This is a genomic window from Kitasatospora sp. NPDC057595 (genome assembly GCF_042800875.1).
Taxonomy (GTDB): Bacteria; Actinomycetota; Actinomycetes; order Streptomycetales; family Streptomycetaceae; genus Kitasatospora.
On sequence record NZ_JBHVGL010000013.1, the window covers coordinates 168,061 to 218,149 of the forward strand.

At 75.0% G+C, this 50,089-nt stretch carries 38 protein-coding genes, 4 tRNA genes and 1 pseudogene (1 of these 43 cut by a window edge); 18 read left to right on the forward strand and 25 right to left on the reverse strand.

Annotated features, from left to right (window positions below; translation table 11 throughout):
- Both ACFU9E_RS20970 and ACFU9E_RS20975 read right to left on the reverse strand, forming a co-directional pair.
- Window positions 1-1,368 carry the 5' portion of a putative bifunctional diguanylate cyclase/phosphodiesterase gene (locus ACFU9E_RS20970; protein ID WP_380683924.1) on the reverse strand. It extends 534 nt beyond the left edge of the window, so 1,368 of the gene's 1,902 nt are visible here — the first part of the coding sequence; its start codon is at window positions 1,366-1,368; the stop codon falls past the left edge of the window.
- A gap of 535 nt (window positions 1,369-1,903) precedes the next feature.
- Entirely contained in the window at window positions 1,904-2,332 is a 429-nt protein-coding gene (locus ACFU9E_RS20975; RefSeq protein ID WP_350571830.1) for an OsmC family protein, read from the reverse strand.
- Between the two features lie 332 nt (window positions 2,333-2,664).
- Here ACFU9E_RS20975 and ACFU9E_RS20980 point away from each other — a divergent pair, with 332 nt between their 5' ends.
- Window positions 2,665-3,027, forward strand: a complete 363-nt coding sequence (locus ACFU9E_RS20980) for a chorismate mutase (RefSeq protein WP_380683919.1) — start codon at window positions 2,665-2,667, stop codon at window positions 3,025-3,027.
- A gap of 147 nt (window positions 3,028-3,174) precedes the next feature.
- Entirely contained in the window at window positions 3,175-3,963 is a 789-nt protein-coding gene (gene lepB / locus ACFU9E_RS20985) for a signal peptidase I (protein WP_380683920.1), read from the forward strand.
- A 43-nt stretch (window positions 3,964-4,006) separates the two neighbouring features.
- Here lepB and ACFU9E_RS20990 read toward each other — a convergent pair whose 3' ends face one another.
- The 3 genes from ACFU9E_RS20990 to ACFU9E_RS21000 form a co-directional block, all read right to left on the reverse strand.
- Window positions 4,007-5,107, reverse strand: a complete 1,101-nt coding sequence (locus ACFU9E_RS20990; RefSeq protein ID WP_380683921.1) for a DMT family transporter — start codon at window positions 5,105-5,107, stop codon at window positions 4,007-4,009.
- A 120-nt stretch (window positions 5,108-5,227) separates the two neighbouring features.
- Window positions 5,228-7,759 carry a transglycosylase domain-containing protein gene (locus ACFU9E_RS20995; protein WP_380683922.1) on the reverse strand — a complete coding sequence of 844 codons (2,532 nt, stop codon included), beginning with the start codon at window positions 7,757-7,759 and terminating at the stop codon, window positions 5,228-5,230.
- 257 nt (window positions 7,760-8,016) lie between these two features.
- Window positions 8,017-8,090, reverse strand: a tRNA-Lys gene (locus ACFU9E_RS21000).
- A 205-nt stretch (window positions 8,091-8,295) separates the two neighbouring features.
- Here ACFU9E_RS21000 and ACFU9E_RS21005 point away from each other — a divergent pair.
- Window positions 8,296-9,033, forward strand: a complete 738-nt coding sequence (locus ACFU9E_RS21005; protein ID WP_380683925.1) for a DUF998 domain-containing protein — start codon at window positions 8,296-8,298, stop codon at window positions 9,031-9,033.
- Window positions 9,030-9,920, forward strand: a complete 891-nt coding sequence (locus ACFU9E_RS21010; RefSeq protein WP_380683923.1) for an alpha/beta fold hydrolase — start codon at window positions 9,030-9,032, stop codon at window positions 9,918-9,920. The genes ACFU9E_RS21005 and ACFU9E_RS21010 overlap by 4 nt, the downstream gene beginning before the upstream one ends.
- Window positions 9,921-10,014: 94 nt before the next feature.
- Here ACFU9E_RS21010 and ACFU9E_RS21015 read toward each other — a convergent pair.
- The 4 genes from ACFU9E_RS21015 to ACFU9E_RS21030 all read right to left on the reverse strand — a co-directional run bounded on the left by ACFU9E_RS21015 (window position 10,015) and on the right by ACFU9E_RS21030 (window position 14,266).
- Window positions 10,015-10,088: transfer RNA gene (locus tag ACFU9E_RS21015), tRNA-Lys, on the reverse strand.
- 101 nt (window positions 10,089-10,189) lie between these two features.
- On the reverse strand, window positions 10,190-12,277 hold the full coding sequence (locus tag ACFU9E_RS21020; RefSeq protein WP_380681954.1) for a dipeptide ABC transporter ATP-binding protein: 2,088 nt from the start codon (window positions 12,275-12,277) through the stop codon (window positions 10,190-10,192).
- A complete protein-coding gene (locus ACFU9E_RS21025) occupies window positions 12,274-13,161 on the reverse strand; it encodes an ABC transporter permease (RefSeq protein WP_380681971.1) in 888 nt (295 codons plus the stop codon). Before ACFU9E_RS21025 ends, ACFU9E_RS21020 begins: the two co-directional genes overlap by 4 nt.
- A gap of 121 nt (window positions 13,162-13,282) precedes the next feature.
- Complete coding sequence (locus ACFU9E_RS21030) at window positions 13,283-14,266, reverse strand: ABC transporter permease (protein ID WP_380681955.1); 984 nt, start codon at window positions 14,264-14,266, stop codon at window positions 13,283-13,285.
- Between the two features lie 353 nt (window positions 14,267-14,619).
- On the opposite strand from ACFU9E_RS21030, the gene ACFU9E_RS21035 reads away from it, so the two are divergent.
- Both ACFU9E_RS21035 and ACFU9E_RS21040 read left to right on the forward strand, forming a co-directional pair.
- Window positions 14,620-16,326 (forward strand): ABC transporter family substrate-binding protein, encoded by a 1,707-nt coding sequence (locus ACFU9E_RS21035; protein ID WP_380681956.1) that lies wholly within the window; start codon window positions 14,620-14,622, stop codon window positions 16,324-16,326.
- Between the two features lie 520 nt (window positions 16,327-16,846).
- Window positions 16,847-18,040 (forward strand): low temperature requirement protein A, encoded by a 1,194-nt coding sequence (locus tag ACFU9E_RS21040; protein ID WP_380681957.1) that lies wholly within the window; start codon window positions 16,847-16,849, stop codon window positions 18,038-18,040.
- Window positions 18,041-18,435: 395 nt separating this feature from the next.
- On the opposite strand, the pseudogene ACFU9E_RS21045 reads toward ACFU9E_RS21040, so the two are convergent.
- Window positions 18,436-19,437: pseudogene (locus ACFU9E_RS21045) on the reverse strand (LysR substrate-binding domain-containing protein); the annotation flags it as partial.
- 63 nt (window positions 19,438-19,500) lie between these two features.
- On the opposite strand from ACFU9E_RS21045, the gene snpA (ACFU9E_RS21050) reads away from it, so the two are divergent.
- From snpA (ACFU9E_RS21050) to ACFU9E_RS21060, 3 genes are all read left to right on the forward strand, one after another.
- The gene (gene snpA / locus ACFU9E_RS21050; RefSeq protein WP_380681958.1) at window positions 19,501-20,139 is read left to right on the forward strand and encodes a snapalysin; all 639 of its coding nucleotides are present in this window, start codon (window positions 19,501-19,503) and stop codon (window positions 20,137-20,139) included.
- A 175-nt stretch (window positions 20,140-20,314) separates the two neighbouring features.
- Window positions 20,315-20,935, forward strand: a complete 621-nt coding sequence (snpA, locus tag ACFU9E_RS21055) for a snapalysin (protein WP_380681959.1) — start codon at window positions 20,315-20,317, stop codon at window positions 20,933-20,935.
- Between the two features lie 225 nt (window positions 20,936-21,160).
- A complete protein-coding gene (locus ACFU9E_RS21060) occupies window positions 21,161-21,817 on the forward strand; it encodes a pentapeptide repeat-containing protein (RefSeq protein WP_380681960.1) in 657 nt (218 codons plus the stop codon).
- Here the strand turns inward: ACFU9E_RS21060 and ACFU9E_RS21065 are convergent.
- Window positions 21,801-22,571: a hypothetical protein gene (locus ACFU9E_RS21065; RefSeq protein ID WP_380681961.1), complete on the reverse strand. Its 771-nt coding sequence runs from the start codon at window positions 22,569-22,571 to the stop codon at window positions 21,801-21,803. The two genes, ACFU9E_RS21060 and ACFU9E_RS21065, sit on opposite strands and share 17 nt — an antisense overlap.
- A gap of 254 nt (window positions 22,572-22,825) precedes the next feature.
- On the opposite strand from ACFU9E_RS21065, the gene ACFU9E_RS21070 reads away from it, so the two are divergent.
- Window positions 22,826-24,961: a phosphocholine-specific phospholipase C gene (locus tag ACFU9E_RS21070; protein ID WP_380681972.1), complete on the forward strand. Its 2,136-nt coding sequence runs from the start codon at window positions 22,826-22,828 to the stop codon at window positions 24,959-24,961.
- A 53-nt stretch (window positions 24,962-25,014) separates the two neighbouring features.
- On the opposite strand, the gene ACFU9E_RS21075 is transcribed toward ACFU9E_RS21070, so the two are convergent.
- The gene (locus tag ACFU9E_RS21075) at window positions 25,015-25,812 is read right to left on the reverse strand and encodes a phosphoribosyl-dephospho-CoA transferase MdcG domain-containing protein (RefSeq protein WP_380681962.1); all 798 of its coding nucleotides are present in this window, start codon (window positions 25,810-25,812) and stop codon (window positions 25,015-25,017) included.
- Window positions 25,813-26,129: 317 nt separating this feature from the next.
- On the opposite strand from ACFU9E_RS21075, the gene ACFU9E_RS21080 reads away from it, so the two are divergent.
- On the forward strand, window positions 26,130-26,396 hold the full coding sequence (locus tag ACFU9E_RS21080) for a hypothetical protein (protein WP_380681963.1): 267 nt from the start codon (window positions 26,130-26,132) through the stop codon (window positions 26,394-26,396).
- A 30-nt stretch (window positions 26,397-26,426) separates the two neighbouring features.
- Here the strand turns inward: ACFU9E_RS21080 and ACFU9E_RS21085 are convergent, their stop codons facing one another.
- Complete coding sequence (locus ACFU9E_RS21085; RefSeq protein ID WP_380681964.1) at window positions 26,427-29,654, reverse strand: S41 family peptidase; 3,228 nt, start codon at window positions 29,652-29,654, stop codon at window positions 26,427-26,429.
- Between the two features lie 225 nt (window positions 29,655-29,879).
- On the opposite strand from ACFU9E_RS21085, the gene ACFU9E_RS21090 reads away from it, so the two are divergent.
- A complete protein-coding gene (locus ACFU9E_RS21090) occupies window positions 29,880-31,568 on the forward strand; it encodes a chitinase (RefSeq protein WP_380681965.1) in 1,689 nt (562 codons plus the stop codon).
- A gap of 90 nt (window positions 31,569-31,658) precedes the next feature.
- Here ACFU9E_RS21090 and ACFU9E_RS21095 read toward each other — a convergent pair whose 3' ends face one another.
- Window positions 31,659-32,021 (reverse strand): MerR family transcriptional regulator, encoded by a 363-nt coding sequence (locus ACFU9E_RS21095; protein ID WP_355370094.1) that lies wholly within the window; start codon window positions 32,019-32,021, stop codon window positions 31,659-31,661.
- 65 nt (window positions 32,022-32,086) lie between these two features.
- Between ACFU9E_RS21095 and ACFU9E_RS21100 the strand changes: the two genes are divergently transcribed.
- Window positions 32,087-33,313, forward strand: coding sequence for an MFS transporter (locus tag ACFU9E_RS21100; protein ID WP_380681966.1), 1,227 nt, complete (start codon window positions 32,087-32,089; stop codon window positions 33,311-33,313).
- An 89-nt stretch (window positions 33,314-33,402) separates the two neighbouring features.
- Here the strand turns inward: ACFU9E_RS21100 and ACFU9E_RS21105 are convergent, their stop codons facing one another.
- On the reverse strand, window positions 33,403-34,071 hold the full coding sequence (locus ACFU9E_RS21105; RefSeq protein ID WP_380681967.1) for a response regulator: 669 nt from the start codon (window positions 34,069-34,071) through the stop codon (window positions 33,403-33,405).
- A gap of 80 nt (window positions 34,072-34,151) precedes the next feature.
- On the reverse strand, window positions 34,152-35,321 hold the full coding sequence (locus ACFU9E_RS21110; protein WP_380681968.1) for a sensor histidine kinase: 1,170 nt from the start codon (window positions 35,319-35,321) through the stop codon (window positions 34,152-34,154).
- A 184-nt stretch (window positions 35,322-35,505) separates the two neighbouring features.
- Here ACFU9E_RS21110 and ACFU9E_RS21115 point away from each other — a divergent pair, with 184 nt between their 5' ends.
- Together ACFU9E_RS21115 and hemC are read left to right on the forward strand one after the other, a co-directional pair.
- A complete protein-coding gene (locus tag ACFU9E_RS21115) occupies window positions 35,506-36,198 on the forward strand; it encodes a DUF2306 domain-containing protein (protein WP_380681969.1) in 693 nt (230 codons plus the stop codon).
- Between the two features lie 42 nt (window positions 36,199-36,240).
- The gene (gene hemC / locus ACFU9E_RS21120; RefSeq protein WP_380681970.1) at window positions 36,241-37,176 is read left to right on the forward strand and encodes a hydroxymethylbilane synthase; all 936 of its coding nucleotides are present in this window, start codon (window positions 36,241-36,243) and stop codon (window positions 37,174-37,176) included.
- An 81-nt stretch (window positions 37,177-37,257) separates the two neighbouring features.
- Here hemC and ACFU9E_RS21125 read toward each other — a convergent pair.
- A tRNA-Lys gene (locus ACFU9E_RS21125) sits at window positions 37,258-37,331 on the reverse strand.
- A gap of 75 nt (window positions 37,332-37,406) precedes the next feature.
- Window positions 37,407-38,315, reverse strand: coding sequence for an NADP-dependent oxidoreductase (locus ACFU9E_RS21130; RefSeq protein ID WP_380688657.1), 909 nt, complete (start codon window positions 38,313-38,315; stop codon window positions 37,407-37,409).
- Window positions 38,316-38,547: 232 nt separating this feature from the next.
- On the opposite strand from ACFU9E_RS21130, the gene ACFU9E_RS21135 reads away from it, so the two are divergent.
- Window positions 38,548-40,131, forward strand: a complete 1,584-nt coding sequence (locus ACFU9E_RS21135) for a Na+/H+ antiporter (RefSeq protein ID WP_380688655.1) — start codon at window positions 38,548-38,550, stop codon at window positions 40,129-40,131.
- 202 nt (window positions 40,132-40,333) lie between these two features.
- Window positions 40,334-41,995 (forward strand): glucose-6-phosphate isomerase, encoded by a 1,662-nt coding sequence (gene pgi, locus ACFU9E_RS21140; protein ID WP_380688653.1) that lies wholly within the window; start codon window positions 40,334-40,336, stop codon window positions 41,993-41,995.
- Between the two features lie 152 nt (window positions 41,996-42,147).
- Here pgi and ACFU9E_RS21145 read toward each other — a convergent pair.
- The 6 genes from ACFU9E_RS21145 to ACFU9E_RS21170 all read right to left on the reverse strand — a co-directional run bounded on the left by ACFU9E_RS21145 (window position 42,148) and on the right by ACFU9E_RS21170 (window position 47,911).
- Window positions 42,148-42,221, reverse strand: a tRNA-Lys gene (locus ACFU9E_RS21145).
- 89 nt (window positions 42,222-42,310) lie between these two features.
- Window positions 42,311-42,898, reverse strand: a complete 588-nt coding sequence (locus tag ACFU9E_RS21150; protein ID WP_380690317.1) for a bifunctional DNA primase/polymerase — start codon at window positions 42,896-42,898, stop codon at window positions 42,311-42,313.
- A gap of 84 nt (window positions 42,899-42,982) precedes the next feature.
- Window positions 42,983-43,390, reverse strand: coding sequence for a hypothetical protein (locus ACFU9E_RS21155; RefSeq protein WP_380690315.1), 408 nt, complete (start codon window positions 43,388-43,390; stop codon window positions 42,983-42,985).
- 248 nt (window positions 43,391-43,638) lie between these two features.
- Window positions 43,639-45,009: an AAA family ATPase gene (locus ACFU9E_RS21160; RefSeq protein ID WP_380688457.1), complete on the reverse strand. Its 1,371-nt coding sequence runs from the start codon at window positions 45,007-45,009 to the stop codon at window positions 43,639-43,641.
- Window positions 45,010-45,017: 8 nt separating this feature from the next.
- The gene (locus ACFU9E_RS21165) at window positions 45,018-46,655 is read right to left on the reverse strand and encodes a hypothetical protein (RefSeq protein WP_380688459.1); all 1,638 of its coding nucleotides are present in this window, start codon (window positions 46,653-46,655) and stop codon (window positions 45,018-45,020) included.
- Window positions 46,652-47,911 carry a hypothetical protein gene (locus tag ACFU9E_RS21170; protein ID WP_380688461.1) on the reverse strand — a complete coding sequence of 420 codons (1,260 nt, stop codon included), beginning with the start codon at window positions 47,909-47,911 and terminating at the stop codon, window positions 46,652-46,654. Before ACFU9E_RS21170 ends, ACFU9E_RS21165 begins: the two co-directional genes overlap by 4 nt.
- Before the next feature lie 228 nt (window positions 47,912-48,139).
- On the opposite strand from ACFU9E_RS21170, the gene ACFU9E_RS21175 reads away from it, so the two are divergent.
- Window positions 48,140-48,790, forward strand: a complete 651-nt coding sequence (locus ACFU9E_RS21175; RefSeq protein ID WP_380688463.1) for a histidine phosphatase family protein — start codon at window positions 48,140-48,142, stop codon at window positions 48,788-48,790.
- A gap of 42 nt (window positions 48,791-48,832) precedes the next feature.
- Here ACFU9E_RS21175 and ACFU9E_RS21180 read toward each other — a convergent pair whose 3' ends face one another.
- Window positions 48,833-49,909, reverse strand: coding sequence for a tetratricopeptide repeat protein (locus ACFU9E_RS21180; RefSeq protein ID WP_380715240.1), 1,077 nt, complete (start codon window positions 49,907-49,909; stop codon window positions 48,833-48,835).
- Between the last annotated feature and the right edge of the window lie 180 nt (window positions 49,910-50,089).

Genomic DNA, 50,089 nt, shown 5'->3' on the forward strand with positions numbered 1-50,089 from the left:
GACCACGTCGGAGTCCCAGATCTGGCGGGCGGCCAGGTTGACGCTCACGAAGGTCTCGGTCTCGGGGAACTCGGTGAGCCAGCGCCGCGCCTGGCGGCAGGACTCCTCCAGCACCCACTTGCCGAGCGGCACGATCGCCCCGGACTCCTCGGCGAGCGGGATGAAGCGGTCCGGCGAGAGCGTCCCGTAGCGGGGGTGGCGCCACCGGACCAGGGCCTCGGCGCCGTGCACCGCGCCGTCGGCGAGGCCGACCAGCGGCTGGTACTCGATGGTGAACTCGCCGCGTTCCAGCGCGGGGCGCAGCGCGGTGGCGAGCAGTTGGCGGGTCAGCTGGTGGGCGCCCCGGTCGGGGTCGTAGAGGGTCCACCGGGCGCGGCCGTCGGCCTTGGACCAGTACAGGGTGGCGTCGGCGTCCTTGACCAGGTCGGTGGGCGTGGTCTCGTGCACGGAGCGTTCGACGACGCCGACGCTGGCGGTGACCACCAGCCGGTGGCCGGCCACGTCGAAGGGGCGCTCCAGGGCGTCGAGGATCCGGGCGGCCAGGTCGGTGAGCTGGTCGCTGCCGCGGCTGTCGGGCACCAGGACGGCGAACTCGTCGCCGCCCATCCGGGCGACCAGCCGGGCGCCGTGCGCGGAGAAGCCGCGCCGCAGCCGGGTCGCGACGGCGATCAGCAGCTGGTCGCCGATGTGGTGGCCGAGGGCCTCGTTGATCGCGGCGAACCCGTCCAGGTCCAGGTAGCAGACGCCGATCCGGGGCCCGTCGGTCCCCGTTCCCGCGCCCACGCCGGCGCCGAGCGGGTCGGTGGCCCGGTCGGGGGTCAGGCAGGCGGCGTCGAGCCGTTCGAAGAAGTAGGTCCGGTTGGGCAGCCGGGTCAGCGGGTCGTGCAGGGCCTGGTACTCCAGGCGGTCGCCGAGCCGGCGCTGCTCGGTGATGTCCTCGACCAGGGCGAGCGTGTAGAGCGGGCCGCCCTCGGCGTCCCGGATCAGCGAGACGGTCACCTTGCTCCAGACCGTCCGCCCCGCGCGGTGCTTGAGCTGCTTCTCGACCCGGAGCCGGTCGTGCTCGCCGTGGACGAGCGCGCGGAACAGCCGGCGCGGCATGCCCTCGGGGTCGACGATCTCGTGGATGTGGGTCCGCACCAGTTCGTCGACGGTGCGGCCGGTCAGCGCGGCGAAGGCCGGGTTGACCTCGATGATCCGGTCCTCGGGGTCGATGAGGGCCATCCCGATGCCGGCGTCGCTGAACGCGGCCCGCAGCCGGGACTCGCTGGCCCGCAGGGTGGCCAGATCCCGCTCGTCGGCCTCGTCGGTCTCGTCGGCCGGCCGGCCGTTCGCCCCGGAGCCGTTCGCACCGGGGCCGTCCGCCACGTGGTGGGTGCCGCCGGGGGAGAGCGGGGCCGAGCAGGCGGGGCAGCGGTGGGTGGCACCGTCGTCGGCCAGGGCGGCCCGGGCCGTGCCGTTGACCGTGCCCTCGGCCGGGGCGGTGTGCGCGTCGGCCCCCTCGTTCTGGCCCGGCACGGCATGCTCCCGTCCGCTGCTGACGCTTGACGCTGGTCCGGCCGGTCACCCGACTTCGGCGGCCGGCTCCGCACTCTGCCGCGCTCGCGGAGGTCGGACTCCGTGCGGACGCTCGGGACGGAGCGGCCGGATGGGAGCCCCCCTGAGGAACCGTGAGGAACAGGGCGCTGCGGCCGATCATAGGACGCGACGGCAACGCGCGGTGACCGCCGCCAGGGTGATTCGCCTGGTTTGGGCGTGAGTGTGGTGATACATGCGGACGCCCCTGGTGCACATCACATGATGTGCACCAGGGGCGTGTGCTCCGGGAGAGCGCCCTGCGGACCCCGGCCGAGCACCGGACGCGCGCCGGGCCGGGGTCGTCGGGTGGGACGCCCGGGGGAGGTCAGCCGGCCAGGTTGGCCGTGAGGGTGATGGTGGTGCCGGTCAGGGCCTGGCTCACCGGGCAGTTCGCCTTGGCGTCCTCGGCGGCCTTCACGAAGCCGGCCTCGTCCAGCCCGGGCACCTCGCCGGTGACCGTGAGGTGGATGCCGGTGATGCCGGTGCCCGGCTGGAAGGTGACGTCGGCCTGGGTGTCGAGCTTGGTGGGCGGGGTGCCCGCGCCGGTCAGGCCGTGCGAGAGGGCCATCGAGAAGCAGGCCGAGTGCGCGGCCGCGATGAGCTCCTCCGGGCTGGTCTTGCCGTTCGGGGCCTCGGCGCGGGCCGGCCAGGAGACCGGGTACTCGCCGATGCCGGACGACGCGAACGTCACCTGGCCCTTGCCGTCGACCAGGTTGCCTTCCCAGGCGGTGCGGGCGGTGCGGGTGGTTGCCACGATCGGGACCTCCGTTACTGAGGAACTGCTGATTCGTCACGTCCGGTCATGCCGCAGGCCAGCCTACGGGCAGGTCGGGGGCGGGCCACAAGTAGCGCACCGGTCCGTCGCGTCCGAAAATCCCCCAGCCGTCCCGGCGGCCCGGGCCGTCCGTGGGCGGACCCCGGCAGCTCGGGGCGCCGTCCGGCGGTCGGTCCGTGTGCCGTCCGGATCGTGGACGATTGGGCCGAATGGTGCGGGCCCGCGCCGGGCGCCCTGTTAGATTGGCCCGGGCCCGGGCCCGGCCGCCGCACGGTCGGGCGCAAGACCGAGAGAGCCGCGGAGCCGCCCCGATGACGGACCACCCCACGACCCCCGACGCCGGACTGCCCGAGGGGGTCGACGACGCCGTGCGGGCCGAGCTGACCAGCCTGCGCGAGAGCATCGACAACATCGACGCCGCGGTGGTCCACATGCTGGCCGAGCGCTTCAAGGCGACCCAGCGCGTCGGCCGGCTCAAGGCCGAGCACAAGCTCCCGCCGGCCGACCCGGCCCGCGAGCGCACCCAGATCAAGCGCCTGCGCGAGCTGGCCGCCGGTGCGCACCTGGACCCGGTGTTCGCGGAGAAGTTCCTGAACTTCATCATCGCCGAGGTGATCCGGCACCACGAGGCCATCGCGAGCGACACCGTGGCCGGTGGGAACGCCTCCGCCTGAGGGCGCGACCGGCCGGGCCGGGAGCACCCGGAGACGCCCGGTCCGGGCCGGTGGGATGTCTGACGAGGGTAAAAGCCCGATTTCGCCTGGAAACCCGGTTGGCGTAGCGTGCAGGTTCCCCCGCAGCCTGAGAGTGGAGCAGCGACGATGGCGGTGAACCTGCCCGATACGCACGGCGGCGAAGCAGAGGCAGGACCCGCCGCCCCGAGCGGGGGCCGGGCCGAGGCCCGGCGGGCGCGCCGTGCCGCCGAGGGGCGTCGGGTCAGGCCGCCGAAGGCCCGCCGCCCGGGCCGCCGGACGCGCCCGTGGTGGATCGAGATCCCGGCCATGGCGGCGGTCGGCCTGGTGGTCGCGCTGCTGATCAAGACCTGTCTGTTCCAGGTGTTCACCATCCCCTCGGGGTCGATGGAGAACACCCTGCGGGTCGGCGACCGGGTCGGCGTGAACAAGTTCGCCCCGCTGACCGGCTGGGAGCCGGAGCGGGGCCAGCCGGTGGTCTTCAAGGACCCGGGCGACTGGCTGCCGCCGCAGCCGACCGGCGGGAACCCGGTCACCAACGCGCTGGGATCGGTGCTCTCCTTCGTCGGCCTGGTGCCGCCGAAGGACGACAACTACCTGGTCAAGCGCGTCATCGCGACGGGCGGGCAGACGGTGCAGTGCTCCGGCAGCACGCTGACCGTCGACGGCGCCGCGGTCGACGAGCCCTATCTGCACCCCGGGGACGACTCCTGCGCCGGGCTGGACTTCGGTCCGGTGACGGTGCCGCAGGGCCACGTCTGGGTGGAGGGCGACCACCGCAGCGACTCCGCGGACTCGCGCTACCACCAGCGCGGCCCCGGTGGCGGGGCCGTGCCGGTGGACAACGTGGTCGGCCCGGTGTCGGCCGTCGTGTGGCCGCTCGGCCACCTCGACTGGTTCGGCTGGGTCGGCCGCTGATCCCGGAGCGGGCCGCGGCGCACCCTCCCGGACACCCGGCCGGCTAACGCCGGCCCTGCTCCCGGCCGAGGTGGGCCTCGGTGTCGGCCTCGGCGGCCCGGGCGAGCCGCTCGCCGAGGGCCGTCGCCCCGGCCGGTATCGCCTCCGGCGCGGCGGCCTCCGCCGACAGCGGCCCGGACCGCTCCGGCCCGGCCGGTTCGGCGGACCTTCCGGTCCCGGCGGACTTTCCGCTCTGGGCGGCGAACGCCCCGGCCAGGACCAGCAGGCCGCCGGCCATCTGCGGCAGGCCGAGGTGCTCGCCGAGCAGGACCCAGGCCAGCACGGTGGCCACGACGGCCTCCAGGTTGGCCACCACCCCGGCGACCGGCGGTGACAGGTGCTGGACGGCGACGACGCCGGTCAGATAGGCGAGCACGGTCGCGACCAGCACCATCCAGGCCGCCGGGATCAGCGCGGGCAGGGTGTGCCCGTTCATCACCACGTCCCCGCCGAGCTTGTCCCAGTCGGCCTCCCAGGGGCGGGTCACGGCGGTGAGCACGACCGAGCCGATCAGCAGGCCGTAGGCGCTGACGGCGATCGGATCGACCGGGCGCTCGCCCCGGCTTCCGGCGTCGGCGAGCACGAAGTAGCCGACCTGGCAGCAGGCCGCGCCCAGGGCGAACAGGACGCCGAGCGCGTCGAAGCTCAGGCCGTTCCAGACCTCGACCACGCAGGCGAGCCCGGCGACCGCGACGCCCGCGCCGATCGCCGAGCCGCGGCTGATCGGCCGGCGCTGGACGAACCGTACGTAGCCGAGCAGCAGCGGCGGGCCGAGGTACTCGATCAGCAGGGCGACGCCGACCGGTATCCGGGAGATCGCCGCGAAGTAGCAGGCCTGGACGCCGGCCACGGCGAGCAGGCCGAAGCCGATCAGCAGGCCGGGCCGGCGCCGGACGGCATCGCGGTGGCGGTAGGCCAGCGGCAGCAGCACGACGGCGGCCCCGGTGACCCGGAGCCAGACCACGTGGAGGGGGGAGAGCCCGGCCTCGATCAGTGGTTTGGCCGCGGTGCCGGAGCCGCCGAAGGCGAACGCGGAGACGAGGGCGAGGGTGAGACCGAGGGTCCGGCCGGAGGAGCGGCCGAGCAGGGGGTTGGAGCTGTGCACCGACGAATTCTGACAGTCGTACCGTCATTCGGTAAGGGGTCATTCCATCATTCGGTCCTGCCCGGCACGGAGCGCGAGCGTCCGCCGCCCAGCGGCCCACCCGCGCCCCGACCCCGTCGACTACCCCCCGGTTCCGGTCCCCGTCCCGGCGCCGACGCCCGCGTCCGTCCCGGTGCCGCCGCCGGTCCCCGAGCCCGAGCCGGAGCCCGAGCCCGAGCCGCCGGTGCCCCCGGTCGGCGGCGGGGCGGTCGGCCCGGTGGTGGGGCCGGTGCTCGGCACCGGCGGCTTGGTCGGCTTGGTGCTCGGCTGCGGCGTCGTCGGCTGGGTCGGCGTGGTGCCCGTGCCACCGGACCCGGACCCGGAGCCGCCCGAGCCCGAACCGGAGCCGGAACCCGAGCCGGAACCCGAGCCGGAACCGGAGCCCGAGCCGCCGGTGCCCCCGGTCGGCTGCGGCGGAGTGGTCGGCCCGGTCGACGGCGCGGTGGTCGGTGCCGAGCCCTGGTCGCCGGAGGAGCCGGAGCCGCCCTGCCCGGCCGGGGACGACGGCCCGCCGGACGGCGTCGCCGACCCGTCGGGGGTGCTCGACGGAGTGCTCGAAGGACCGGACGAGGAGCCGGAGCCCGAGGAGCCCGAGCCGCTGCGCGCGGAGTCGTCCGCACCCGAGGGCGCCGGGAAGTCGGCGACCGGCTGCCCCTTCAGGGCGGCCTTCATGTAGCTGGTCCAGATCTGCGCGGGGTACTGGCCGCCCGCCGCGCCGTCGATCCCGCCGGTGCCGCTCAGGCTGACCTGCGCGCCGGTGTCCGGGTCCTGGCCGAACAGCGCGACCGAGGTGACCAGCTCGGGGGTGTACCCGACGAACCAGACCGACTTCTGGTCGTCGGTCGTACCGGTCTTGCCCGCCGCCGGCCGGCCCAGCGCCTTCGCGCGCCAGCCGGTGCCGCCCTGGTCGCTCACCACGCCCTGGAGCATCGAGGTGACCTGCCGCGCGGTCTGCTCGCTGACCGCCTGGGTGGCCTTGTGCGCGGGCAGCTCGACGGGCTCGCCCTCGCGGTCCACCGACTGGACCAGCCACGGGGTGATCTGCTTGCCGCCGTTGTCCAGCGTGGCGTACACGCCCGCCAGGTCGAGCACGCTCGGGGTGGCGGTGCCCAGCGGGATCGAGGGCACCGGGTCCAGCCCGGGGGTGTTGCTGGGCAGGCCGAGCGCGATCGAGGTGTCCCGCACCTTGCTCAGCCCGGTGTCCTGGGCGAGCTGGGCGAACGCCGAGTTCACCGACCAGTCGGTGGCCTGCTGCAGGGTGATCTGGCCGTAGCTCTTGTCGCCCTCGTTCGGCGGCGCGTACGGGGTGCCCTTGCCGCCGCGGACCTTGCGGCCGCTGGTGCCGTCGTAGACGGTGCGCGGGGTGATGGTCTGGCCGGACTGGGTCTTGGCGTTGTTCTCCAGCGCCGCCGCCAGCGCGATCGCCTTGAAGGTCGAGCCCGCCTGGTAGTCCCGCCGGGTCGCGTTGTCGACGTAGTGCTTGGTGTAGTCGACGCCGCCGTAGAGGGCGACCACGGCACCGGTCTTCGGGTCCACGGAGACGGCGCCGGGCTGGGCCGCGGCGTCCTTCTTCCGCTTCTCCGGGTTCAGGGTGTCGTGCAGCTGGCCCTGGACGGCGCTCTCCAGGGCCTGCTGGCGGCCCGGGTCGACGGTCAGCTTGATCGTGTAGCCGCCCTTGGCCAGCTCCGACTCGCTGATGATCTGGTTGGTGGTGAGGTACTCGGTCGCGGCGTTGACCAGGTAGCCGGCCTGACCGGACAGCCCGAGCTGCGCCTGCGGGTCCTTGACCTCGGGGAAGGTGGTGGCGGCCCGCTCCTCGGCGGAGAGCCAGCCCTCCTTCACCATGCCGTCGAGCACGTAGTTCCAGCGGTTGACGGCGTTCTGCTTGCCCGCCGGGGTGGCGGTGGCCACGTCGTAGGCGCTCGGGGCGTTCAGCAGCGTGGCCAGGTAGGCGCCCTGGGCGGCGTTGAGCTCGGAGGCGTCGATGCCGAAGTACTGCTGCGCGGCGGCCTGGATGCCGTAGGCGCCGCGCCCGTAGTAGGAGGTGTTGAGGTAGCTGGAGAGGATCTCGTCCTTGCTCTCGGTGGCATCCACCTTGATCGCGATGAAGAGTTCCTTCACCTTGCGCGATATCGACTGCTTCTGGCTCAGGTACGTGTTCTTCACGTACTGCTGGGTGATCGTCGAGCCGCCCTGGGTGCCCTCGCCCTTGGCGGTGTTGACGGCGGCGCGGACCAGGCCGGGCACGTTGACCGCGCCCTCGTGGTAGAAGTTGCGGTCCTCGGCGGCCAGCGTGGCGTGCTGCGCGGCGGGGGAGACCTTGTCCAGCCCGACGTTCTGCCGGTTGGTCTGGCCGGTCCGGGCGATCACCGAGCCGTCCGAGTAGAGCCAGTTGTTGCTCTGCAGGGTCGCGGCGGCGTGCGCGTCCGGCACCTTCACCAGCGTGATGCCCAGGGCGAAGAGGCCGATCCCGAGCAGCAGCGCGGACGCGAAGCCGATCAGGGTCATCCGCCAGGTCGGGATCAGTCTGCGCCAGCCGGTGCGCCGCTTGCGGGGCCGACGGGCCTTGGGTTTGCGGACGCGCGGCGCGCCGCGCAGGGCGATACGGGACAAAGCGGCGGCCTTTCCAGCGGGCGGGCGACTGAGCGGGCGGCAGGACGCACGGGTGCTGTGCCGGCTCGCGCAGACGGGATCGTCGGCGGTCGGGGGACCTTTGTCCCTTATCCGATATACAGCCCAGAACGCGCCGAAGGTACCGGTTGGCTCCACCGCGACGGGAAGCGAGACCGACATCACACACAAATCGGACGTCGATGGGCAGCGAAAAGCCGGAGAGCCCCTCGTATGAACGAGAGGCTCCCCGGTGTCGGTGCGCCGCCAGGGACTCGAACCCCGGACCCGCTGATTAAGAGTCAGCTGCTCTAACCAACTGAGCTAGCGGCGCCGGCTGACGGGGAAAACAATACACGCTCCCGAGGGGCGCCTCGAACCGTCCGGTCCGTCGCCCGGGCCGGGCCGTCCGTTTCCTCCCGGTTGGGGAGGGGTTTACCGCCGGTTAGGGTGGAATCGTGCCCAGCTCCCACCCCGGTCGCCGGAAGGCTCGGCTCACTTCCGCCCCGGCCCCCGCCCTCGTCCGCGCCGTCGCCGCCCTGCTGCTGCTCAGCGCGCTCGCGTACACCGCGTGGGTCCTGGAGGTGGTGCTCAGCACCGGGCTCGACCCGGTCCAGGCGTACCTCAGCGAGCTGGCCGCCGAGGACCAGCCGCTGGGCGGTCTCTTCCGGGCCACCGACCTGGTCGCCGGGCTCGCGGTGCTGGCCGCCGCCGTCCTCGCCCTGACCGCCTTCCGCGGTCCGGTCCGGGCGCGTGCGGGGACCGGCCGCTGGGCGGTGGCCGGATGGGCCGGGCTCGCCCTGTTCGGCGCGGCCACCGCCGCCGACTCCCGGCTGCCGCTGAGCTGCGCGCCCACCAGCGACGAGATGTGCGCCGCCCGGGAGACCGCCGGGCTCGTCCCCGCCACCCACACCGCGCACGCCGTGACCAGCAGCCTGGCGGTGCTCGGCGCGCTCGGCGGGCTGACCGCGCTCACCGTCGCCGCCCGCCGCCACGGCCGGTGGCCGCCGGTGCGGCGGTACGGGCCGTGGCTGCTGGGCGCCGAACTGCTCGCCACCGGGTGGAGCCTCGGCGCGATCGCCGCCTTCGAGGCCGGCCACGGGACCTGGGCGCTGGGCGCCGGCCAGCGCCTCCAGGTGCTGCTCGTCGCCCTCTGGCTGGCCCTGCTCGCGGCGGCGCTGCGCTCCGGGGCGGACACCGGGCGAGCTTCCGCGGCCGTCCCGGCCCCCGCCGCGGTCGCCCGTGCCCGGCCGTCCGGGGAGCGGGATCCGGTATGACCGGCGCACACCCCTCCGGTCCGCACGGTGCCGCCGCGACCTTCCTGCGGATCGACGGCACGCCCCTGCACGTCCGCGCCGAGGGGCGGGGCCCGGTCTGCCTGCTCGCCGGAGGCCTCGGCAGCAGCTGGTTCGACTGGGACCTCGTCGTCCCCTTCCTCACCCCGTACCGCACCGTGGTCCGCTTCGACCGGCCCGGCTACGGCCTGAGCGCGCCCGAGCCGGCCGACCGGCCGCTGCCGACCGCCGCCGGGGAGGCGGACCGGATCCGGGCCGTGCTGGACGCGCTGGACCTGGCCGGGCCGTGCACGGTGGCCGGGCACTCGCTCGCCGCGTTCCACGTCGAGGCCTTCGCCCGGCTGCACCCGGAGCGGACGGCCGGGCTGGTCCTGCTGGACGGCAGCGTCGAACCCGATCCGCACCCGCTCCCGGCCCCCGGCCTGCGCGATCTCGCGGCGCGCACCGCCGCCGGTGCGGCCACCGCCGTCGCGGTGCCGTACCTGTTCGGGCCCACCGTGCGCCGGCTGACCGCCCGGGCCACCACGGTGCGCCGCGAGGACCTCGCCCCCGCGTCGCTGGTCCGGCGCTGCTACCGCACCGGGCGCTCGCTGCGGGCGCTGCTCCGGGAGAACGCCCGCTACCTGGACATGGCCGCCGAACTGGCCCGACTGCGCCGCACCGCCCCGCTGCCGGCGGACCTGCCGGTCACCGTGCTCGCCGCGGACGACGGTCTGCGCGGCCGCCGCACCGGGGAGTGGCTGGCCGTCCAGCGGGAGCTGGCGGCGCTGCTCGGCGCCGAGTTCCGCAGCACCGCCCCGGCCGGGCACCTGCTGATGTTCGACCGCCCGGACGCGGTGGCCTCGGCGATCCTGGACACGGCCCGCTGAACAGGGCGGACGCGTGGGAAGCCCGGACGCACGGGACGCAGGGGAAACACCGAAGGGCCCCCTCGCTGCTGCGAGAGGGCCCTTCGACCGTCTGTGCGCCGCCAGGGACTCGAACCCCGGACCCGCTGATTAAGAGTCAGCTGCTCTAACCAACTGAGCTAGCGGCGCCTGCTGACCTGGAAGACATTACACGCAGTCGGGCCGATCCGCCGAATCGTCGGCGCCCGGTGACCCAGGGTGACGCCGGACGGGCCTCACCGCGCGGCCCGTCACCCCTCCGGGAAGTGACAGGCGGCCTGGTGGTCGGCGTCCCCGGGCCCGGTGGCGGCCGTGAGCGCCGGCGCTTCGCTCGCGCAGCGGGCGCGGGCCGCCTCGTCGAGCGCCGGGTGGACGGGGCAGCGGGCCCGGAACGGGCAGCCGGCGTGCCGGACGGTGGGGGAGGGCGGGTCGCCGGCCAGCAGGACGCGGGTGCGGGCGCGTTCGGCGGCCGGGTCCGGCAGCGGGACGGCGGAGAGCAGGGCGCGGGTGTAGGGGTGCCGGGGGCGCTCGAAGACGGCGGACACCTCGCCCTGCTCGACCGTCCGCCCCAGGTACATCACGCTGACCCGGTCGGCGAGGTGCCGGATCACCGAGAGGTCGTGCGAGACGAAGAGGTAGGAGAGGCCGAGCTCCGCCTTGAGCGACTGGAGCAGGTTGAGCACCCCGGCCTGGATCGAGACGTCCAGCGCCGAGACCGGCTCGTCGAGCACCAGCAGCCGGGGCCGGACGGCCAGCGCCCGGGCGATCGAGATGCGCTGCCGCTGCCCGCCGGAGAACTGGTGCGGGTAGCGGACGGCGTGCGCCGGGTCGAGGCCCACCTGGCGCAGCAGCTCGGGCACCCGGCGGGCGATCTCCTCCTTGGCGGCCCGCTGGGCGCGCAGCGGCTCGGCGACGATGTCGCCGACCGGCATCCGGGGGTCGAGGCTGGCCATCGGGTCCTGGAAGACGATCTGCAGCCGGGCCCGCATCCGGTGGGCCTCGGCGCGGGAGAGCCCGGCGGTGTCCCGGCCGAGCAGCTCGATCCGGCCGGACTCGGGGGCGGCCAGGCGCAGCAGTTCGAACAGGGTGGTGGACTTGCCGGAGCCGGACTCGCCGACCAGGCCGAGGGTCTCGCCCTCCCGGATCGACAGCTCGACGCCGTCCACCGCGTACACCGAGCCGACCCGGCGCTTGAAGACGGTGCCCTTGAGCAGCGGGAAGGTCCTGGTGAGGCCGCCGACCTCCAGGACGGGCGGGCGCTGCGCGCGGGGGAGCGGCGGGCCGGGCGCCACCGGGAGTTCCGGCACGGGGTACACCTCGCCGGGCGCGGGCCGTCGCTCGGCGAGTTCGCCGGACCGGACGCAGGCGCTCAGGTGGCCGTCGCCGGCGAGCGGCGGCTCGGCCGTGCGGCAGCGGTCCTCGGCCAGCGGGCAGCGGGCGGCGAACGGGCAGCCGTCCGGCAGTCCGGCCATCGGCGCGGGTGTGCCGGGGATCGGGACCAGCGGTCCGCGCCGCCCGTCCAGCCGGGGGACGGCGCCGATCAGGCCGAGGGTGTAGGGGTGGCGCGGCGCGGCGAACAGCTCGTCCACGCCGGCCGTCTCGACGACCCGCCCGGCGTACATCACGGCGACCCGGTCGGCCATCCCGGCGATCACCCCGAGGTCGTGGCTGACCAGGACGAGCGCGGCGCCGGTCTCCCGGCGGGCGGTGCGCAGCACGTCGAGCACCTGCGCCTGGATGGTGACGTCGAGCGCGGTGGTGGGTTCGTCGGCGAGCAGCACGTCGGGGTCGTTGGCGACGGCCATGGCGATCATGGCGCGCTGGCGCATGCCGCCGGAGAACTCGTGCGGAAAGCCGTCCAGGGCGCGGTCGGGGGCCGGGATGCCGACCAGGTCGAGCAGTTCGGCGGCCCGTTTGCGGGCGGCGGTCCGGTCCAGGCCGGGCCGGTGGACGCGCAGCGCCTCGACGAGCTGGTCGCCGATCCGGTAGACGGGCGTGAAGGCGGAGAGCGGGTCCTGGAAGACCATGGCGATCCGCCGGCCGCGGACGGCGGCCAGCTCGCGGCCGGGCAGGCCGAGCAGTTCGCGGTCGTCCAGCCGCACCGAGCCGCGGACCCGGGCGGTGCCGGGCAGCAGTCCGAGGACGGCCAGCGCGGTGACGGACTTGCCGGAGCCGGACTCGCCGACGATGCCGAGGGTCTCACCGCGGTGCAGGGTGAGGTCGACGCCGCGCACCGCGGGGACGGGGCCGGCGCCGCGCGGGCCGGTGAAGTCGACCCGCAGGTCCTGCACCCGCAGCAGCGGGGTGCCGGTGGCGGTGGTCGCGGCGGTGTCGGTCACGCGCGGGTCCCCTTCCTCGGAGCACGGTCACGCTCGCGCGTGCGGCGGGGTCTGCGGGCGGCCTCGGCGGTGGGGTCGAGGGCGTCGCGCAGCCCGTCGCCGATCAGGTTGACGGCCAGGACGAAGAGCACCAGCAGCCCGGCGGCGAAGTAGAACAGCCAGGGGAAGACCGGTGCCTCACTGGTGCCGGCGGCGAGCAGGGTGCCGAGCGAGACGTCCGGCGCCCTGACGCCGAAGCCGAAGTAGGAGAGCGCGGTCTCGCTCATCACGGCGCCGCCGACCGCGATGGTGGCGTCGATGATGAGGAAGGAGGCGACGTTCGGCAGCACGTGCCGGGTGATGATCCGCAGCGGGTGGACGCCCATGAACCGCGCGGCGCGCACGAACTCCCGCTCGCGCAGCGAGATCGTCATCGACCGGACCACCCGGGCGGTGATCATCCAGTTGAACAGGGCGAGCAGCAGGACGAAGGCGAGCCAGCCGGCGCCCTTCAGCCGGGGCGAGACGATGGTGACGACCAGGAAGGCGGGGAAGACCAGCATGAGGTCGACCAGGAACATCAGCGACCGGTCGGTCCAGCCGCCGAAGTAGCCGGCGCAGGCGCCCACCAGGGAGGCCAGCACGGTCGAGAACAGCGCCACCAGAAGGCCGATGACCAGGGACTTCTGCAGACCGCGGAGGGTCTGCGCGAAGACGTCCTGGCCGATCCCGTTGGTGCCGAACCAGTGGGTGGCGGAGGGCGGCTGGCGCAGCGCGCCGTAGTCGGGCGCGGCGTAGTCCCAGGGGGTGAGGTGGGGGCCGCCGAAGGCCAGCAGGAACAGCAGCAGGACGACGACGGCACCGGCCACCGCGCCGCGGGCGGCGAGCAGCCGGGCGAGGACGATCCGCCCCCGGCCGGCCGTCGCGGGTACCGGGGCGGGTTCGGGTGCGGTCCCGGGCGTCCCGGCGGGCTCGGCGGGTCCGGCGGGTCCGGTGATCGCGGCGGTCACGGCGCTCCTCCTCGGGTCAGGCCCGCACGCGCGGATCGAGCGCGGCGTGCAGGGTGTCGGCGAGGAAACCGGAGGCGAGCACCACGACCGCCGCGAACAGGTTGACCGCGACGACCGCGTTGACGTCCTGCTCGTTGACGGACTGGATGAACCACTCGCCCATGCCGTGCCAGCCGAAGATGGTCTCGGTGAAGGCGGCACCGGTGAAGATGCCGAGGAAGCTGTAGGCGAACATCGTCGACATCGGGATGACCGCCGTCCGCAGTCCGTGCCTGACCAGTGCCCGGCCCCTGGTGAGGCCCTTGGCCTCGGCGGTGCGCAGGTAGTCGGAGCCGAGCACGTCGAGCATGGTGCCGCGCTGGTAGCGGCTGTAGGTGGCGAGGCCGCCGAGCGCCAGCGAGAGGGTGGGCAGCAGCAGGTGCAGCGCCCAGTCGGCGAGGTGCGCGCCGAGGCCGCCGTCGAGGCCGGGCGTCTCGTACCCGGTGAAGGGGACGACCTCGTGGCCGACGGCGTCCTTGGCGGCGATGGCGCCGTTCTTGAGGAACAGCGCGACCAGGAAGACCGGGGTGGAGAGCAGGACGAAGGACAGCACGGTCAGCAGCCGGTCGGAGAGCCGGTACTGGCGCACCGCGCTCCACGCCCCGGCGGCGACGCCGAGCACCATGCCGAGCAGGCTGCCGACCAGCAGCAGCCGCAGCGAGACCCAGACCCGGCGGCGGAAGTCGTCCATCACGGGGGTGTCGTGGATGGTGCGGCCGAGGTCGCCGTGCAGCAGCAGTCCGCCGGCCCAGCGGCCGAAGCGCTCGACCACCGGGGTGCGGTCGTTCAGGTTGAGGTCGGTGAGCTGGCGCTCGACCGAGGCGGCGGCCGGGCGCGGCACCTTGGCCTCGAAGTAGGCGCGCGGCTGCAGGGCGGCGCCGGCCAGCGCGTACGCCAGGAAGACGGCGGCGACCAGCAGGACGGCGTAGTAGGCGAGCCGCTTGGTCAGGTAGCGGAGCATCAACGGCCGCCCGGGGTGGGGGCGGGGCCGACGCGTCTGGTGGGCATCGGAGGGTGGCCTTCGGGTCGGGGGCGGGCGCGCGGGCGCGGGCGAGGGAGGGACGGCCGATCGCCGTTCTTGACCGTGGTCAGGAAAGCGCAGCTCAGAGTGTGGCACCGGTGCGCGGCCGCGGTGTTGCGGCCGTGTTGCGCCCCGTTTCGGTCGGATCAGGTGTCAACTCGGCCCCCTGGTACTCGTTCTGATCGGCTGTTACGTTCGGTCCCCGGCACCGACTTGGCTGCCCACGCTCAAGCCTCGCCACACCTCGCGACGCTCATCTCTCACCACTCGCCGGACATCACGGAGGGACCCTCATGGACGCTTCCGCCACGCCCGCGCGCCGACTCGGCCGCGCCGCCGCACTCGCCCTCGCCGTCGCGCTGGCGACCGCCGCGTGCACCTCCGGCGGAGGCGGTTCGGCGGACACGGCGGTCAGGAGCGAAGCGCCCGGGCAGGGGGCCATCGACATCAACGCCAAGCCGCCGGAGCAGATCCGCGACGGCGGCGAGGTCCGCTTCCCGCTCTACCAGTGGATCACCCAGTGGAACCCGTTCCAGGTGGACGGCCGCTACGGCGACGCGGTCGACATCATGCGCACGCTGGAGCCGAGCCTGTTCAGCACCGACGAGACCGGCACCTTCAAGCCGGTCGCCGACTACCTGGTGGACGCCAAGGTCACCTCCGCCTCGCCGCAGGTGATCACCTACAAGCTCAACCCCAAGGCCAAGTGGTCGGACGGCAAGCCGCTGAGCTACCTCGACTTCAAGGCCGACTGGGAGGCCACCAACGGGAAGAAGGACGGCTACAACATCGCCGACTCGGCCGGCTACGAGCTGATCTCCGCCGTCGAGCAGGGCGCCGACCCGGCCGAGGTCAAGGTGACCTTCTCCGAGCCGTACGCCGACTGGCAGAACCTGTTCCGCCCGCTGGTCCCGGCGGCCGGGATCGCCACCGCCGACGACTTCAACAAGGGCTGGGTGGAGAAGATCCCGATCACCGCCGGGCCGCTGAAGATCGGCACCGCCGACAAGACCGCGCAGACCCTCACCCTCGTCCCGGACCCCGACTGGTGGGGCGTCAAGCCGAAGGCGGAGCGGATCACCTTCCGGGTGATGTCCCAGTCGGCGACCACCCAGGCCTTCCTCAACAACGAGATCGACTTCGCCACGGCCGGCACCGCCACCGCGTACGGGCAGCTCAAGGACGCCAAGGACGCGGTGATCCGGTCCGCCAGCCCGTGGGACGAGGTGCACATCTCCTTCGGCGGCGGCGGTCCGCTGGCGGACGTCAAGGTCCGCCAGGCGCTCGGCAGGGCGCTGGACCGGGGGGCGCTCATCAAGATCGCCAACAATGGCGTGCCGGTGGAGTTCAAGCCGCTCGGCAACCACATCTTCATGCCCAACCAGACCGGCTACCGGGACAACTCCGGCGAGTGGGCGAAGTTCGACCCGGCCGCCGCGAAGAAGCTGCTGGACGAGGCCGGCTGGAAGGAGGCCGGCAGCGGTCAGCCCCGCACCAAGGACGGCCAGACGCTGACCCTGCACTGGGTGCTCAACGAGTCCGCCCCGCAGGCCCAGGTCGACCTCGCCACCGCCGCCCAGGCGATGTGGCTGGCGGCCGGCGTCAAGGTGGAGATCGACAAGGTCGCGGCCAACGACTTCTTCACCAAGTACGTCAACCCCGGCAAGTGGGACATCGCCAGCTGGCGCAACACCGACTCGTTCCCGCTCTCCAGCAGCCTGACCAACTTCCGCCTGCCGCAGGGCGACAACGTCTTCGGCAACTACTCCAAGCTGGGCAGCGAGGAGATCGACGCGCTGCTGAAGAAGGCGGCCGGCACGATCGACCCGGTGGAGGCCGCGAAGCTCTACAACCAGGCGGACGCCCGGATCTGGGAGCTCGGCCACACCTTCGAGCTGTACCAGCGGCCGACCGTGGTGGCGGCCCGCAAGGGTCTCGCCAACTACGGGGCGTTCGGCCTGGCGAGCACCGACTACGCCAAGATCGGCTGGGAGAAGTAGCCGGGGCCGGGGGTGGGGCCGGGGGCGGGACGGCGGTGCGGTCCCCGGCGGCCCGGGCGGGCGCGCGGCGGGCACTGGCGAGCAGCGCGGTGATCACGAGGCCGGTGGTGCGGACACGGGAAGGCCGGTGATGCCGCCCCCGCTGTCCTGCCACCCGCCTTGACCTTCCGCGATGCCCGCAGGCCGCCCGTGCCGCGAGGTCCGTCTCCGGGCCCCGTTCGCTTCGAACCGGGGACGAATCTAGCGGGGCGTCCGGGCGGTCGCACCGTACGGCGCGGCGCGTCCGCAAACCCGCCGCGCTGTCACCCGGTTCGCGCACCGGGGCGTCAACTCTCGCTGACGCCAGGGCGTATCGGTCCAAAACGGGGCAATCTCCCGATCCGGCGGCGCTCGCCGCGATCCGTGCGCTCCCGGGCAATGTCCGGTGCTCCCTGGTGTCCCCGGATGCGTGCGCGGCGCCCGGCGCGCTGTCAGGATGCGGCGGGTACAGCCCGCCCGTCCGGATCCCGGAGACCCGTCCATGAGCAGCGATTCCACCGCAGTCCCGCGCCCGCACCCCGTCGATCCCCGCCCGGTGCGCCGGATGGTCCCGCGCAGCCGGGACGAGCCGCACCGGGTCGCCACCCCGCTGGAACTCTTCTTCGACCTCTGTTTCGTGGTCGCCGTCGGCCAGGCCGGCCGGGAGCTGGCCCACGACCTCGCGGGCGGCCACTGGGGCGACGGCCTGACCGGCTACCTCTTCGCCTTCTTCGTGATCTGGTGGGCGTGGATGAACTTCACCTGGTTCGCCTCCGCCTACGACTGCGACGACGTCCCCTACCGGCTCACCACCCTGGTCCAGATCGCCGGTGTGCTGATCCTCGCCGCCGGGGTGCCGCGGCTCTTCGCCGACCAGGACCTCGTGCTGGTGGTGATCGGCTACGTGGTGATGCGGCTGGCGATGGTCACCCAGTGGCTGCGCGCGGCGGCGGCCGAGGAGGGCCTGGCCCGCGTGGTGGCGCTGCGCTACGCCGTCGGGATCACGCTCTGCCAGATCGGCTGGGTTGCGGTGCTGCTGCTGCCGCACGACGTCCGCTCGGTGCTGATCCCGATCGGGATCCTGGCCGAGCTGGCCGTGCCGGTGGTCGCCGAACTGCGGCTGCGGACCCCGTGGCACCCGCACCACATCGCCGAGCGGTACGGCCTGTTCACGCTGATCGTGCTCGGCGAGACGGCGGCGGCGGCGACCGTCGCGGTGCAGTCGGCGGCGGACGAGCAGGAGGGACTGGCCCGCCTGCTGCCGGCCGCGGTCGGCGGTCTGCTGATCTGCTTCTCGGCCTGGTGGATCTACTACGCCCGGCCGGTCCACCAGCACCTGCGGTCCAGCCGGCAGGCCTTCCTCTGGGGCTACGGCCACTACCTGGTGTTCGGCGCGGCGGCGGCGATCGGCGCCGGACTGGAGGTGGCGGTCGCATCGGCCGTGCACAAGGCGCACGTCTCCGAGACGGCCGCCACCGCGGCGGTGACCGTGCCGACCGCGCTCTACCTGTTCGCCGTCTGGGCGCTGCACGCCCGGCACGCCAAGACCGGCGCGCTTCAGCTGTCGCTGCTGCCGGTGGCCTCGGTGGCGGTGCTCGCCTGTACGGCGGCGGGCGGCTCCGGCGTCCTCGCGGCGGGTCTGGTGACGGCGGCCGCGGTGGCGGCCGGGGTGGCGCTGCACGCGAGGGAGCGCTGAACGAGGGCGGGCGGACGGCGCTGCGGCGAGCCCTCCCGCGGCTGCCCGTCGCGGGGGTGCTCCTCGGCCCGGCCGTTCGTCCCGTTCGGCGGGCCCGTTCCGTCGGGCCCGTCGGCGTCGTTCGGTGCCGAGCCGTGCAGTGCCGAGCCGTGCAGTGCCGAGCGGTGCAGTGCCGAGCCGTTCAGCGCCGCACCGCTGAGTGCCGCACCGCCGAGCGCCGTTCCGTTCGCGCGGAGCGGGTCCAACGGGGGCGGCCCCAGCAGGGCGCGTCGCACCTCGTCGTGCCCGGCGAGCCAGGCCCGGTACGCCGGGCTGGCCTCGGCGAGGTCCAGGTAGGCCGCCCGCAGCTCCTCGTACAGCGCCTCGCGGGCCGGCGGGCCGAGCGCGCGCGGCCGCCAGACCAGCAGCAGCCGCACGGCCAGGGGGTCGCCGTGCAGTCGCCGCACGACGGTGCCCGGCCCCGGCAGCGAGGTCGGCTGACAGGGGCGGACCGCCTCCCCGGAGGCGACCAGTTCGGCGGCGGTCGCGTTGTCCCGCACCTGCACCACCCGGGGGTTGAGCCCGGCGGCGCGGAACACCCGGCGCATCGCGGCGTACTCGTGGTCGGCGGTCGGGTCCACCATCCAGGTGTCCTCGGCGAGCTCGGCCAGCCGGACCACCGGCCGGGCCGCCGCCCGGTGGCCGGCCGTGAGCGCGACGAACTGCGGCTCGCGGGTGAGCAGCACCCGGTGCTCGGCGTCCGGGGGCAGCCGCAGCGGGAAGCCCTCGCTCTCGTGCACGAAGGCCACGTCCAACTGGTCGGCGGCGACCATCCTCAGCAGGGCGTTGGCCGAGATGTCGATCTGGATCGTGGTGTCGGTCTCCGGCAGCCGCTCGTGCAGCCGGCGCAGCCAGGCGGCCACCGCCCGGCTGCCGACGCTGCCGATCCGCAGCCGCCGGGCGCGCTCGCCACCGGCCGCCTCCCTGGCCTCCTGGCGGGCGGCGGCCACCAGCGCCGCCATCTCGGCGATCACCGGCCTGGCCCGGGACAGCACGGAGTGGCCGAGCGCGGTGGGCCGGCTGCCGGTCTGCTCCCGGGTGAACAACGTGCCGCCGACGGCCCGTTCGATGCGGTGCAGCTGGGTGGTCAGCGACGGCTGGGTCATGCCGAGCTGCAGCGCTGCCTTGCGGAGGCTTCCGGTGTCGGCGATCGCGCACAGCACCCGCAGGTGTCTCACGTCGAGCTCCACATCCGGGAGCGTAACGGTGGAAACGGGATGACGCCAGGGACATGACAGGCTGTTGGTCGGAGGATCGGACCGGCCGTCCGGGCGGCGCGGTGATTGGTCCGGGCTATCGCCGGTTGACATCATCCGCCGGGCCGCCGGCCTGGCCGAAGCTCTGGGGGCAGCAAGCATTCATCCGATGCCCGCGGCCCGGCCCCCACCGTCCGCGGCGCACTCGCGAATCGGAGCCCCCACATGAACCGTGTCCCGCGCATGTTCTCCGTCGCACTCGGACTGGCCCTGGCCGTGGGAACGGCCGCCCTGCCGACCGCCGCCACCGCCGCCCCGGTGAGCGCTCCCGCCGCCGGGCACTACACCCCGGGCGCCGCTGCGAAGGGCGCGGGCAAGGCGGACGACCGGGCGTTCTTCGAGGCCGTCATGAAGTCCGCGCGGGCCAAGCAGGCCGCCAACCCGTACCTGCTGGCCGTCACGGTGACCTACGACGCCAGCAACGCGCCGTCCTTCGCCGGGGTCATATCCCAGAGCGCGCAGATCTGGAACAGCTCGGTCGGCAACGTCCGGCTCCAGCAGGGCTCCAACGCCGACTTCGCGTACTACGAGGGCGACGACCCGTCCAACGGCTCCTACGCCAGCACCGACGGGCACGGCAACGGCTACATCTTCCTCGACTACTCCCAGAACCAGCAGTACTCCTCGCTGCGGGTGATCGCGCACGAGACCGGTCACGTGCTGGGCCTGCCGGACCACTACTCGGGCCCGTGCAGCGAGCTGATGTCCGGCGGCGGCCCCGGCCCGTCCTGCACCAACCCGTACCCGAACAGCACCGAGCGCAGCCGCGTCAACTCGCTGTGGCGGTACGGCCTGGCCGGCTGATCCGGCCCCTCGACGGCCCGCCCCCGCGGCGGCCCCCCCGGCGCGCGCCGACCGGACGACCCCCTCCGGCCGGTCGGGCGCATGCCCACCCGCACCACCGCACCACCCGCGGTGCGTCCCGTACCGCCGCACCGGCGTACCCCCACCCCTCGACCCGTGAACGGGAGCCCCCCACATGAACCGTGTCTCGCGCACCTTCTCCGCCGCCCTCGGCCTGGCGCTCGCCGCCGGCCTGGCCGCCCTGCCGACCAGCGCCGTCGCCGCGCCGGCCCAGGGCTACACGCCGTCCACCACCGCGACCGCCTACGCCGGCTCGGCCGCCGAGGACGCCAACAACCGGGCGTTCTTCGAGGCCGTCATGAAGTCCGCGCGGGCCAAGCAGGCCGCCAACCCGTACCTGCTGGCCGTCACGGTGACCTACGACGCCAGCAGCGCGCCGTCCTTCGCCGGTGTCATAGCCCAGAGCGCGCAGATCTGGAACAGCTCGGTCACCAACGTGCAGCTCCGGTCCGGTTCGGCCGCCGACTTCCGCTACTACGAGGGCAACGACTCGCGCGGCTCCTACGCCAGCACCGACGGCCACGGCCGCGGCTACATCTTCCTCGACTACGCGCAGAACCGGCAGTACAACTCGACCCGGGTGACCGCCCACGAGACCGGCCACGTGCTGGGCCTGCCCGACCACTACTCGGGCCCGTGCAGCGAGCTGATGTCCGGCGGCGGCCCCGGCACCTCCTGCACCAACCCGTACCCGAACAGCACCGAGCGCAGCCGCGTCAACTCCCTCTGGCGGTAGTCCCTCCCAAGGCCTGCCCCGCGCACCGCAGTGACGGCCCGGTCGCCGCAACCCCGGCGACCGGGCCGCCCCGCGTGCGTTCCCGTCCCGAGCGGCGCATCCGAGCAGGGCCGGCGGTGCGCGCCCCACCGTGTCACCGCCGCGCCCGCTCGCGCCGGACTGTCGGTGCCCCGTGCGAGCATGCGGACCAGGACCCGTCCGCCGCCGACCGCGAGGTGCCCCCGCATGCCCCAGCACGTCCCCGACCACCTGGAAGACCTGCCCTACGCCGCCCACCTGACCGCGCACACCGGCCCGCTGCGCAGCGACGACCGCTACGACACCGTCCACTTCGACGGCGGCGAGTACACCGACCAGTCGGCGGGCGGCGCGACCTTCCTGGAGTGCGCCCTCACCGGCGTGGCCCTGAGCGGCGTCAGGCTCCGCCAGGCCCGGTTCAACGAGGTCTGGGTGCAGGCCGGCCGCTGGGTGGCCTGCGACCTCGCCGACAGCGACTGGCAGGACACCGCCGTCTCCGGCGGCGTGCTGGCCGGCATCGCCGCGCACGGCTCGGCGCTGCGCCGGGTGGTGTTCCGCGGCTGCAAGCTGGAGGCCGTCAACCTGCGCGCCGCCGTGCTGCGCGACGTCGTCTTCGAGGACTGCCTGCTGCGCGACGTCGACTTCGGCGACGCGCGGCTCACCGGCGTCACCTTCCCCGGTTCCACCCTGGAGGAGGTCCGGCTGCGCGGCGCCACCCTGAGCAAGGTGGACCTGCGCGGCGCCGTCGGCCTCGGCCTGCCCGACGGTCACCAGGGTCTGCGCGGCGCCCTCATCAGCTCCACCCAGCTCCTCGAACTGGCCCCCCAGTTCGCCCACGCCCTGGGGATCACGGTGAAGGACTGACGGTGGCCCACGGGTCCTCCACCTCGGCCGGCGCCGGTACGGGTATGTCCGGGGCGGCGCCCGGCTCGCTGTACTCGGCCGTGGCCTGCGCCCGGTCCTGACCGGCGCTCAGGGCGAGGGTGAGTTTGACCAGCTCGTGGCGGTCGTTGACCCAGTAGTCGGCGGTGCAGGCCGAGCCGGCCGGCGGTGTGTAGTCGGGGCCGCCGACGAGGCGCCGTTCGGCGTTGCCGCTCATCGCCGGCACGGGTGACACGCTGCGGTAGTGCGTGACGGGGACCCCGCCCAGGTCCTCCCGCCCTTCCGCGGTGACCGTGCCGTGCCCGGCGGCCCGCCGCAGTTCGGCGGCGGGCGAGGACGCCAGCTCCATGCTCAGCGTGGCCAGGTCGATCGGCGTGGGCGGCTCGTCGGGCCGCGAGGTGAAGTGGTCGAGCCGCTGCCAGCGGTCGAGTCCGAGGCCGCGGACGTACATGCCCCCGTGGACGAGGCGCATCGTGGAGTCGCCCTCGGTGGTCTCGAAGGACGGCCGGCCCCGCCAGCGCACGTACCCGTTGAGGGTGGCCGGCGCCTTGTCGCCCTCGGCCGCGGTGAACCGGAGCCGGCCGTTGCCGATGCGGTCCATGGCGTCGGCGGCCTTGACGAGCTCACCGGGCGGGCCGCCGACGGCCGGGGCGTGGGATCCGCCGGTGCAGGCGCTCAGGGCGCCGGCCGCCAGCACGACGGCGGCGGTGGACAGGGCGAAGCGTGACATCTGCATGGAAATCCCCCCACGTAACGGTGTCTGGCCTCAGTGTGGCAAAAACTTTGAACGCGTTCAAATGAGGAGGTCCGGAGGTTTCGGCCCGGCCGTCCGTTCAGCCGCAGGTCGTTCGGCGACCCAGGGGGGAACAGTCCGCCAACCCTGCCGTCGGCCCCTGGTGGGGCCGTCGGGAGCGGGTGGAGGATGCTGCGCGATCGTGTGGGCGCCGACTTGTGTGCACAACATCGCCGATGAAGGGACGGGCTGGGCTGATGGCCGAGCTGAGTCGTAGGAAGTTCGTGACCCTGTCCGGTGCCGCCGCCGCGGGCCTCGCCGTGGCCGGTGCCGGGACCACCGGCGCCGGGGCGGCCCCCGCCGCCGACGCACCCGCCGGTACGCCGGCCGCCGACCCGGCCGCTCCGGACGCCGCGGTGGCCACCACGCCGTCGGCGGCGCTGTCGCAGACCGGCGGCCTGGCCGACGCGCGGCACATCGTGATCCTCATGCAGGAGAACCGCAGCTTCGACCACTACTTCGGCATGCTGCGCGGCGTGCGCGGCTTCGCCGACCGCTCCGCCATCCAGATCGCCGGCGGCTACTCCGTCTTCAACCAGCCCAACGGCCTGCTGGGCCGCCAGTACCCGTGGCAGTTCAGCCTCACCAAGCCGGCCGGCGGCGCCGACGCGGAGCGCCTCGCCCAGTGCAACGGCGACCTCAGCCACGGGTGGAGCGACCAGCACAGGGCCTGGAACGGCGGCAAGCTGGACTCCTGGGTGGCGGCCAAGGGCAACGTCCGCACCCTGGGCTTCCTCACCCGCCAGGACATCCCGTTCCACTACGCGCTCGCCGAGAACTGGACCATCTGCGACGCCTACTTCTGCTCGGTGCTGAGCGCCACCGGCCCCAACCGCACCTACCACTGGTCGGGCCAGATCGACCCGTCCGGCGCCGCCGGCGGCCCGGCCTACGACGGCGGCGACGAGAAGGGCCTGCGCTGGCAGACCTACGCCGAGGCGCTGGAGAACGCGGGCGTCAGCTGGAAGGTCTACCAGAACGCCGCCGACAACTACGGCGACAACGCGCTGGGCTACTTCACCCAGTTCACGGGCGCGCCCGCCGGCAGCCCGCTCGCGGTCAAGGGCATGGGCTCCGTCCCCAAGGTCACCGGGCGGACCCCGGACGACATCGTCGCCGCGATCAAGGCCGACGTGCTGGCCGGCACCCTCCCGCAGGTCTCCTGGATCGTCCCCAACCAGGAGGTCTCCGAGCACCCGTACGCCACCCCGGCCGACGGCGCGCACTTCGTCCACAACGTGATCGACGCGCTCAACGCCGACCCGGACGTCTTCAACTCCTCCGTCCTGTTCCTCAACTACGACGAGAACGACGGCTTCTTCGACCACGTCCCGCCGCCCGCCGCCCCGGCCGGCACCCCGGGCGAGTTCTACAACGGCACCAACATCGGCCTGGGCTTCCGCGTCCCGCTGATCGCCGTCTCCCCGTGGACCCGCGGCGGCTGGGTCTCCTCCGAGGTCTTCGACCACACCTCGGTGCTGCGCTTCCTGGAGAAGTGGACCGCCGCCATCGGCAAGCCCGCCACCTGCGTCAACATCAGCGACTGGCGGCGGCGGGTCTGCGGCGACCTCACCGGCCTGTTCGACTTCGCCAACCCGGTGTACGGCCTGCCCACGCTGCCCGCCACCGCCGGCGCGGTGGTCGGCATGGCCAACTGCGGCCCGCTGCCCAACCCGGCCCCGGTCGACAACAAGCTGCCCGCCCAGGAGATCGGCACCCGTCCGGCCCGCGCCCTGCCCCACCAGCCGAACGCCAACCTGGACCACCTGGAGTTCGGCTCGGCCGGCGCGATCAAGGTCTGGCTGACGATGGCCAACGAGGGCGCGGTGGCGACCAGGACCGCCCACTTCGCCGCGTACGCCAACGCCTACCGCGGCGGCGGCCCCTGGCAGTACACCGTCGACCCGGGCGGCAGCCAGAGCGACTTCTTCAACTGCGGCACCGGCTACGGCAGCGGTCAGTACGACCTGAGCGTGGTCGGCCCCAACCGCTTCCTGCGCCGCTTCAAGGGCGACGCCACCAAGGCGGGCAAGAACGCGGCCGTCACCTGCTCGTACGCCGTCGAGCCGGGCACCGGCAAGCCGGCGGTCTGGTTCAAGCTCGCCAACACCGGCACCACCGCGCTGACCTTCACCATCACGTCCACCAACTACCGCACCGACGGCCCCTGGACGTACCAGGTGCCGGCCGGCGGCAGTGTGAGCGACTTCTTCAACGCCGTCGCCTACACCGACGGCTGGTACGACTTCACCGTCACGGTGAACGCCGACGCCACCTGGTCGCAGCGGTTCACCGGCCACCTGGAGACCGGCGCGGCCAGCATCAGCGGCTGAGCCGGGCGCTCACCCGGGCGAGGGCGTCAGGCCCGGGTGAGCGCGGCACGGGCTCACCGGCCCCGGGGGAACCACGGGTCGTGGACCTCCCGGGGCCCGTCCGGCGTGAGCAGGGTCAGCGTCAGCGGCGAGGCCGCGTACTCGGCCAGCAGCACCGCGCCGTGCCGGGTCTCCAGCTCGGCCTGGACCGGCACCCGCAGCCGGCTGAGCGCCCGCCGCAGGTGCAGCGCGTCGCGCCGGCTCACCGGCTGCGGGGCGCGCAGCACCAGCCGCAGCGGGCTCAGCGGGCCGGCCACCGGTTCGCCGGTGGCCAGCTCGTAGCCGATCGCGCCGATCGGCCCCCAGGCCAGCCGGTGGTCGGCGATCAGCTGCCCGGCGAGCGGCAGCACCGTCAGCGCGGGGATCGCCGCCACCCGCTCGGGCGACAGCAGGGAGAGCCGCCCCGGCAACTGCTCGGGGCGCAGCATCCGGGCCACCGCCGACCGGGGCGCCAGCGCGTCCAGCCGCTGCCCGCGCAGGGGGCCGCGCACCGTCACCGGCAGCCAGGTCTCCGGGGCCGCCGACACGTCCCGGGTGCAGCGCACGGGGTGCGGGGTGTCCGCGGGGGTGCCCGCCACGGCCGGCGCCCGTCCGACGGTCACCCAGGGGTGCGCGCGCAGCACCTGCCGCGCCCAGTCCGGCAGCGGGCCGCCGCCGAGCGGGCGCAGCGAGCTGGGGCACTGCATCAGCAGCAGGTCGTGGACGCCGGCCTGCCGTCCGTCGAGCGCGGCCAGCGATCCGACCAGTCGGCGCGGTCCGCCGTGCAGTTCCTCACTCGGACGGGGGACGCGGGGGCGGGCGGCGACGGTCACGGCGGGCTCCAGGGGTGGGATCGGGACCGGCTGACGGTCTCCACCCTCCTCCCGCCCCGCCGAACCGGCTACGGCCTTTCGGCGCCCGCGACCAGGGACCAACGGCTCAATCGCCGTCCGGCGCCCGGCCCGCAGCCCGCGCCCCCGGCCCGCCTCCGTGTCCAGGGGTGCGCCCTGCGACCCCGCGCCCACCCGCCCCGCTCTCGCCCGCCCTCGCCCGCCCCCGCGCCCCCACGCGCCCGGCCGGGCAGCGGGTGCGGGCGGGCGGCGGCGGTGTGAGAGTGGGGGCAGTCCGGAATTCGCCCGGAGGAGGAGTCATGGGCATCTTCGACAGGTTCCGCCACAGGACGCAGCACACCGCCGAGGAGAGCAGGTCCTCGCTCGGCGGCGGCGCCGAACAGGACACCACCGCGCGGACCGACGCCGCCCAGCGGGCCGCCCTGGCCCATGACGAGGCCGCCGACGCCTTCAGCGCCGAGACGGAGAAGACCCGCGAGGCCCAGGAGGCCTCCGCGGTCGGCGAGCGGGAGGCCGAGGAGCGCGCCCGCCAGGACATGACCTCCGAGGGCGACCCCTGGGGCTGAACCTCCCAGGGCGCCCTGCCGCCCCCGCGCTCACCGGTCCCGCGGTGGCAGCGGGGGCCGCCGCAGGTCCGGCCGCGGCGTGTCCGGCGGCGGGGGGACGGCGGCCGGCAGGTCGTCCAGCAGCTCCAGCGCCAGCCGCACCGCCGTGACCAGCTCCGGGTACCGCCCCGCGGCCCAGTCCCGGGGCGTGCGGAGCACGTGCACGTCCGGTTCGACCCCCCGGTTCTCCACCGTCCAGCCGAGTCCGCCGGTGAACCACGAGGCGTTCTTCGGCACCGAGATCTGCGTCCCGTCACCGAGCTGGTGGCGCCCGGTCATGCCGACCACCCCGCCCCAGGTCCGGGCGCCGACCACCGGGCCGAGGCCGAGCAGCCGGATGGCGGCGATGACGACGTCGCCGTCCGAGCTGGTGGCCTCGTCCGCGAGCGCCACCACCGGCCCGCGCGGCGCGTCGCGCGGCCACCGCACGGGTTCCCGGCCGCGGCTGAAGTCCCAGGCCAGCACCCGTCGGGTGAGCTTCTCCAGGACCAGTTCGGAGACGTTGCCGCCGGCGTTGCCGCGCACGTCCAGGACCAGCGCGGGCTTGTCCAGCTCCCGCCGCACGTCCCGGTTGAACTGCGCCCAGCCGGAGCCGCCGAGGTCCGGGATGTGCAGGTAGCCGCACCGGCTGTCGCTGAACTCCCGGACCAGGGCGCGCCGTTTGGCCACCCAGTCCTGGTAGCGGATGGCCCGCTCGTCGGTGAGCGGGGTGACGGTGATCCGGCGCAGGGGGCCGTCCGGGCCGCCCCGGCGCAGGGTGAGTTCGACGCTGGTCCCGCCGGTGCCGGCGAGCAGCGGCAGCGGTCCGCGCACCGGGTCGACGGGCCGCCCGGCGACGGCGAGCAGTTCGTCGCCGCCGCGCACGCCGTAGGTGGCGAGCGGGGCGCGGGCGCGCGGGTCGGAGGACTCGCCGGGCAGGATCCGGTCGAACAGCCAGCGCCCGTCGGGGGAGCGGTGGGCGTTGGCGCCGAGCAGGCCGAGCGGCTGCTGGGCGAGCGCGGGTCCCTCGCCGCGCCGGGACGGGGTGACGTAGGCGTGCGAGGTGCCGAGTTCGCCGAGCAGTTCGCGCAGCAGGTCGGCGAAGTCGTCGGGGCCGGCGATCCGCTCCAGCAGCGGCTCGTACTGGGCGACCAGGGCGGGCCAGTCGAGTCCGGACATGCCCGCGTCCCAGAACTGGTCGCGCACGATCCGGGCGGCCTCCGCGTAGGCCTGGCGCCACTCGGCGGCCGGGTGCACGGTGTGGGTGATCCGCCGCAGGTCGACGGTGGCGCCGGCGGACGGTGCGCCGACCGGGACGATCCGCAGGGTGCCGGCCGAGTAGACGGCCACCGAGCCGCCGTCCCCGGAGACCGCGTAGCCGTCGAGCCGGTCGGCGAGCGTGGAGCGGGAGCCGCGGACCAGGTCGAAGTGCTCCAGCGCGGGGCGTCCGGAGGTGTCGTCGGGATTGGTGAAGGTCTGCCCGAGGACACCGGAGATCGGCCAGCGCAGCCAGAGCAGCCCGCCGCGCACGGCGTCGGTGGCCGAGTACTTGCCGGCGAGCACCGGGAACGGGATCAGCCGCTCGCCGATGCCCTCGGCCTCCACCTCGACGGTGCCGTCGCCGCCGCCGTCGCCGTGCGGGGCGGCGTCCTCGGCGGGGGCGGCGAACGGGGAGGGCGTGGCGGCGGTGAGCGGGACGAGGTAGGGGCGGCAGCCGAGCGGGAAGGAGAGGTCGCCGGTGTGCACGTCGTGCACGGGGTCGAAGCCGCGCCAGGAGAGGAAGACGAGGTAGCGGCCGTCCCGGGTGAAGACGGGCTGCTCGTCCTCGAAGCGGCCGTCGGTGACGTCCACGACCGGCACGGAGGCGTCGACCCGGGTGAGCCGGATGCGGCGCAGTGAGCGGCCGGCGGCCGGCTGGGACCAGGCGACCCAGTGCGAGTCGGGGGAGAAGCGGGCACTGGTGACCGGTCCGTGGCCGGAGGCGGCGAGTTCGCGCACGGTGCCCTCGGCGGCGGTGACCAGCAGCAGCCGGCCGTCGGAGGTGGTGACCGCGAGGTGGGCGCCGTCGGGGGCGGCGGTGAGTTCCAGGACGCGGCCGATCCGTCCGGCGGCGACCGTCCGGTGGCCGTGCTGCGAGGGGGCGTGCTCGTGGCCGGGCAGCGGCACGACCTCGATCGCGTCCTCGCCCTCGGCGTCGGTGATCCAGGCGGCCTCGCCGGTGCGGCCGAGCACGACGGGCAGCCGGGTGCGCACGCCGGGGGTGTCGGCGAGCGCCCGGGCGGGGCCGTCGCGGTGGGTGAGCCAGTACTGGCTGCCGCGCACGGTGACCACCCCGGCCCGGCCGGTGGCGTCGCAGGCGAGGTCCTTGACGTGCGAGGCGGCGCTCACCTGGTAGGGGCGCCGGCCGGCCCGGGCGCCGCCGAGCGGGACGTGCAGCCGGCGCGGGGCGTGCGCGTCCAGGCCGTCGAGCAGCCAGAGGTCGCCGGCGTGCTGGTAGACGATCCGCTCGCCGTCGCCGGCGGCCTCGCGGGCGTAGTAGGAGGCGTGGTCGGTGTGCCGGCGCAGACCGGTGCCGTCGGGGCGGCAGGAGTAGAGGTTGCCGACGCCCTCGTGGTCGCTGAGGAAGGCGATCCGCTCGCCGTCGGCGCAGGTGACCGGCATGGGGGAGGCGAGGTGCCCGGGCAGGCCGTCGAGGATCTGCTCGCCGTCCACCCAGAGCCGGCCGGTGGCGCCGCCCCGGTAGCGCTTCCAGGCGGCGGGCTCGTGCGGGGCGGCGCCGGTGAGCAGCACGGTGTGGGCGGGGCCGACCTGGGCGTCGCCGACCGGCCCCCAGGGCATCCGGCGGGTGGGGCGGCCGTCGGGGGGCAGGGCGTGCGCCCAGGTGTAGTGGCCGAAGGGCTCGTGGTAGGAGGTGACGGCGAGCAGTTCGCCGTTCGGCAGCCAGCCGCGCAGCCGGGTGTCCTGGCTGCCCCAGTGGCTGAGCCGCACGGCCTCGCCGCCGTCGACGGGGGCGGTCCAGATCTCGGGGGCCAGGCTCTGCCAGGCGGTCCAGGCGAGGGTGCGGCCGTCGGGGGAGAGCCGGGGGTGGCTGACCCGGGTGCGGTCGCAGCTGACCCGCCAGGCCCGGCCGGTGGCGGCGGCCGCCGCGTCCAGCGGGGCGATCCAGACGTCGTCCTCGGCGGTGAACGTCAGCAGGCCCCCGCGCAGGTGGGGGTAGCGGAGGTAACCGGACGACGTCACCCCTCCATGCTTCGACGGGGCGTCACGCGCGGCAACCGGAAGCGCCCCCCACGCGCCGCTCCCGGGGCCGGAACCGGTCTGGACCATTGACACCGTACGGCCGAATCCACTTCAGTGGTCTAGTCCAACTCGTCTGCCCGGCCGCGCCGTTCCCCCACCACCGGTGCGCGCCCAGGCATGCCCGGACACCCCCCACGACCGCGCCCTCCGCAAGGAGTCCCCCACATGCGCAGAACCCCTGTCTCCCCGGCCCCCGTGGCCCCCCGCCGCCGCTCGCGCACCGCGCTGGCCGCCGGCACCGCCTCGGCCGTCGCCGCGGCCACCATGGTCGGCCTCACCCTGGGCCTGGCGCCCAGCGCCTCGGCCGGCGAGTTCCTGGTCAACGGCGGTTTCGAGAGCGGCTCCCTCGGCCCGTGGAGCTGCGCCGCCGGCACCGGCAGCGTCGTCACCGGCCAGGCCCACGGCGGCAGCTACGCGCTGGCCGCGGCGGCCTCGGCGAGCGACACCGCCCGCTGCGCGCAGACCGTCACGGTCGCGCCCAACACCACCTACACGCTCAGCGCCTACCTCAAGGGCTCGTACGTCTACCTCGGCGTGGACGGCGGCACCTCGACCTGGACGCCCGGCACCGGCGGCGCCTACCAGAAGCTGAGCGTCAGCTTCACCACCGGCGCCACCCAGACCAGCGCCACCGTCTACACCCACGGCTGGTACGGCCAGGGCACCTACTACGCGGACGACGTCTCGCTGGACGGCCCCGGCGCGCCCAGCCCGACCGCCACGCCCACCGTGACCCCGACCGTCACCCCCACGGTGACCCCGACCGAGACGCCCACGGTCACCCCCACCGTGACCCCGACCGAGACGCCCACCGGCACCCCCACCACGCCGCCGGCCGGCTCCAAGGCCCTGGTCGGCTACCTGCACGCCAGCTTCGCCAACGGCGCCGGCTACACCAGGATGGCCGACGTCCCCGACTCCTGGGACTTCATCAACCTCTCCTTCGGCGAGCCGACCTCGGTGACCTCCGGCGACATCCGGTTCAACCGCTGCCCGGCCACCGAGTGCCCGACCGTCGAGTCCGACGCCGACTTCAAGGCGGCCATCGCCGCCAAGCGCGCCAAGGGCAAGAAGGTGCTGATCTCGATCGGCGGCCAGAACGGCCAGGTCCAGCTCACCACCACCGCCGCCCGCGACGCCTTCGTCAGCTCCGTCTCGGCGATCATCGACAAGTGGGGCCTGGACGGCCTGGACATCGACTTCGAGGGCCACTCGCTGTCGCTGCAGACCGGCGACACCGACTTCAAGAACCCGACCAGCCCGGTCATCGTCAACCTGATCTCCGCGATCAAGACGCTCAAGGCCAAGTACGGCCCGAACTTCGTGCTGACCATGGCGCCGGAGACCTTCTTCGTCCAGCTCGGCTACCAGTACTACGGCTCCGGCCCCTGGGGCGGCCAGGACCCGCGCGCCGGCGCCTACCTGCCGGTCATCCACGCGCTGCGCGACGACCTGACCCTGCTGCACGTCCAGGACTACAACTCCGGCTCCATCATGGGCCTGGACAACCAGTACCACTCGATGGGCGGCGCCGACTTCCACGTCGCGATGACCGACATGCTGCTCAAGGGCTTCCCGGTGGCGGGCAACACCGGCAACGTCTTCCCGGCGCTGCCCGCGTCCAAGGTCGCCATCGGCATGCCGGCCACCACCAACGCCGGCAACGGCTACGTCGCCCCGGCCGAGGTCAACAAGGCCCTGGACTGCCTCACCAAGCTGGCCAACTGCGGCAGCTACGTCCCGAAGGCGGGCGCCCAGCCCAACCTGCGCGGTCTGATGACCTGGTCGATCAACTGGGACCAGTTCGGCGGCCGGGAGTTCTCGAAGAACTTCGACTCCTACTTCCGCCGCTGACGGACCGGCGGGTCGGACAGCCCTGACGGGTCGTACGACCGGCCGGGACCGACGCGCCGACCGCTGGGCGACGGGGCCCGAACCCGTCGCTCAGCGGTCCACCCGCACCTCCGCCAGGTACTGCGCGATGGCGTCCCGGTTGCGGGTCAGACAGGCGATCCGCGCGCTCATCCCCGCCAGCTCCTGCTCCAGGGTGGCGATCATCTCCGGTGTGGCGTCCTCGAAGTGGATCGTCCGGGGCTTGCTGAGACAGGGCAGGATCTGTTTGATGATCCGGGTCGGCAGCCCCGCGTCGAGCAGCCCGCGGATCTGCAGCACCCGGTCCACCGTCGAGTCGTCGTACGCGCGGTAGCCGTTCGCGCAGCGCCCGGCCGCGATCAGCCCCTGCTCCTCGTAGTAGCGCAGCAGCCGGCGGGACGCCCCGGTCCGCTCGGACAGCTCCCCGATCCGCATGTGGCCCACCTCACAACCGGTCGCGTTGACCCTCACATCAATGTGAGCGTTTGAGCATAACGGCCATGCGGACCTCCACGCGGACCACCGACCGACCACTGCCGCCCGCCGCCCCCGAGCGGCCGGCCGCCCTGCCCCTGCCCGCCCTCCTCGCCCTCGCCACCGCGGTCTTCGTCACCGCTCTCACCGAGACCCTGCCGGCCGGCGTCCTGCCCGCCATGAGCGCCGACCTCGGCGTCGGCGAGTCCGCGATGGGCCAGGCCGTCACCGTCTACGCCCTGGGCACCGCCGTCACCGCCGTGCCGCTCACCGCGGCCACCGCCGGCTGGGGCCGGCGGCGCCTGCTGCTCACCGCGATGCTCGGCTTCGCCGCCGCCAACACCGTCACCGCGCTGTCCACCGACTACCCGCTCACCATGGCCGCCCGCTTCGTCGCCGGGGTCGCCGCCGGCCTCGCCTGGGCGCTGCTCGCCGGATACGCCCGCCGACTCGCGCCGCCCGAGCTGCAGGGCCGGGCGATCGCCGTCGCGATGGCCGGTGCGCCGCTCGCGCTGTCGCTGGGCGTGCCCGCCGGGACCTTCCTCGGCAAGGTGCTGGGCTGGTGGGTGGCCTTCCTGCTGATGACCGTGGCCGCCCTCGGGGTGACCGGCTGGATCGCCGCGGCCGTCCCCGAGGTGCCCGGCCGGGCCCGCGGCCAACGGGCCCCGGTGCTGCGCGCCCTCGCCGTCCCCGGGGTCACCCCCGTGCTCGCCGTCACCTTCGTCTTCGTCCTCGCCCACACCGTCCTCTACACCTACATCGCGCCCTTCCTCGACCGGCGCGGCATGGGCGGCGTCACCGGCGTCGTGCTGCTCGCCTTCGGCGCGGCCTCGCTGGTGGGCATCTGGTTCACCGGCGCGCACATCCACCGCCGGCTGCGCGCGCTCACCCTCGCCTCGACCCTGCTGGTCGCCGCCGCGGCCGCCGTGCTCGGGCTGGCGTCCGGCAGCTCCGCCGCCGTGTACGCCGCCGCCGTGCTCTGGGGGCTCGGCTGGGGCGGCGTCCCGACCCTGCTGCAGACCGCCGCCGGCGACGCGGGCGGCGAGCAGGCGGACGCGGCGCAGGCGATGCTGGTCACGCTGTGGAACGCGGCGATGGCCGGCGGGGGAGTGGCCGGCGGCCTGCTGCTCGACCGGCTCGGCACCGGCTCCTTCCCGTGGGCCGTGCTGCTCCTGCTGCTGCCCGTCCTCGCCCTCGTCCTGGCCGCCCGCGCCCACGGCTTCCCGGCCCGCCGGCCGGGCTCCGACCGGTGAACCGATGGACCGACGGCCCGATGAACCGACGGCCCCATGTGCCGACGGCCCCATGAGCCGACGGGCGGTGTCCGCGGTGACCGGCGTCCTCAGGACCCGGCCCGCGGATCCCGGGGCGGCATCAGCCCGCCCCGGTAGGAGATGGCCACCGCCTGTGCCCGGTCTCGGGCGTCGATCTTCGCCAGGATCCGCTTCATGTGGGTCTTCACCGTCGACTCGGCGAGCACCAGCAGCGCGGCGATCTCCCGGTTGGACCGCCCCTCGGCCGCCAGCCGCAGCACCTCCCGCTCGCGCGCCGTCAGCTGGGCGAGCCGGGCGTCCTCCGGCTCCGGCGGGGGCCGTCCGTCGCCCCGGCCGACCACCTGGGCGACCAGGTCCCGGGTGACCGCCGGGTCCAGCACCGACTCGCCGGCGGCCAGGGTGTGCACCGCGTCGATGAGCCGCTCGGCCGAGGCCCGCTTCAGCAGGAAGCCGGCCGCCCCGGCGCGCAGCGCGCCCCAGACGTAGTCGTCGTGGTGGAAGGTGGTCAGCACCAGCACCCGGGTGGGCAGCCCGGCGGCGGTGATCCGCCGGGTCGCCTCCACCCCGTCGATGCCGGGCATCCGGACGTCCATCAGCACCACGTCCGGCAGCAGCTCCCGGCACCGGGCGACAGCCGCCGTCCCGTCCGCCGCCTCGCCGACCACCTCGATCCGGTCGTCGGTCCCCAGCACCAGGCAGACCCCGGCACGCAGCAGCGCGTCGTCGTCGGCCACCACGACGCGCACCCGTCCGCCGGCCGGGCCCGGCGCCGCCGTCCCCCGCGCCGCTGCCGCAGGACCCGTCGGCGCTGCCGCCGTCACGGGACGGGCAACTCGGCGCGCAGCCGGAACCCGCCCGGCTCGCCCGGCCCGTGCTCCACCCGGCCGCCGAGGACCGAGACCCGCTCGGCCACGCCCAGCAGCCCGCGGCCGGGCGCGTACCCGGCGGGCACGCCCCGCCCGTCGTCGCACACCTCGACGGTCAGCCGGCCGGCGGCGCACCGCACGGTGACCCCGACGGTCCGGGCGCCCGCGTGCTTGACCGTATTGGTGAGCGCCTCCTGGACGATCCGGTACGCCGAGACGTCCAGGCTGCGCGGCACCCGCCGGGCCGCCGGGTCGATCCGCGTCCGCACCCGCAGCCCGGCCCGGCCGAGCCGCTCGGCCAGCCGCTCCAGGTCGGCGATCCCGGGCTGCGGCGCCGCGCCCTGCGGGTCCTGCTCACCGGCGCCGCGCCGCAGCAGGCCGAGCACCCGGTCGAGGTCGTCGAGCGCCTCCCGCCCGGTGTTCTCCATCCCGTGCAGCAGCTCCCGGGTGCGCTCCGGCTCCCGGTCGAGCAGCCGGCGGGCGGCCCCGGCCTGGACCAGCACCACGTTCAGGGTGTGGCCCACCGAGTCGTGCAGCTCCCGGGCCAGCCGGGCCCGCTCCTCGGCGACCACCTCCCGGTGCAGCAGCAGCCGGTCGGTCTCGCGCTGCTCGGCCCGCCGGGCCGCCCCGTAGCCGACCGCCCAGGCGAGCAGCCAGAGGAACAGCACCCCGGCGGGGATGGCGGGGTAGGTGTGTCCGAGGCCGGCGAAGTACGCGGCCATCCCGAGCAGGGCCGCGAACGGCCCGAGCCAGGCGTGCCGCCGGGGCGCGTACAGCCCGAGCGAGTAGAGGCCGACGAGGTCGGCGTAGGGCGAGACCGGGCTCGGCAGGACGAACAGCGACTCCGCCGAGAGCGCCGCCGCGCCCACCAGGTAGCCGGCCAGCGGCCTGGTGCGGCGCACCGCCAGCGGTACGGCCACCGCCGCGCCCAGGGCGAGCGCGAGCGGCAGGCCGCCGTGCAGCCGGTCCGCCGCGCCGATCCGTTCGACGGCCGTCACCAGCAGGAACACCCCGGCCAGGGCCGCGTCCCAGCGGGCGGCCGGCACCGCCCGCAGCGCGGGCAGCGGCCACCGGGGCGGCGGGGCCGCCGGGATCGCCCGGGCGTACGGCGGGGAACTCATGGCGGCTCCGGTCTCGGGGCGGTGGCCGCCGCGCGGTGCTGCGGGCGCCCGGGCCGTACGGTAGCGACGGCCGTCCGGTCCGCGCATCGCCCTGGTGGGGTATTCCGGACCCCCGTGCGGGGCAGCCCGGGCGACCCCGCCGGGCGGACGCGGCCGGGCCCCGCCGGTCCGTAGCGTCCGGGCCATGAACGCACCCGGCCCCCGGGCCACGGCAGCCGCCCCCGCCCCGTCCGCCGACCGCGCCGCACCGCGCCCCGCCCGGGCCCGCCGGGCGGGCTGGTGGACGGTCACCGTGCTGGCCTTCGCCACCGCCCTGCTCACCGCCCGCTACCTGACCCTCGACCCGGAGGTCTTCCTCGACCGGCAGCGCTCCGTCTACCTGGCCCACCGCGTCCCGCTCGCCCTGCACGTCGGCGGCGGGGTGCTGGCGATCCTGCTCGGCCCCTGGCAGTTCCTGCCCCGGCTGCGCGCCCGCCGTCCGGCGCTGCACCGGCTGACCGGCCGGCTCTACCTGCTCGCCGTCCTGGCCGCCGGCACCGGCGGACTGCTGCTGGCGCCGTCCGGAATGGTCGGCCCCGTCGCGCCGATCGGCTTCACCGCGCTCGCCGTCCTGCTGCTGCTCTCCTCGGCGCTGGCCTGGCGGGCCGCCCTGCGCCGCGACGTCGTGCGCCACCGGGCCTGGGCCACCCGCTCGTTCGCGCTGATCCTGGCCGCCGCCACGCTGCGGATCTGGCTGCCGGTGATGGACCTCGCCGGGGTCCCGTTCGAGCAGGCCTACGCGAGCGCCGCCTGGACCTGCTGGCTGATCAACCTGGTGGTGGCCGAGCGGGTGATCGCCCGGATCCCCGGGACCCCCGCCGCGCCGCCGGCCGGGTGAGCCGGCACCCTTCCCGGTGAGGTGACGGCCTATCATCCAGCAATGACCACCGCAGAGTTGATCCGGATCGTGTCCCGCTCCTCGCCGATGGCGCTCGCCCAGGTCGAACGGGTCAGGGCCGAACTCGCCGCCCTGCACCCGCGGGTGCGCACCGAGGTGGTGCCGGTGACCACCTCCGGCGACCGCTGGATGGGCGATCTCGCCCGGCTCGGCGGCAAGGGCGCCTTCACCAAGGAGGTGGACGCCGCGCTGCTCGCCGGTGAGGCGGACCTCGCCGTCCACTGCCTCAAGGACGTGCCCGCGGACCGTCCGCTGCCGGCCGGCACCGTGTTCGCCGCCTACCTGCGCCGCGACGACATCCGCGACGCGCTCGCCCACCCCGGCGGTCTGACCCTGGACGAACTGGCGCCCGGTACCCGGATCGGCACCTCCTCGGTGCGCCGCCGGGCCCAGCTGGCCGCCTCCCACCCGCACCTGGAGTGCGTGCCGGTGCGCGGCAACGCCAACAGCCGGCTGGCCAAGCTCGCGGCGGGGGAGGCGGACGCGCTGCTGCTCGCGCTGTCCGGTCTGGAGCGGATCGGCGAGGCCGCGCGGATCAGCGAGGTACTGCCGATCGAGGTGATGTGCCCGCCGATCGGCGCCGGGATCCTCGCCCTCCAGTGCCGCGCCGAGGACACCGCCACCATCGAGGCGGTCGTCGGCCTCGGCGACCACCCGACCTGGCGCGAGGCGAGCGCCGAGCGGATGTTCCTGCACGTGCTGCAGGGCCACTGCAACTCGCCGATCGCCGGCTACGCCCGGGCCGAGGCGGACGGGCGGCTGTCGCTGCGCGGCCGGGTCTTCACCCCGGACGGCAAGCGGGTCCTGGACGCCCACGAGTGGGCCGGCGCGCTGAGCCCGGAGGACCTCGGCACCGCGACCGCCCTCGCCCTCAAGCGGCAGGGCGCCTCCGAGCTGATCGGCGGGATCCCGCACTGAGACGCCGGCGGCGGCGTTTCCGGGCGCACCCGGAAACGCCGGAAAGCCCCTCGTTCTCACGAGGGGCCTTCCGGCTGTCTGTGCGCCGCCAGGGACTCGAACCCCGGACCCGCTGATTAAGAGTCAGCTGCTCTAACCAACTGAGCTAGCGGCGCCTGCTGACGAGGAAGACATTACCTGGTCAGCGGCCGAAACACACAATCGGCCCGGAGCCCGCCCCCGGGGACCGCTCAGGGGGTGAGCACGACCTTGCCCCGCACGTGCCCGGTGCCGACCAGCCGGTGGGCGTCGGCCGTCCGCCCCAGCGGGAAGGTGTCGGCGATCTCCAGCCGCAGCCCGCCCGCCTCCCAGAGGTCGACCAGCGAGGCCAGCCGGGCCGCCGTCCGCGGCCCCCGGATCCCCAGCACGCCCAGGCGCCGGGCCGCCGGGTAGTCGACCACGGTGCCGATCCGCGCCCGGTCGGCGACCAGCTCGACGGAGGCCTCCAGCGCCCCGCGCCCGGCCGCGTCGAAGGCCGCGTCCACGCCCTGCGGGGCCGCCTCCCGGACCCGCTCGACCAGCCCCTCCCCGTACGCGACCGGGATCGCGCCCAGCTCCCGCAGATAGCCGTGGTTGCGCTCGCTCGCGGTGCCGATCACCGTGGCGCCCCAGGCCCGGGCCAGCTGGACGGCGACCGTGCCGACCCCGCCGGCGGCGCCGTGCACGAGCACGGTGTCGCCCGCGCCGACCTTCAGCTCGGTGAGCGCGAGGTGCGCGGTCTGCCCGGAGGCGGACAGCGCGCCCGCGTGCTCCCAGGGCATCCCGGCCGGCTTGCGCACCAACTGGGCGGCGTCGGCCGCGACCAGCTCGGCCGCGCAGCCGAGCAGCCGGAAGCCCAGCACCTCGTCCCCGACGGCCCAGCCGTCGACGTCCGACCCGAGCCGGTCGACCACCCCGGCGAACTCGTTGCCGGGGATCAGCCCCGGGGTGAGTTCGATGCCGGCCGGGGACCGCCCCTCCCGGATCGCGAGGTCCACCGGCTGCACCCCGGCGGCGTAGACCCGCACCCGCACCTGGCAGGGGCCGGGCTCGGGGTCGGGCACCGCGGCCACCCGCAGCACCTCGGGGCCGCCGAACCGGGGGACGGTCACTGCCTTCATCGCGGGCACTCCTGTCGGGTCCTGTCGAGCCTCGGGTCCCCCGATCCTGCGGGGTGAAGCCCACTTGAGGTCAACCCCTCACCGGCGTGTCGTCCCAGTTGAGATCATTGTCAGATTTATCCTTGACGGCGGCCCGGGCCATGTCCGGGCCGCACCCCCGTGCACCCCGCCGGTGCACCCGCCCGTGCACTCCGCCGGTGCACACCTGCCCGCCACCGAGAGGACCCTTCCCGTGGGCCAGCTGCCCCTGCTCTTCCTGGTGCTGCTCGCCTCCGTGGTGACCATGCCGCTGGCCCGCCGGACCGGCGTACCCCAACCGGTGCTGATGACCCTGCTGGGCATCGCCATGGCGCTGATCCCGCAGATCCCCGACATCGCCATCGACCCCGAGCTGATCCTGCCGCTGGTCCTGCCGCCGCTGATCTTCGCCGTCGCCCGGCGCTCCTCGGTCCGCTACTTCAAGGCCAACTTCCGCTCCATCCTGCTGCTCGCCGTCGCCCTGGTGGTGGTCACCACCGCGGCCGTGGCCGGCGCCGTGCACTGGCTGCTGCCCGGACTGCCGATCGCCGCCGCCATCGCGCTCGGCGCCCTGGTCTCCCCGCCCGACCCGGTCGCCGCGGTCGCCGTGGCCGGCAGCGTCGGGCTGCCCCGCCGGCTGGTCGCCATCCTGGAGAGCGAGGGCCTGTTCAACGACGTCACCGCGATCGTCGTCTACTCGCTGGCCATCGACGCGGTGGTCGGCGGCGACTTCTCCACCGGCCACGCCGTGCTGCGCTTCGTCCTCTCGGCGGTCCTCGCCGTCGTCATCGGCGTCGCCCTCGGCTGGGCCAACACCAAGCTCGCCGCCCTCCTGGAGGACCCCACCCAGCAGGTCGCGCTCAACCTGCTGGTGCCCTTCGCCGCCTACAGCCTGGCCGAGGAGATCCACGGCTCCGGCGTGCTCGCCGTCGTGGTCTGCGGGCTCTACCTCGCCGAACGGGCCGCCGACGCGGACGCCGTCGCCTACCGGCTGGTCGGCAACGCCTTCTGGGAGATCGTCGAGATCCTCATCACCGGCGTCGCCTTCGGCCTCATCGGCCTGGAGCTGGCCACCGTCCTCAAGGAGGCCGGCTCCGGCTGGACCGGCATGCTCGGCGACGCCGCGGTGGTGATCGCGGTGGTCGTGGTGGTCCGGCTGCTCTGGCTGCTGCCGGCCGGCTGGCTCTCCCAGAAGCTGCGCTCCGGCTCCGAGGAGGACACCCCGATCAGCTGGCAGGAGAGCGTGCTGCTCTGGTGGTCCGGGATGCGCGGGGTCGCCACCGTCGCCCTGGCCCTGGCCATCCCGCTCACCCTCGACTCCGGCAAGGCCTTCCCGGAGCGCGGCCGGCTGGTCTTCATCGCGTTCAGCGTGGTGCTCTTCACCCTGCTGGTCCAGGGCCTCACGCTGCCCTGGCTGGCCAAGCGCTTCGAGCTCGACCTCGACCACGACCGGCACGAGCAGGAGGTCCGCCGGCTCTGGTGGCGGGCCGCCAAGGCCGGGCTGCGCAGGCTCGGCGAACTGGAGGAGGCCGACCGGCTGCCCGCCGAGGTCGCCGACCGCCTGCGGGACCGTCAGCACGACCGGCTGGCCCGGCTCTGCCCCGAGAACTACGCCGAGGAGGAGGCCGCCGAGGCCAAGCTGCGGCTCGCCCAGTGGCGCGCGGCGCAGAGCGTCGAGCAGGAGATGATCGCCGCCTCCCGGCGCGAGATGGTGGCCGCCCGCGCCGAACCCGGCGCCGACCCGGAACTGGTCGACCAGGTGCTGCGCGGCCTCGACCTGCGCTCCGAGCGGCGGTGACGCCCGGTCCGGCCTGACGGGGCGTCCGAACGGGCACGGGTCGTCGGGGGCGGAATGTGCGCCCGGGGTCGCGGTGTTGCATAGGCTGACCTCGGGCAAGGCCGTCAACGGAGTCGGCGCACCCCGGTACCCGCACGACCTCGCGAAACCCTCCCGCCTGGCCCTGCCGGTATCCGCACCCAGACGAATCGAGGAGCCACCGATGTCGGAGACCCGCGCCGACGCCCGTACCCCGCTGGACCGCACCCCGCAGTGGGCCGCCCTCGCCAAGCACCGGGAGGAGTTCGGCGACACGCACCTGCGCGACCTGTTCGCCGCCGACCCGGAGCGCGGCCGCCGCTACACCCTCCAGGTCGGCGACCTGCACGTGGACTACGCCAAGCAGCTCGTCACCGACGAGACCCTGGCGCTGCTGCGCGAGCTGGCCGCGGCCACCGGCGTCGCCGAGCTGCGGGACGCCATGTTCCGCGGCGAGAAGATCAACACCACCGAGCGGCGGGCCGTCCTGCACACCGCGCTGCGCGCCCCGCGCGGCGCCGTCGTGGAGGTCGACGGCGAGAACGTCGTGCCGGCCGTGCACGCCGTGCTCGACAAGATGGCCGGCTTCGCCGAGCAGGTCCGCGGCGGCGAGTGGCGCGGCCACACCGGCAAGCGGATCCGCGCTGTCGTCAACATCGGCATCGGCGGCTCCGACCTCGGCCCCGCGATGGCCTACGAGGTGCTGCGCTCCTTCGCCCAGCGCGACCTCGACGTCCGCTTCGTCTCCAACGTGGACGGCGCCGACCTGCACGAGGCGGTCCGCGACCTGGACGCCGCCGAGACGCTCTTCATCGTCGCGTCCAAGACCTTCACCACCATCGAGACCATCACCAACGCGGTCTCCGCCCGGAACTGGCTGCTCACCGAGCTGAGCGCGGACACCGACGCGGTCGCCAAGCACTTCGTCGCGCTCTCCACCAACGCCGAGGGCGTCGCCGACTTCGGCATCGACACCGCCAACATGTTCGAGTTCTGGGACTGGGTCGGCGGTCGCTACTCCTACGACTCGGCGATCGGCCTCTCGCTGATGATCGCCATCGGCCCGGACGCCTTCCGCGAGATGCTGGACGGCTTCCACCTGGTCGACGAGCACTTCCGCACCGCCCCGCCGGAGGAGAACGTCCCGCTGCTGCTGGGCCTGCTCGGGGTCTGGTACGGCGCCTTCTTCGACGCCCAGGCGCACGCCGTGCTGCCGTACTCGCACTACCTGTCGAAGTTCACCGCCTACCTCCAGCAGCTGGACATGGAGTCCAACGGCAAGTCGGTGGACCGCGACGGCCGCCCGGTGGGCTGGCAGACCGGCCCGGTGGTCTGGGGCACCCCCGGCACCAACGGCCAGCACGCCTACTACCAGCTGCTGCACCAGGGCACCAAGGTCATCCCGGCGGACTTCATCGGCTTCGCCCGGCCGGTCGCCGACCTGCTGCCCGGCCTGGTCGCGCAGCACGACCTGCTGCTCGCCAACTTCTTCGCCCAGACCCAGGCGCTGGCCTTCGGCAAGACGCCGGAGGAGGTCGCGGCCGAGGGCGTGCCGGCCGAGCTGGTCCCGCACAAGACCTTCCGGGGCAACCACCCGACCACCACCGTGCTGGCCGGCGAGCTGACCCCCTCGGTGCTCGGCCAGCTCGTCGCGCTCTACGAGCACAAGGTGTTCGTCCAGGGCGCGATCTGGAACATCGACTCCTTCGACCAGTGGGGCGTCGAGCTGGGCAAGGTGCTCGCCAAGCGGATCGAGCCGGTGCTGCTGACCGGCGAGGGCACGGAGGCGCTGGACAGCTCCACCGCCGCGCTGGTCGCCCGCTACCGCGAGCTGCGCGGGCGCTGACCTTCCCGGTCCGGTGCGAGGGCCGTGTCCGGTGCGAGGGCCGTCCGCTTCGGCGGGCGGCCCCGTGCCGCCGGCCCCCGGGGCGTGTCGGAAGACGTGTCCGGAAACGCCGGAAGGCCCTTCGCGAGAGCGAAGGGCCTTCCGGCTGTCTGTGCGCCGCCAGGGACTCGAACCCCGGACCCGCTGATTAAGAGTCAGCTGCTCTAACCAACTGAGCTAGCGGCGCCTGCTGACAGAGAAGACTCTAGCAGCGGGGCGGGGTCCGGCCAAAATCGAATACCCGCACCTCCCGGGCCCGCCGCCGGCCCGGGCGGCTCAGAGCGCGTCGACCGGCTCGCGGGCCGCCCGCACACAGGCCCAGAGGACGACGGAGGCCCCCGGCAGCCACGGCTCCCGGCTCTCCGGAGCGACGATCCACCGCCCCGGGCCGTGACCCGGCGTGTCCGGGGCGCCGACCGTCCGCTGCACCGGCGGCACCGTCACGGTGTCGCCCTTGCCGTGGCAGAGCAACGGCGGCACGTCCCGGGCCCACTCCTCCCAGGCCAGCAGCCGGCGCAGCCTGGGCGCCGCCCCCGGCTGCACGAACAGCAGCGTCCGCCCCCGGACGGCCGCCACCGGCCCGCAGCCGGGCCCGGAGGCCCAGAGCTCGTCCAGGACCCGGCGGCCGAACAGCGCCGGCATGCTGATCACGTCGAAGGCCCGCCCGCAGGGCAGCACCGAGGGCGCCCACGGGCGGGACTCCCAGAGGGCGCGCATGCTGCGCGGGTACTCGCTGGCGGAGGCGAGCCAGGCCGCTCCGGCCACGGTCACGTGCTCCACCGACTGATAGGTCCAGATGTCCACGGACAGCAGCGTGGGGTGTCCGGGGCGGGTCCGGGAGGGAAAAAGCGGTTCGCCGGACAGCGGGCCGGGCGGGGGCGTACCCTTCCGCTTCCTCCGGCATATGCCAGTGGCCACGGAACCGGACCGCGAACCCCTCCGGGCGGATCAGTCCTCCTGCCGCCGCGGCTGGAGCAGGGTGCGGCCGTACTCGATCATCTTGGCCGCGTAGTCCGGCGTCCAGTCGGCCCGGTCCGCGATCTCGGCGTCGGACAGCGCGTCGAAGCGGCGCGGGTCCGCCAGCTGCGCGGCCGCGACCGCCTGGAAGTCGGTGGCCCGCTCGGCGGCCGCCCGGAAGGCCAGCGCCAGCTCGGTGGAGCGGCGCAGCAGCTCCGCCGGGTCGTCGATCGACTCCAGGTCGAAGAAACGCTCCGGCTCCGGTTCGGCGGCCTGCGGCTCGAACAGCAGCTGCGCCGGGCGCTGCCGCCGGCCGGGCGCCGCACCGGCGCCCGTGCCGGGACCGGCCGGTGCGGAGAGGCCGCTCGGGTCGGACGCCTGCGCATGGGAGTCGGGCATGGACGGACACCTCCGGGTGCTCGATGGGTGCGGGCGACGGCTGCTCGGGTCGGGCGCCGCCCGGTCGTGGCCGTCGTCCATTGTCTCGCGGCGGCGGCCGGTAACGGAACGGTGCGCGTCCGGGCGCTATTCCCGCCCGGCGCGCCGGGGGCGCGCGTCAGTCGGGCCGGCCGGGCGCGCGCCGGCCCGGTTCCGTACGCGCCCGGCCGGCCCGTCGCACGCCCGTGCCGGTGCGCAGGCCCGCGCCGTCAGGACCGGCCCAGCCGCACCCGGTGCCCGGACAGGTGGTGCAGCACCCGGTGGTTGGCCTCCCAGCCGTCGGGGAACGCCACCGGAACGCCCAACTGCACCGGCTCGGTGGCCGGATGCTCGTCCAGCAGCTCCGCGATCCCGGCCCGGGCCACCACGATGCAGGCGTGCCGGTGCCGGGAGGCCAGCACGCACAGCCGGCCGGTCTCCAGGTGGAACGCGGTCGCGTCCGGCCGCCCCGACAGCGGGTGCAGCACCACGGTGACGTCGTACTCGCGCCCCTGCAGCCGGTTCGCGGTGTCCACCGTCACCGCCGGCCCGGCCAGCGGGTCCACCGGCACCCCGGCCGCGGCCAGCGCGGACCGTACCGCCGCCGCCTGGTCCCGGTGCGCGGTGCCGACGGCGACCCGGTCCGCCGTGAGCGGGGCGGACCCCTGCTCGGAGTGCGCCGTCAGCCCGCGCTCCAGCAGTCGGCGCACGGTGGCCGCGACGGCCGCCACCGCCTGCGGATCGGTGCGCACCGTGTGCCGGGCCGGCAGCTCCAGCAGGGCCCAGCCGTGCTCGGCCGCCCGGTCGATGGCGGCGTCCACCGCCGAGCCGTCCGGGCGCACCGACGCGGTCAGCGAGCGGTCACCGGGACCGGTGCCCGAGCGGAACGGCGTGAACGGGTAGAACGCCCCGGAGATCAGCGGCGCCGCACTGGCCGGCAGCCGCCAGGACACCGGCAGCCGGTGCGGCTCGATCTGCGGGTTGTGCGCGAGCAGGGTGACCACCGCGCTGCTCGACGGGTCGTACGACAGACCCGCCCACTGCTCGGTGCCCACCACGGTGAACGGGTCCAGCTGGCCCGGGTCGCCGACGAACAGCGCCCGCTCGAACAGCCGGGCCACCGCGAGCAGCGCGTCCGACCGCATCTGGTACGCCTCGTCGACGATCGCGTGCCGCCACGGCTGCTCGGCCCGCACCCACTGCCACTTGGCCGAGGTGGAGATCACCACGTCCAGCTCGGCCAGCTCGGCGACCTTGTCCGAGGGCGTGACGTTGGGGTGCCGCAGCACCTCGAGCCCCGGGCGGGCGTCGGCCGCGTGCAGCCGGCCGATCGTCAGGTCGGGGGCCTTGACGGCCAGTCGGTCGACCAGGTCGTCCACCTGGCCGTTGGTCTGGGCGACGATCATCAGCCGCTCGCCGGCCCCGACCAGCTCCCGGGCGGCGCGCACCACCAGGGTCGACTTGCCGGCGCCGGGCGGCGAGTCCACCACCACGCCGCGCGGTGCCCCGGTGGCCGGCCGGACGGTCGCCTCCAGGATCCGCGCCACCGCGGCGTCGGCCGCCGCGCCGGGGCTCTGGCCGGCGTCCTGCTCGGTGCTCATCGGGCGGATCACTCCCAGTCCTCGGCGGCGCCGGCCACGGCCGGCAGCACGGTGACGGCGGCGCCGGGCGGGCCGCCGTGCGTCCACGGCGTGTCGTCCGGATCGGGCAGCGGCGCGGCCTGCCGGACCGTCAGTTCGAACAGCGTGAAGGTGACCCGCTCGCCCGGCTCCGGCAGGCTGCCCGGCTCGGGCTCCCGCTTGCGCCCCATGCCGGACAGCACCCGCACGGTGATGGTGCCCGCCTCCGGGTCGGCCGCCGCGATCACGGCCTTCTGCGCCGGACCCGCCGCGGCCTCCGGCGCCGCCGGCTCCCGGACCCGGTGCACCTCCCGGCCCAGGTCGGCGTGCGGGCGGTCGTCGGTGCGGACGGTCACCAGCGGGCGCGGCTTGGGGGAGCGGCCGGTGGTGTCGTAGTCCGGCACCACCTCGGTCACCACCCCGCTGAACGCCTCCCCGGCGAGCCGGTGCTCGGCCATCGCCAGCGGGTCGTCCAGCGCCTCCTGGACGTCCAGCCGGGCCTGCTCGCGCTCGCGCTGGGCGAGCTTGCGGGCGGCCGTCACGGCGTCGTCGAGCCGCGGCTGCGGCGGCTCGCCGGCCGCCAGCCGGTCCCGGTGACCGGTGTACGACCAGCGGTCGCCGGTCCACCGCTCGGGCAGATGGCCGGCGGGCGGCAGGGCGCGCAGCAGGTCCAGGCCCCGCCAGACGTCGTGCCAGGTCGGCAGCAGTTCCTCGCGCAGCACGGCGCGCAGCCGCTCGACGGAGACCCGCACCGCCTCCCGGGCCGCCTCGGCGTCCGCGCGGCCCGCCGGGCCGGCGCCCTCCGCTTCGCGCTGCGCCGCCGCGGCCGCGTCGTAGCGGGCGATCGCCGGGGCCAGCACCTTGGCGTCGAACACCGGGTCGGTGGTCGGACCGGCCGGCGGGTGGATCAGCCGGCCCTCGAAGCCGCGCCCGGTCTCGGCCAGCTCGGCCGCCTCCGCACCGGTCAGCCCCTCCGGCGGGGCGTGCCAGGCCAGCCGGGCGGCCAGGTGCTGGTCCTCCAGATGGCTCTGGCCGGTGGCCCAGTGCCGGGCCAGCAGCCCGGTCATCGGCAGCAGCAGGCTGGAGCCCGGCACCATCGCGCGCTCGGCGAGGTGGGTCAGCCAGCGGCCGAGCAGCGGCACCCGGGCGGGGGCCGGGAACGGGCCCGGGTCCTCGTCCTCGGCGGTGCGGCGGAACCGGGTCGAGCGGCCGAGCAGCGCCAGGTGCCGCACGCCCCCGCTGTTCGGCACGATCAGCTGCGGGGCGTCCGCGCACAGCTCCCGGACGACCGGCGACTTCTCACCGGTCTCCGGGTCCTTCTCGGAGCCCTCGATGAGCTCGACCTCGTCGCCGAAGGACTCCAGGTAGGGCAGCAGATCGGCGGCCAGGTCCGCCAGGAACTCCGAACGCAGCGTGCGGTTGAGCGGCTGCGGCACGATGTGCAGCACCGGCGCCTGCCGGTCGGTGCCCAGCAGCACCGCCAGCGGAGCGCCGTCCTCACCGGCCGAGGTCAGCGGGACGAACACCATCGGGCGCTCGGACAGGTGCCGGTGGCGGACGGTGGCCAGCGGCTCGGCCCGGCCGCTGCGCACGGCCTCCAGCCGGGCCAGGGTGGACAGCAGGCTCACCGCTCGCCCCCCGCGGCGGCCGGCGCGGTGCGGCCGAGCGCCTCGGCGCGCAGCGCGGCGGCGTAGGCCAGCCGGGCGGCGGCCTCGTCGGCCCCGTCGCCGTCCTCGTTCGCGGCCCCGTCCGCGCCGGTCCGGCCGGCCCCGCCCGGGCCGGTACGGGCGACGGCCAGCGCCTCCGTCACCGTGCGGATGCTGCCCAGCTCGCCCCGCACCCCCCGGCCCAGCTGCTCGACCCGGTCCCCGCAACGGGCCTGGGCACGGCAGTGGAAGCCGAGCTCGCAGGTGGACAGGCAGTCCGGGCTGTACGCGGCGGGCACCGTCCCGAGCGTCTTCTCCAACTCCTCGGCGGACCGGACGGGCGCGCCGTCCGCATCGGGGGAGAGATCGAGGTCCGCCCCCGGCGGCAGCACCGCCAGCAGCCGCTCGATGCCGGTCATCCGGCTCAGCTGGCGGCGGGTGGTGGCCAGCTCGCGGCGCACGTCCACCGGTACGGCGGTCGGCCGGCTGCCGAAGTCCTCGGGGCAGACCAGCAGCACGCTGGTGCGGGGGCTGCCCGGCAGCCGCTGCTCGCGGTACGGGTCAGGGTCCACCGGCTGCCCGGCCAGCGCGGCGGCCGCCTCCTGCAGCGCCAGCACGTAGACGGCGGCCTGCCGGGCGGCGGCGCCCACCTTGCCCGGGTCCGCGCCGCCGTCCAGCACCGGGAAGGACTTGATCTCCACGACGGTGCAGCGCCCGCCGTGCACCACGACGGCGTCCGGCTCCAGGTAGGCGGTGGAGCCCGCCACCTCCAGCCGCAGCATCGGGTGGTCGAGGAGCGTCCAGGCCCGCTCCTCGGCGGCCGCCTCCGCCAGGGCGGCGGCCGTCCGGTCGGCCCGGACCGCCGGACCGGAGGAGCGGAGCAGGTCCGGCACCAGCAGCGGGCCGCCCTCCTCGGACATGCCGAGCCGGCGGCGCAGCGGCTCCAGCAGCGCCGCGTAGCCGTCCTCCTTCAGCCGGGCCTCGAACACGACGCCGCGCGCCAGCGCGAACGGCGATCGGCCGAAGGGGGCGGGGCGGCCCAGCCGGGCGGCCAGCGCCGCCTTGTCCACCCCGGCGGCGTCCAGCACGGCGCGGCGGTGACACCCCGGATTGGCGGCCAGGGCGGCGAGGGAACGGGCGTTCAGACTGCGCTGCTGCGCCGGTCCGCGCAGCTCGGCGAGCCGCTGGGCGAGCGGCTCCGCCGGCCCGCGGAGCGGGGCGTTCGTCGAGACGTTCATGGTGCGGCCCAGTGTCGCATCCGGCTCCGACAATCCGCCCCGAACGGGCCGTTGACGGCGAACCCGGACCGGCCGGACCGGCCCCGGGTGCCGCCCGTCGTCCCGTGACCGGCCCCGCCGCGGGACGCGGGCCGGTCGCGTGCGAGGCGCACCGGTGGGGGATCATGGAGTCCGGTGCTCGCTGGCGAGGCCGACCGTTGACACCGCCCGAGTGCGAGGAGCCCGCCCATGCCCGCCCGAATCCTGCTGGTCCGCCACGGCGAGACCGACTGGTCGGCCACCGGCCGCCACACCGGCCGCACCGACATCCCGCTGACCGAGGACGGCCGGGCGATGGCCCGCGCGCTCGGCACCCGGCTCGCCGCGGCGCCCTGGAACGGCCTGCCCGACGCCCGCGTCTACACCAGCCCGCTCGGCCGCGCCAAGGAGACCTGCGAGCTGGCCGGCTTCGGCGACCGGGCCGTCGAGCGCCCCGAACTCCTGGAGTGGGACTACGGACAGTACGAGGGCCGCACCGGCGCCGACATCCGCGCCACCGACCAGCCCGGCTGGCTGATCTGGCGCGACGGTGTCCCCGGCGGCGAGAAGCTCTCCGAGGTCGCCGCCCGGGTGGACTCCCTGCTCGCCGAGCTCAACACCGCGCACGGCGTGCCGGACCCGGACACCACGGTCATGCACTGCGCCGACTGCGACGTCGTGCTCTTCGCCCACGGCCACCTGCTGCGCATCCTCACCGCCCGCTGGCTCGGCCTGCCGCCCGAGTTCGCCCAGCGGTTCAAGCTCGGCACCGCCGCGCTCTGCGTGCTGTCCTGGGAGTACGGCGCGCCGGCGGTGGAGCTGTGGAACGACCAGGGTCACCTGGAGACCCTGAAGCACTGACCGGAGGCGGCCGGCCCGCGGTGGCCGGCCGCCGTCGCCCGCTCAGGCCGCCGTCGCCGCGCCGTACTCGGCCAGGAACCGCTCCACCTCCGGCACCCGCCGGTGCTCCCGCAACCGCTGCGCGGTGTCCGCGAGCATGGCGCGGATCCGGGCCGAGCGGACGTCGCCGAACAGCGCGACGGCGGCCGACCCGTGCTCGGCCGCACCCGCCAAGTCCCCCCGGCCGAGCCGGTCGTGGGCGAGTTCGGCGGTGTAGAGCACCCGGTTGCGCACGAAGTGCGGCTGCTGGAGCGCTATGGCCAGCCGGGCGTGCTCGCTGGCCCGGTCCCAGTCCCCGAGGGCGGACCAGCACTGGGCCTGCAGCCCGGCGAGTTCGGCCTCGCCGAAGAACGACATCCACTCCGGGTCGGCCTGCCGGGGGCCCTGCTCGAACAGCCGGCAGGCCCGGACGATCGCCCGCTCGCAGGTGCCCCGGTCCCGCAGCAGCGCCCAGCCGCCGGCCTCGCGCATCGTGAGCAGGGCGAGCAGCCGGGGGGAGTCGAGGTGCCGGGCGGCGGACTGCCCGGCCTGGGCGGCCCGCAGCGCCTCGCGGGGGCGGCCGGCGTCCCGGGCGAGGAAGGCGCCGTTGGAGAAGACGTGCGCCTCCAGCGCGGCGTCGCCGGCCATCCGCGCGGTGGCCAGGGCCTCCGCGTAGTACGAGCGGGCGTCCGCGAGCCGGTTCGAGTCGTGTGCCAACCAGCCCACCGAGATGGCCAGTTCGCCGGCCCCGGCCTGGAGCCTCTGCTCGGTCTCGGTGGAGTACTCGCAGGCTTCGAGCAGCAGGTAGGCCTCCCGCAGCGAGCGGCCGGCCTGCTCGAACAGCGCGTCGGCACCGTGCGCGTCGTCGGCCAGCCGGATGTCCCGGACGGCCTGCTCCACACCGAGCACCTCGGCTGCGCCGACCTTGCGGGGCGGCGGGACGACGGGGCCGGGGCGGCCGGGTACGACGGTGCCCGGTGGAGCGGGGTGGGCGGCCTCGCCGTGGGGGGCGGGGGACGCGGCGGCCGGGCCGGGCCGGTCGATGCCGATCACGGAGGCCAGCGCGGCCGGGCCGCCGGCCAGGAACGTACGGCGACGCACGACGTCGTTCTCCTCGTCACAGGGGTGCGGTTCGTCGGGCCCCCGGGGCGCCGTCGTGAACCTCGGCGCCGGGGCCCCGGGCGGTGGGGGCGGTTCCGCGTACGGCGAGGCAGCGTACGGGAGTCGGGTGGAGAGCGGCGATCGCGGGGCGGGCAGGGGCGGGAACGCCGGGTGGAGGGG

What these genes read in the sequence shown, in the direction of transcription:
- ACFU9E_RS20980 (WP_380683919.1), top strand. Translation starts at nt 2,665, where the DNA reads ATGACGGACCACCCCACGACCCCCGACGCCGGACTGCCCGAGGGGGTC.
- ACFU9E_RS21095 (WP_355370094.1), bottom strand. Translation starts at nt 32,021, where the DNA reads ATGCGGATCGGGGAGCTGTCCGAGCGGACCGGGGCGTCCCGCCGGCTG.
- ACFU9E_RS21170 (WP_380688461.1), bottom strand. Translation starts at nt 47,911, where the DNA reads ATGAACGTCTCGACGAACGCCCCGCTCCGCGGGCCGGCGGAGCCGCTC.
- snpA (WP_380681958.1), top strand. Translation starts at nt 19,501, where the DNA reads ATGAACCGTGTCCCGCGCATGTTCTCCGTCGCACTCGGACTGGCCCTG.
- ACFU9E_RS21100 (WP_380681966.1), top strand. Translation starts at nt 32,087, where the DNA reads ATGCGGACCTCCACGCGGACCACCGACCGACCACTGCCGCCCGCCGCC.
- ACFU9E_RS21110 (WP_380681968.1), bottom strand. Translation starts at nt 35,321, where the DNA reads ATGAGTTCCCCGCCGTACGCCCGGGCGATCCCGGCGGCCCCGCCGCCC.
- pgi (WP_380688653.1), top strand. Translation starts at nt 40,334, where the DNA reads ATGTCGGAGACCCGCGCCGACGCCCGTACCCCGCTGGACCGCACCCCG.
- snpA (WP_380681959.1), top strand. Translation starts at nt 20,315, where the DNA reads ATGAACCGTGTCTCGCGCACCTTCTCCGCCGCCCTCGGCCTGGCGCTC.
- ACFU9E_RS21155 (WP_380690315.1), bottom strand. Translation starts at nt 43,390, where the DNA reads ATGCCCGACTCCCATGCGCAGGCGTCCGACCCGAGCGGCCTCTCCGCA.
- ACFU9E_RS21175 (WP_380688463.1), top strand. Translation starts at nt 48,140, where the DNA reads ATGCCCGCCCGAATCCTGCTGGTCCGCCACGGCGAGACCGACTGGTCG.
- ACFU9E_RS21080 (WP_380681963.1), top strand. Translation starts at nt 26,130, where the DNA reads ATGGGCATCTTCGACAGGTTCCGCCACAGGACGCAGCACACCGCCGAG.
- ACFU9E_RS21160 (WP_380688457.1), bottom strand. Translation starts at nt 45,009, where the DNA reads ATGAGCACCGAGCAGGACGCCGGCCAGAGCCCCGGCGCGGCGGCCGAC.
- ACFU9E_RS21010 (WP_380683923.1), top strand. Translation starts at nt 9,030, where the DNA reads ATGACCGGCGCACACCCCTCCGGTCCGCACGGTGCCGCCGCGACCTTC.
- ACFU9E_RS21060 (WP_380681960.1), top strand. Translation starts at nt 21,161, where the DNA reads ATGCCCCAGCACGTCCCCGACCACCTGGAAGACCTGCCCTACGCCGCC.
- ACFU9E_RS21090 (WP_380681965.1), top strand. Translation starts at nt 29,880, where the DNA reads ATGCGCAGAACCCCTGTCTCCCCGGCCCCCGTGGCCCCCCGCCGCCGC.
- ACFU9E_RS21030 (WP_380681955.1), bottom strand. Translation starts at nt 14,266, where the DNA reads ATGCTCCGCTACCTGACCAAGCGGCTCGCCTACTACGCCGTCCTGCTG.
- ACFU9E_RS21070 (WP_380681972.1), top strand. Translation starts at nt 22,826, where the DNA reads ATGGCCGAGCTGAGTCGTAGGAAGTTCGTGACCCTGTCCGGTGCCGCC.
- lepB (WP_380683920.1), top strand. Translation starts at nt 3,175, where the DNA reads ATGGCGGTGAACCTGCCCGATACGCACGGCGGCGAAGCAGAGGCAGGA.
- ACFU9E_RS21065 (WP_380681961.1), bottom strand. Translation starts at nt 22,571, where the DNA reads ATGCAGATGTCACGCTTCGCCCTGTCCACCGCCGCCGTCGTGCTGGCG.
- hemC (WP_380681970.1), top strand. Translation starts at nt 36,241, where the DNA reads ATGACCACCGCAGAGTTGATCCGGATCGTGTCCCGCTCCTCGCCGATG.
- ACFU9E_RS21130 (WP_380688657.1), bottom strand. Translation starts at nt 38,315, where the DNA reads ATGAAGGCAGTGACCGTCCCCCGGTTCGGCGGCCCCGAGGTGCTGCGG.
- ACFU9E_RS21115 (WP_380681969.1), top strand. Translation starts at nt 35,506, where the DNA reads ATGAACGCACCCGGCCCCCGGGCCACGGCAGCCGCCCCCGCCCCGTCC.
- ACFU9E_RS21040 (WP_380681957.1), top strand. Translation starts at nt 16,847, where the DNA reads ATGAGCAGCGATTCCACCGCAGTCCCGCGCCCGCACCCCGTCGATCCC.
- ACFU9E_RS21035 (WP_380681956.1), top strand. Translation starts at nt 14,620, where the DNA reads ATGGACGCTTCCGCCACGCCCGCGCGCCGACTCGGCCGCGCCGCCGCA.